45 protein-coding genes and 4 pseudogenes are annotated in these 48,572 nt (G+C 52.4%); 25 read left to right on the forward strand and 24 right to left on the reverse strand.

What is annotated here, in order from left to right:
- The coding region (locus EF096_RS17075) for a transposase (RefSeq protein ID WP_148079642.1) at positions 1–315 on the forward strand (315 nt) is incomplete at its 5' end.
- Positions 316–642: 327 nt separating this feature from the next.
- On the opposite strand, the gene EF096_RS20330 is transcribed toward EF096_RS17075, so the two are convergent.
- The 3 genes from EF096_RS20330 to EF096_RS17090 all read right to left on the reverse strand — a co-directional run bounded on the left by EF096_RS20330 (position 643) and on the right by EF096_RS17090 (position 2,876).
- A complete protein-coding gene (locus EF096_RS20330; RefSeq protein WP_158611310.1) occupies positions 643–1,479 on the reverse strand; it encodes a TetR/AcrR family transcriptional regulator in 837 nt (278 codons plus the stop codon).
- A 100-nt stretch (positions 1,480–1,579) separates the two neighbouring features.
- Positions 1,580–2,059: a YqhA family protein gene (locus EF096_RS17085; protein WP_123891011.1), complete on the reverse strand. Its 480-nt coding sequence runs from the start codon at positions 2,057–2,059 to the stop codon at positions 1,580–1,582.
- 265 nt (positions 2,060–2,324) lie between these two features.
- On the reverse strand, positions 2,325–2,876 hold the full coding sequence (locus tag EF096_RS17090) for a chlorite dismutase family protein (RefSeq protein ID WP_123891012.1): 552 nt from the start codon (positions 2,874–2,876) through the stop codon (positions 2,325–2,327).
- Positions 2,877–3,086: 210 nt separating this feature from the next.
- On the opposite strand from EF096_RS17090, the gene EF096_RS17095 reads away from it, so the two are divergent.
- Positions 3,087–3,299 carry a hypothetical protein gene (locus EF096_RS17095; RefSeq protein WP_123891013.1) on the forward strand — a complete coding sequence of 71 codons (213 nt, stop codon included), beginning with the start codon at positions 3,087–3,089 and terminating at the stop codon, positions 3,297–3,299.
- A gap of 492 nt (positions 3,300–3,791) precedes the next feature.
- Here EF096_RS17095 and EF096_RS17100 read toward each other — a convergent pair whose 3' ends face one another.
- Together EF096_RS17100 and EF096_RS17105 are read right to left on the reverse strand one after the other, a co-directional pair.
- Complete coding sequence (locus EF096_RS17100) at positions 3,792–4,460, reverse strand: hypothetical protein (RefSeq protein WP_036991753.1); 669 nt, start codon at positions 4,458–4,460, stop codon at positions 3,792–3,794.
- A gap of 14 nt (positions 4,461–4,474) precedes the next feature.
- Positions 4,475–5,122 carry a HupE/UreJ family protein gene (locus tag EF096_RS17105; RefSeq protein ID WP_228744805.1) on the reverse strand — a complete coding sequence of 216 codons (648 nt, stop codon included), beginning with the start codon at positions 5,120–5,122 and terminating at the stop codon, positions 4,475–4,477.
- 587 nt (positions 5,123–5,709) lie between these two features.
- Between EF096_RS17105 and EF096_RS17115 the strand changes: the two genes are divergently transcribed.
- From EF096_RS17115 to EF096_RS17125, 3 genes are read left to right on the forward strand one after another with little or no spacing between them, the layout of a single operon-like run.
- The gene (locus EF096_RS17115) at positions 5,710–5,997 is read left to right on the forward strand and encodes a metal-sensing transcriptional repressor (RefSeq protein WP_074778900.1); all 288 of its coding nucleotides are present in this window, start codon (positions 5,710–5,712) and stop codon (positions 5,995–5,997) included.
- A 25-nt stretch (positions 5,998–6,022) separates the two neighbouring features.
- Positions 6,023–6,865, forward strand: a complete 843-nt coding sequence (locus tag EF096_RS17120) for a nickel/cobalt efflux transporter (RefSeq protein WP_123891016.1) — start codon at positions 6,023–6,025, stop codon at positions 6,863–6,865.
- On the forward strand, positions 6,858–7,310 hold the full coding sequence (locus EF096_RS17125; RefSeq protein WP_036991748.1) for a YqaA family protein: 453 nt from the start codon (positions 6,858–6,860) through the stop codon (positions 7,308–7,310). Before EF096_RS17120 ends, EF096_RS17125 begins: the two co-directional genes overlap by 8 nt.
- A gap of 181 nt (positions 7,311–7,491) precedes the next feature.
- Here the strand turns inward: EF096_RS17125 and chrA are convergent, their stop codons facing one another.
- On the reverse strand, positions 7,492–8,868 hold the full coding sequence (chrA, locus tag EF096_RS17130) for a chromate efflux transporter (protein WP_123891017.1): 1,377 nt from the start codon (positions 8,866–8,868) through the stop codon (positions 7,492–7,494).
- A gap of 144 nt (positions 8,869–9,012) precedes the next feature.
- On the opposite strand from chrA, the gene EF096_RS17135 reads away from it, so the two are divergent.
- On the forward strand, positions 9,013–9,915 hold the full coding sequence (locus EF096_RS17135) for a chromate resistance protein ChrB domain-containing protein (protein ID WP_218565731.1): 903 nt from the start codon (positions 9,013–9,015) through the stop codon (positions 9,913–9,915).
- A 393-nt stretch (positions 9,916–10,308) separates the two neighbouring features.
- Here the strand turns inward: EF096_RS17135 and EF096_RS17140 are convergent, their stop codons facing one another.
- Positions 10,309–10,641, reverse strand: coding sequence for a hypothetical protein (locus EF096_RS17140; RefSeq protein ID WP_123891019.1), 333 nt, complete (start codon positions 10,639–10,641; stop codon positions 10,309–10,311).
- 86 nt (positions 10,642–10,727) lie between these two features.
- Entirely contained in the window at positions 10,728–12,893 is a 2,166-nt protein-coding gene (locus EF096_RS17145; RefSeq protein WP_123891020.1) for an ATP-binding protein, read from the reverse strand.
- Positions 12,894–13,134: 241 nt separating this feature from the next.
- Here EF096_RS17145 and EF096_RS17150 point away from each other — a divergent pair, with 241 nt between their 5' ends.
- From EF096_RS17150 to EF096_RS17175, 6 genes are all read left to right on the forward strand, one after another.
- A complete protein-coding gene (locus EF096_RS17150; protein WP_123891021.1) occupies positions 13,135–13,455 on the forward strand; it encodes a hypothetical protein in 321 nt (106 codons plus the stop codon).
- Between the two features lie 87 nt (positions 13,456–13,542).
- Positions 13,543–14,511, forward strand: coding sequence for a DUF932 domain-containing protein (locus EF096_RS17155; protein WP_022964304.1), 969 nt, complete (start codon positions 13,543–13,545; stop codon positions 14,509–14,511).
- A gap of 102 nt (positions 14,512–14,613) precedes the next feature.
- Complete coding sequence (locus EF096_RS17160) at positions 14,614–15,621, forward strand: YqaJ viral recombinase family nuclease (RefSeq protein WP_123891022.1); 1,008 nt, start codon at positions 14,614–14,616, stop codon at positions 15,619–15,621.
- A gap of 70 nt (positions 15,622–15,691) precedes the next feature.
- Positions 15,692–16,639 (forward strand): recombination directionality factor, encoded by a 948-nt coding sequence (locus EF096_RS17165; RefSeq protein ID WP_220469418.1) that lies wholly within the window; start codon positions 15,692–15,694, stop codon positions 16,637–16,639.
- 17 nt (positions 16,640–16,656) lie between these two features.
- Complete coding sequence (gene radC / locus EF096_RS17170) at positions 16,657–17,145, forward strand: RadC family protein (protein ID WP_123891023.1); 489 nt, start codon at positions 16,657–16,659, stop codon at positions 17,143–17,145.
- A gap of 28 nt (positions 17,146–17,173) precedes the next feature.
- Positions 17,174–17,500: a hypothetical protein gene (locus EF096_RS17175; protein ID WP_123891024.1), complete on the forward strand. Its 327-nt coding sequence runs from the start codon at positions 17,174–17,176 to the stop codon at positions 17,498–17,500.
- 22 nt (positions 17,501–17,522) lie between these two features.
- Here the strand turns inward: EF096_RS17175 and EF096_RS17180 are convergent, their stop codons facing one another.
- Entirely contained in the window at positions 17,523–17,867 is a 345-nt protein-coding gene (locus tag EF096_RS17180) for a helix-turn-helix domain-containing protein (RefSeq protein ID WP_123891025.1), read from the reverse strand.
- A gap of 296 nt (positions 17,868–18,163) precedes the next feature.
- Here EF096_RS17180 and EF096_RS17185 point away from each other — a divergent pair, with 296 nt between their 5' ends.
- The gene (locus EF096_RS17185) at positions 18,164–18,610 is read left to right on the forward strand and encodes a hypothetical protein (protein WP_123891026.1); all 447 of its coding nucleotides are present in this window, start codon (positions 18,164–18,166) and stop codon (positions 18,608–18,610) included.
- A gap of 53 nt (positions 18,611–18,663) precedes the next feature.
- Entirely contained in the window at positions 18,664–19,056 is a 393-nt protein-coding gene (locus tag EF096_RS17190; RefSeq protein ID WP_218565730.1) for a hypothetical protein, read from the forward strand.
- A gap of 398 nt (positions 19,057–19,454) precedes the next feature.
- Here EF096_RS17190 and EF096_RS17195 read toward each other — a convergent pair whose 3' ends face one another.
- The 4 genes from EF096_RS17195 to EF096_RS17210 all read right to left on the reverse strand — a co-directional run bounded on the left by EF096_RS17195 (position 19,455) and on the right by EF096_RS17210 (position 26,884).
- Positions 19,455–19,838 carry a DUF2513 domain-containing protein gene (locus EF096_RS17195; RefSeq protein ID WP_123891027.1) on the reverse strand — a complete coding sequence of 128 codons (384 nt, stop codon included), beginning with the start codon at positions 19,836–19,838 and terminating at the stop codon, positions 19,455–19,457.
- A 108-nt stretch (positions 19,839–19,946) separates the two neighbouring features.
- Positions 19,947–21,047 (reverse strand): hypothetical protein, encoded by a 1,101-nt coding sequence (locus tag EF096_RS17200; protein WP_123891028.1) that lies wholly within the window; start codon positions 21,045–21,047, stop codon positions 19,947–19,949.
- Positions 21,048–21,072: 25 nt separating this feature from the next.
- A complete protein-coding gene (locus tag EF096_RS17205; RefSeq protein ID WP_123891029.1) occupies positions 21,073–25,944 on the reverse strand; it encodes a DEAD/DEAH box helicase in 4,872 nt (1,623 codons plus the stop codon).
- Positions 25,945–26,053: 109 nt separating this feature from the next.
- A complete protein-coding gene (locus EF096_RS17210) occupies positions 26,054–26,884 on the reverse strand; it encodes a hypothetical protein (RefSeq protein ID WP_123891030.1) in 831 nt (276 codons plus the stop codon).
- A 353-nt stretch (positions 26,885–27,237) separates the two neighbouring features.
- Here EF096_RS17210 and EF096_RS17215 point away from each other — a divergent pair, with 353 nt between their 5' ends.
- The 6 genes and pseudogenes from EF096_RS17215 (at position 27,238) to EF096_RS17240 (ending at position 32,936) form a co-directional block, all read left to right on the forward strand.
- Positions 27,238–27,678, forward strand: a complete 441-nt coding sequence (locus EF096_RS17215; RefSeq protein WP_372237860.1) for a LexA family protein — start codon at positions 27,238–27,240, stop codon at positions 27,676–27,678.
- Positions 27,675–27,794, forward strand: a pseudogene (locus tag EF096_RS17220) (Y-family DNA polymerase); the annotation flags it as partial. The gene EF096_RS17215 and the pseudogene EF096_RS17220, both read left to right, overlap by 4 nt.
- A gap of 119 nt (positions 27,795–27,913) precedes the next feature.
- Positions 27,914–29,071 carry a tyrosine-type recombinase/integrase gene (locus tag EF096_RS17225; RefSeq protein WP_034000619.1) on the forward strand — a complete coding sequence of 386 codons (1,158 nt, stop codon included), beginning with the start codon at positions 27,914–27,916 and terminating at the stop codon, positions 29,069–29,071.
- A gap of 10 nt (positions 29,072–29,081) precedes the next feature.
- A complete protein-coding gene (locus tag EF096_RS17230) occupies positions 29,082–30,692 on the forward strand; it encodes a hypothetical protein (RefSeq protein ID WP_079381915.1) in 1,611 nt (536 codons plus the stop codon).
- The gene (locus tag EF096_RS20405; protein ID WP_177412364.1) at positions 30,689–32,533 is read left to right on the forward strand and encodes a site-specific integrase; all 1,845 of its coding nucleotides are present in this window, start codon (positions 30,689–30,691) and stop codon (positions 32,531–32,533) included. Before EF096_RS17230 ends, EF096_RS20405 begins: the two co-directional genes overlap by 4 nt.
- Positions 32,523–32,936 carry a TetR family transcriptional regulator gene (locus tag EF096_RS17240; RefSeq protein WP_177412365.1) on the forward strand — a complete coding sequence of 138 codons (414 nt, stop codon included), beginning with the start codon at positions 32,523–32,525 and terminating at the stop codon, positions 32,934–32,936. The genes EF096_RS20405 and EF096_RS17240 overlap by 11 nt, the downstream gene beginning before the upstream one ends.
- A gap of 3 nt (positions 32,937–32,939) precedes the next feature.
- Here EF096_RS17240 and EF096_RS17245 read toward each other — a convergent pair.
- From EF096_RS17245 to EF096_RS17265, 5 genes and pseudogenes are all read right to left on the reverse strand, one after another.
- Positions 32,940–33,154, reverse strand: a pseudogene (locus EF096_RS17245) (DUF4113 domain-containing protein); the annotation flags it as partial.
- Positions 33,155–33,193: 39 nt separating this feature from the next.
- Entirely contained in the window at positions 33,194–33,373 is a 180-nt protein-coding gene (locus EF096_RS17250; protein ID WP_016486502.1) for a DUF1289 domain-containing protein, read from the reverse strand.
- On the reverse strand, positions 33,366–33,749 hold the full coding sequence (locus EF096_RS17255; protein WP_023109441.1) for a hypothetical protein: 384 nt from the start codon (positions 33,747–33,749) through the stop codon (positions 33,366–33,368). Before EF096_RS17255 ends, EF096_RS17250 begins: the two co-directional genes overlap by 8 nt.
- A gap of 85 nt (positions 33,750–33,834) precedes the next feature.
- Positions 33,835–34,764 carry a CDF family Co(II)/Ni(II) efflux transporter DmeF gene (gene dmeF, locus EF096_RS17260; protein ID WP_023109442.1) on the reverse strand — a complete coding sequence of 310 codons (930 nt, stop codon included), beginning with the start codon at positions 34,762–34,764 and terminating at the stop codon, positions 33,835–33,837.
- A gap of 20 nt (positions 34,765–34,784) precedes the next feature.
- A complete protein-coding gene (locus EF096_RS17265; RefSeq protein ID WP_059309297.1) occupies positions 34,785–35,060 on the reverse strand; it encodes a metal/formaldehyde-sensitive transcriptional repressor in 276 nt (91 codons plus the stop codon).
- Between the two features lie 209 nt (positions 35,061–35,269).
- Here EF096_RS17265 and umuC point away from each other — a divergent pair.
- A pseudogene (gene umuC, locus EF096_RS17270) lies at positions 35,270–36,424 on the forward strand (translesion error-prone DNA polymerase V subunit UmuC); the annotation flags it as partial.
- A gap of 140 nt (positions 36,425–36,564) precedes the next feature.
- Here the strand turns inward: umuC and EF096_RS17275 are convergent.
- From EF096_RS17275 to EF096_RS17285, 3 genes are all read right to left on the reverse strand, one after another.
- Entirely contained in the window at positions 36,565–37,536 is a 972-nt protein-coding gene (locus tag EF096_RS17275) for a YagK/YfjJ domain-containing protein (protein ID WP_123891033.1), read from the reverse strand.
- Positions 37,537–37,868: 332 nt separating this feature from the next.
- Positions 37,869–38,096 carry a helix-turn-helix transcriptional regulator gene (locus EF096_RS17280; RefSeq protein ID WP_022964269.1) on the reverse strand — a complete coding sequence of 76 codons (228 nt, stop codon included), beginning with the start codon at positions 38,094–38,096 and terminating at the stop codon, positions 37,869–37,871.
- Positions 38,097–38,157: 61 nt separating this feature from the next.
- Positions 38,158–39,489: a hypothetical protein gene (locus EF096_RS17285; RefSeq protein WP_123891034.1), complete on the reverse strand. Its 1,332-nt coding sequence runs from the start codon at positions 39,487–39,489 to the stop codon at positions 38,158–38,160.
- 162 nt (positions 39,490–39,651) lie between these two features.
- Between EF096_RS17285 and EF096_RS17290 the strand changes: the two genes are divergently transcribed.
- From EF096_RS17290 to EF096_RS17305, 4 genes are all read left to right on the forward strand, one after another.
- Complete coding sequence (locus EF096_RS17290; protein WP_123891035.1) at positions 39,652–40,317, forward strand: hypothetical protein; 666 nt, start codon at positions 39,652–39,654, stop codon at positions 40,315–40,317.
- Positions 40,318–40,555: 238 nt separating this feature from the next.
- Positions 40,556–42,886, forward strand: a complete 2,331-nt coding sequence (locus EF096_RS17295) for a site-specific integrase (RefSeq protein ID WP_123891036.1) — start codon at positions 40,556–40,558, stop codon at positions 42,884–42,886.
- A gap of 320 nt (positions 42,887–43,206) precedes the next feature.
- Positions 43,207–44,469, forward strand: coding sequence for a tyrosine-type recombinase/integrase (locus tag EF096_RS17300; RefSeq protein ID WP_235869782.1), 1,263 nt, complete (start codon positions 43,207–43,209; stop codon positions 44,467–44,469).
- 317 nt (positions 44,470–44,786) lie between these two features.
- The gene (locus EF096_RS17305; protein WP_123891037.1) at positions 44,787–45,707 is read left to right on the forward strand and encodes a site-specific integrase; all 921 of its coding nucleotides are present in this window, start codon (positions 44,787–44,789) and stop codon (positions 45,705–45,707) included.
- A 408-nt stretch (positions 45,708–46,115) separates the two neighbouring features.
- Here the strand turns inward: EF096_RS17305 and EF096_RS17310 are convergent, their stop codons facing one another.
- The 3 genes and pseudogenes from EF096_RS17310 to EF096_RS17320 all read right to left on the reverse strand — a co-directional run.
- Positions 46,116–46,775, reverse strand: coding sequence for a hypothetical protein (locus EF096_RS17310; RefSeq protein WP_123891038.1), 660 nt, complete (start codon positions 46,773–46,775; stop codon positions 46,116–46,118).
- Between the two features lie 445 nt (positions 46,776–47,220).
- Positions 47,221–47,859 carry a hypothetical protein gene (locus EF096_RS17315; RefSeq protein ID WP_123891039.1) on the reverse strand — a complete coding sequence of 213 codons (639 nt, stop codon included), beginning with the start codon at positions 47,857–47,859 and terminating at the stop codon, positions 47,221–47,223.
- A gap of 250 nt (positions 47,860–48,109) precedes the next feature.
- A pseudogene (locus tag EF096_RS17320) lies at positions 48,110–48,572 on the reverse strand (IS3 family transposase); the annotation flags it as partial.

Here is a 48,572-nt window from a genome sequence, read left to right on the forward strand (position 1 = left end):
AAATGCCAGAGTTGCACCCTGAAAACCCAGTGCACGCCAAGCACAAATCGTCGGGTAAGGCGCTGGGAACATGAAGCTGTGCTGGAGGAAGTGCAACGCCAGCTGAATCAAGCACCGGAGATGATGAGGGTTCGAAAACGGACTGTTGAGCATCCCTTCGGGACGCTCAAACAATGGATGGGGGCAACACACTTCCTGACTCGAAAACTGAACGGGGTGAGTGCGGAGATGAGCTTGAATGTGCTCGCCTATAACATGAAGCGGGTTATGAAAATCATGAGTACAGAAGGCTTGCTGAAGGCGATGGCAGCGTAAAAGCCTCAGCTTTTACTGCTCCAGGAGGTGCCAAAGAGCTTCATACACGTTCTGACGCGCTATCGACACTGATCTTGGCAAATGTCCGGGAAAACGCCTCGCCCAAGAGCACTGGGCTTAGTCATCCAACATACGAAAAGTGTTTTTACACACTCTGGGCCAGAAGCGGCCATTAATCATGATCTTCTCCGCTGAACTATTCCACTCGACCCCATTCTCGAACTGCTTATCGAGTAAATGCAAAGCTGGAACACTGCAGTGAGGTATGCAGGAAGGATCTGCGTTCGTGCGGATAGACTTGTTGGCGCCACGTCTCTGCGCTGGGATTCAAGTGGAGCCGGCGATCGCTGTCAGCAACCTGAGTATTGCCGGACGCAGAACCGTGGACTCGAAATCCTTTCGTTGTAGCGCTAATTGACCGATAACATGGCCATTGATTGTATTGGTGAGTAGGGCCGCGTCGGCATTGGGGTCGGAGGATCCGAGATTGGCCAGGATGCGGTGAATAATCCGCGCGTAGGCCCTCCCCCAGTCGCGCAGAACCGGCCGTAGTTCCGGGTAGCGAGCGGCGGCTAGGTGTAATTCGATGATAGTGATCCCCATACTGCGATCTTCGATCATCTGCTGGGTGGAGTGGCGTGCAATGATCTCGGCAAGCGATTGCGGATCGCCTGGAACAGATTCGAATTGTTCGAGCACACCGGCCAGCGCTTCGATATTACGGTTCGCGACCAACACCATCGCTTCCCGGATCAACTCTTCGCGCGTACCGAAGTAGTACGCAACCGAACCATGACTAGCCTTGGCTTCGGCAACTACTGTTCTGAACGTCGCGATACCCACGGCCTCGCCTGACTTCATGGCCAAGAGCGCAAACGCCTTGGGTTGTTCGGAGAAGAAAGCTTCCTCAATGTCAGCTTCCGTAGATTGAAGCGAATTCAAACACCCATCGAATTCCGCTTTTCCTCGAACAAGGTCGAGTATCGCAGGAACGTCCGCTTTTTCTGCCTTCCTGATTTCAATAATAAGAGTACCCTCTCTATGGATGCGCATAACGCCGCCAACACGCGCAGCTTTGTAGTGAAGGCGAAGCCGCAACCGAAATGGTGTCGCTATGCTTGGATTGGTTAGTGGCAGACGCCCGTGACGTTGGCTCTTGCCCAAAGCAGGCTCCCATGAAGCGTTGGCCGCCTACATTCTCTGCGGAGTGGTTGCCTCTCTAGTTCAGGCAACCAGCAGGTGACGTCTAACCGCGTGCTGTGCATCAGTCTTTCATATTCTTCCACGCGAATACCGAGGCCAAAATAATGATACCGATGGCAGCACCAAAGTATAACGTAGCGATCGTAGCGCCAATCTCTACCGCCTGCTCAAGGAACAGAACCACCAGTATCACAGCAGCCACTTGGCTTACTGTTATCTTCAAATCATGGAAGCTCTTAATGTCCAGAGGGTTTTGGGATTCTCTGTCATCATCAGACACCGGACGGATGAACAGACGATACAGGCTAACCGCCATGATCTGAAAAGTAATAGCGATCAGCAGGAGATCCAACAGCTTCAGGAGGCGAACCGCGAGGCTCTTGCCGTCGTCAGCAGAGACAGGTATATCACGTACTACATCCAGTGCGGTATTCCAGGTTATGTTAACCGAGGCACCATACAAGAGCAAAGATGACACCGCACAGATAACGACTGCCACCCACACCATAAACCGACTACTTCTGAAAACTTTCTCGATCATAATTTCTCCGGGCCGCGTCACAACGTCAGTTACAGACTCACAATTTTCTCTTAGTCGGTTTCACCGGACCATCTACTATCTCGTTAATCAACCTCTAGATTGTGCTTTCTACGGCGTTAGCCGAACACTGGAGCTGTCGGATTACTGCTGGATTACTTCAAACGTTCGTGACCCTGACATGACCTGGAGAAAAGCCACTAACGTTTGGTTAAGGGGCGGGCTTTAGCCCGTCCCGGCGAGCACAGCGAGCGATTTGAACCAATTGTTAGAAATTTTTCACAAGTCGGATATCTATTTCGCGTTCGACGTACTCCCACTCCTTTGATGAACGTAACTGTGCCAATAGTTTGTTAAATAAGGCAGTATGCTCCGGGGCGAACTCGAACCAAGTTAAGAAATCGAACGGTTCACCGAGATCACGAGAATGATGCAGTTGTCTTGCGATTTCTGGAAGATAAGCCAGCCCAATCTCTGTGTGGTGTGACTGTGCTTCAAAAATATTGCGCCGTTCCTCTTGCGACATGGCCCACCACTCTGGACTTTTCTTTATTGGAATGAGCGCTGCACATGATGACGTAGGACGATTTAAGTCTTCCTGCTTTGCACGAAGTTGATTGATCTCCTGCCGTTCAGCGTACCGTACATTGCTTGTAAAGCCTTGAAGTGTCCAGGTGCCACGTTCGACCAAATTGATTGAGGGCATATTAACGACATTGACCCTTTGCACCATTTCAAGAGGCATGCCAATGACGGTTTCACAGCTTGTGACTCGCCATGAACCTTCGGAACCGCCAATGAATGAATAATGTTTGTTCATGTGATGGGTGCCCTAAATGTCTAACGTTTGGTTAAGGGGCGGGCTTTAGCCCGTCCCAGTGAGCGGAGCGAGCGATTTGAACCGCTTGTTAGGCAAGCGGTTCGTAGACCAGCAACAGGGCGCGGATGCGACGCCGTACCTGCCTTTGATTTTTGATGTACTTGCATGCGTTCCTTCGCCTTTCCACTTGGGGTTAGCTGGCGTGATGTTATGGCCAGCGTGATGACATTGCTCTCAGCGGATGCCCAGACCGCCGGCGATTTTATGGCCTGCGTGATGATATTGCTTCCACCGCATTTCGGGCCGCCAGCGATTTTAAATACGCTGAATTCTTTTCTCGGGATGTGCACGGTGCTGGAGTGTTCATTCTGCAATTTCCGTTGTGTGCACGGCCCTGAGCTCTATATGCCTAACAGTGATTAGACCGCATGCGTGACTAACTCGCAGCCTAACATTTCGCTCGAAATAATGATTCTTCTCTTGTAGATCAGTGTGTTATGAATCTTTCGCTCCCTTCTACTACGACGTTATATCGAACGCGATATAAGTCCATTAAATCCGAATGCGGCATAATTCCGGGCTTCACAGCAGGTCGCCATAGGTGGGAGGAATGAATGCTTGTGTCAAATAAGCAAGGCATTCATGCAGCCGAAAATGGGACTGCGCGTGAGCAGTTGCTTCCATAATGCTTTTTCTACTGTTGATTGCCAACAGTTTGATGGCAATTTGTAGCCGCTTCTGGCCGATAGCCGCCCGTCACAACAGGCAGGTATCGGCCAAAAGCGGACAACAGTCCAAGAGGTGTGAAGGAAGGTTTCAATATCTACCAGAAGCACACGTTTATGGTCCCCACACCAAGCCAGCCTCAATTCGAGACTGGCCTGGGCGTGACGGCACCTAATCAGGTCTTCCGCTTCACATCGCCCGCTTTAACTCACCGTAGTTGCCACGAGTGCGAAGCACCAACGTGACATCCTCATTATTCCGGTTACGGAAAAACCAGCCATGGTTCCCCGTGAACGCGGCCGTCAAATCGCCTTCATCCTCCGTAACGCCACGGCCCTTCTCATAAGAGATAGACTGGCCACCGCCATCACCGTGGGTGTCGAAGTTGACGGGGCCGCCTTCTGATACCCAATGAAAGCTGGCAATCGCACCTTGTTCCATAGTCAGCTTGTACTCAGTGCCTTCGCCAGGGGTCAGCACTACGCGGACCTCATCCTGCCATTCCGGCTGCGCTGGAGCAGGCGTTGCGACAATTGGCTCTGCCTGTGGCTCAGGGTCAGCAACTGTCTGTTGAACCGGGGCCGTCGGCTCTGGTGAGAGCTCTTCAGCAGCGGAAGGCACCGCCGTCAACTGCGCGGCTTCATCAGCAGCGGCTTCATCGGCAAGTTGCTGTTTGATCTCGCCCATCTCAGTCAAACCCAACAAACGGCCTACACCCGTCGGGTCAATCGCGTATTCGGCTGGCATGACGACGGTCACCAGAAGCACCAATGCAACGATGGCGGAGATGATGGTAGAGCGAATCAGTTTTGCGCTACTGGGTAGTTCAGCGCGTGAGGGCATATCGGTGTTGTACATAAATGTCTCCAGAATCAAGCAATAAAGTAGCCAGTGAGCTGATAGCCAATAAGCAGAAATCCCGCGCCCATCATGGCTACGTTGGCGGTGTAGGCATGACGGAAGAAGCCGTCAGTCTTACGCCAGAAGTTCATTGCAATCAGGATCATGGCCAAAGCAATTAGCTGGCCCATTTCCACGCCGACGTTGAACGCAAACAGGTTTGGGACCAGCCCATCCGGTGAGATGTCGTATTCGATAATCTTCGACGACAGGCCAAAGCCGTGAAACAAACCAAAGATCAAGGTGGCGGCTTTGGTGTTGGGTTGAAAGCCAAACCAGCGTTGGTAAGCGCCCAGGTTATCCAGCGCCTTGTACACCACAGAAAGGCCGATGATCGCGTCAATGATGTAGCTGTTGATACCGATATTGAAGTACACGCCCAGCAGCATGGTGAGCGAGTGTCCAACAGCAAACAGGCTTACATAAATAGCGATATGCTGCATGCGGTAGAGGAAGAAAATCACCCCCAGCAGAAACAGCAGATGATCATAGCCGGTGACCATGTGCTTGGCCCCGAGGTACATGAAGGCTATGAGGTTCACGCCAGTGATTTCCTGAATGTAGCCCTTGTCGCCTTCGGCGACAGCGTGGGCAAATGCGTCAGGCATACCTATAAACATCAGCGCGGTGAACAGTAAAAACAGTAATAGCGGGCGATTCGAGCCTACAGGGAATCTGCCCGAATCGCTTCCTGGAAAAGAATGCATTATTTAGTCCTGAATGACGGTGGTTAAAAGTCGCGAGGCGGCGTTGTCAGCACACCAGATCAGGACGGGGAGGCCGCTTGACTAAAAAGATCGGTGCCGCAGGCACAAAACTGCCGGCGTCACGCAGAAGCGCCGCACTCTTCGATTGAGCGCTTAGGCCCAGAGGCATATTCAGGTGCGGCGTTTCGTGCACGTGATCGGCAGTCAGCGATGAATGGAAGTGATCCGCACAGATTGTGCAGGTGGGAGCGTCGTTACCGTGCGAATGCGCGTGAGCGGGCGGGCTGGCGCCATTCACTAATGCCGAGCTATGCCCGACCCATGCCATCAATATGACGAGAGCGAGGGCAAATATCACCTTGGTGCTGATGGGCTTGCTGGGCATATCTAGAGGGTCCGGTGCCTGGGGCTCGTGAGTCTTGCTGATTCGACGGATTGACCGTATCCCCTCCAGGGGGATAGGATGCGAGCATAATCCATCCCGACATGAGACTCAATACATGAGCGAAAACGCAGAGGGGCACCAGCACTCAAGCCATGGCGATATCGTCAAAAGATTGAAGCGGGCAGAGGGTCACCTACGTAGCATCATCACCATGATTGAAAGCAGCCGCCCCTGTGTCGATATTGCACAACAGTTGCACGCGGTAGAAAAGGCAGTCTGCCAAGCCAAGCGAACACTTATTCAGGACCATATTGACCACTGTCTGGAGCACACGGTAGAGGCGCTTTCCGGGGGTGAACGTGCACCACTGGAAGATTTCAAGCAAATCACCAAATACCTCTAAGACTTTTCCCAGCAGGGTTTCTTCCATGTCGAGTTTCGCCGAACTACTGCAGCAGGGGGCCTCCCAGGCGTGGTTGTATTTTCCCACCGCCATTTTATTAGGCGCTCTGCACGGCCTGGAGCCTGGACACTCCAAAACCATGATGGCGGCGTTTATCGTGGCGATTCGCGGCACAGTAAAACAGGCCGTTCTGCTTGGTTTCGCAGCGACGCTTTCTCACACGGCGGTGGTCTGGTTAGTGGCCATGTTTGGCATGTATCTGGGGCAGAATCTCGACGCTGACACTACCGAGCCCTACTTCCAGCTTGCCAGCGCCGCCATCATTATTCTCATCGCCCTGTGGATGCTGGGGCGCACCTGGCAGGGCGAGCAAACATGGCAGCTCGAGGCGGCTAGTGCACATCAGCATCACCATGAACATGAACATGCCCATAACCATGATCATGATCATGTCAAAGCTGGAGGGCTTGAGCTGTCGCTGGAAGGTTATCAGGATGCCCACGAACGAGCGCATGCCCAGGATATTCGCACGCGTTTCAGCAATGGCAATGTCAGCACCGGCCAGATCATTCTGTTCGGGCTGACTGGGGGTTTGATCCCCTGTCCGGCGGCGATTACTGTGTTGCTGCTCTGTCTGCAGGTGAAGGAAGTCACGCTGGGAGCGGTACTGGTGTTGTGCTTCAGTATTGGTTTGGCAATCACGCTGGTCACCGTCGGCGCCGCTGCCGCCATCGGCGCACGGCAGGCATCCAATCGTTGGCCTTGGCTCAGCACGGTGGCACGCCGCGCCCCTTATTTTTCCAGCGTACTGATTATCGGGGTGGGTATATATATCGGCATTCACGGCTGGACCGGGCTCAATGCCTGACGCGTGGCTGGAGCTTTCCGGCTATCTTGGACTTTTCCTTGCGGCATTCGGTGCCGCCACGCTACTGCCGATGCAGTCAGAAGCGGTGCTGGTCGGGCTGTTGCTGACAGACCGTTACGCTGCCTGGGCATTATTGACGGTCGCAACCACTGGCAATGTGCTTGGCTCCGCCGTCAACTGGTTGCTGGGCCGCTCTATAGAGCGCTATCGACAAAAACGCTGGTTTCCAGTCAGCGAGCGCAAACTGGAAAAAGCCCAGCAGGCTTACCATCGTTTTGGCCGCTGGTCGTTACTGCTCAGTTGGGTGCCAATTATTGGCGACCCACTGACCGTGGTCGCCGGCGTTATGCGCGAACCTTTCTGGAGCTTTCTGTTGATCGTCACACTGGCCAAGACTGCCCGCTACCTGCTGCTGGCAGCCGTCACGCTAGGATGGTTTATTTGAGCTCAAGGGGGCTTTTGACAGCCGAGCTTAAGCCTTGAACGTCGACGAACTAAAGGCGCGGCCATATTCAGTCGTCGTTCTCAAACTGCGTAATGACTTGGCGGTCTTAGTTTTCTTCTGCATGGAATCTGACCTGGAGTTAATGTTCATCTGCATCTGACGTCAATAGCGCGACCGCTGGCTAAAAAACCACAAGAGAAGCTAAAACACCAAGAATCGCACACCCTGCCAGCACTTTGATCATGCCGACTTTGAAATGAAAAATCGCGACCATGGCGCCTACAGCCAGTAGCAACGACAGTACATCCAGGGATTCTAGGTTTGGCGTTAACACACGCGCTCCCATAAAGCGCCATTCGCCTACTTCAGCGAAAATAACGTGAAACCCAAACCAGATTGCTAAGTTCAGGATAACCCCGACTACCGCAGCGGTAATGGCTGACAGCGCGGAGCTCAGTGCGCGATTATCGCGTAGACGCTCCACATACGGAGCCCCTAAAAATATCCAAAGGAAACAAGGAACGAAAGTAACCCAGGTCGTCAGCAGCGCAGCCAGCGTCGCTGCTACCAAGGGATCAAGGCCTGTGGCCTCGCGATAAGCACCCATGAACCCGACAAACTGCACCACTTGAATTAACGGGCCCGGGGTCGTCTCCGCCATGCCGAGGCCATCGAGCATTTCGCCCGGTGCCAACCATCCATAATTTTGCACCGCCTCTTGGGTTATGTATCCCAACACCGCGTATGCACCCCCAAAGGTCACCACCGCCATCTTGCTGAAAAAGAGAGCAATCTGGCTGAATACATTCTCGCTACCAAACATTGCCAACAGGAGCACGACCGGCGTTAACCACAACAGCAGTAGGGTGGCTGACATGCGTAGCGACCACTGGCGATTGGGGTTTGCATGTGCAGGGAGTCCTTCCCCGAGTATGGAGTCTCGGTCGCTAAGAACTGACTCGTCAGCACTTCCATGGCCACCGCTCACTTCAAAGGCAGTCATGCCGCGCTTCCCGCCCCAATAACCTAGAAGAGCTGCGGTTAAAATAATGAGTGGAAACCCCACCTTAAAAAGGAAGATGGCGACAAAAGCCGCAGAGGCGATGCCAAGCATTATCCAATTCTTCAGAGCTCGCTTGCCTATACGTACAACTGCGTTAAGCACCACTGCCAGTACCGCCGCTTTCAAGCCAAAGAAGAGCCCTTCAACAGCTCCAACATTGCCCAGGACTGCATACAGATAGCTCAGTGCTAGAATGGCGATAAAACCCGGTAGCACGAAGAGACTGCCCGCGACCAAGCCACCTTTGGTGCGATGCATTAGCCAGCCGATATAAATAGCCAACTGCTGCGCTTCTGGCCCCGGTAGCATCATGCAGTAGTTGAGCGCGTGGAGAAAACGGCGCTCGCCAATCCATTTTTTTTCTTCGACAAGGATGCGGTGCATCACTGCTATTTGACCGGCTGGGCCGCCGAAGCTCAATAATGCAATTCGTAACCAGACCCTGACGGCCTCACGAAACGGTACCTGATGGGACGATTCAATGTTTGGGGGCATGGCGCACTCTTTAATAATGGCGGGATTTTTGTAGAATGTATAACGTTATTGTAATGAATACAACGAGAGGGCGTTATGGCTGATCACATGCAACACTGGTTAATATTGATCATGCGCCTCAGCGGGCGGGCGGGAACGCCTCGCATGAGGATTTGGCGCGCTCTTCGTAGCTTAGGTGTGGCGGTACTCAGAGATGGCGTTTACTTGCTGCCTGCCAGCTCCTCCCGCAGAGAGGCCCTGGAGCAGCAGGCCAGCGAAATCAAGATGCTGGGAGGTGACGCGCTGCTGATTGAGTTAGAGGAGTCAGCCATAGATGGCATTGATGATTTGCCTTCGCTCTTTGATCGAGCGGCAGATTTTCAAGCCTTAAGAACAGCGGTGGTTGACTGGCAGCAGGCATGCCCTCAGTTGGAGGAGCGAGAAGCACAGCGTCAATTGACCCAGCTACAGAGACGTTTGCAAAGCATTATGGAGATCGATTTCTTTCCACGCGCAGAAAGTGAGCACGCCGTCACAGCCATGGCAGATGCGGAGAACGTCTTTAATCGTTGCTTTGTGCCTGACGAGCCGCAGCCGAACCAGGCCGAGATCCCACTGCTTGATCGCTCTGCATTTATCGGAAGATGCTGGGCCACGCGGCGCCGCCCCTGGGTGGATCGGCTAGCATCGGCTTGGTTGATCCAGCGCTTTATTGATCCCGAGGCTCGCTTCGTGTGGCTGGAACACCCAAACCAGTGCCCGCCAGATGCGCTAGGGTATGATTTTGATGGAGCCAACTTCACCCATGTTGATGACAAGGTCACCTTTGAAGTGCTGCTGAGGAGTTTCAGTCTTGAGACTCAACTGGGTTTAAGCAAGATTGGGGAGCTAGTTCACTACCTGGATGTGGGAGGCCCCCCCGTTCCAGAGGCAGTAGGGTTAAAACTCATGCTGCTCGGGGCCAAGGAACGTTGTGATGATGATGATGATGCGCTCCTGCAACATACCAACATGCTGTTTGACGACCTTTATCAGGCGTATTTGACAGGAGACCCGTACCGGGAATGAGCGTCGCGCAGACAAAATGCGTTACCGGCCTCCCTGGCATAGTAACTATAAATGAACTTAGCTGTTGATCCCCATCGGAATAGAGACTATCGAGAATGCGAATGAGGGCTTGCTCACACAGCTGCTCTCTACTTTCCATGGCAGCCCCCTAGCAAAAATAACTCCAGCCCCGTGAGTCTGTTGTTTTGCAGCCATTTGTGTAGTCGCATACCTTTCTTGCTTCCTTCAAGAGTTTCCGAGCAGATATAAAGACAGAGATAATCGGGGCAGACCACCGTATTGATACTCGGAGGGCTGCTCTTGGCCGAAAGTCGTCTGTCGCAACAGGCTTGAATCGGCCAATAAAGGACCCTCAATGTGTCGCGCGCCCCCACCGACCTCAGGATCAAAGCTTTACCGGCTTGCTAACGCTCTGATGGCTCTCTTTGCGGAAAACTCCTGCTCGCTCCCGTTGTTAAATTTGACGACGAAGCCCTGCGTCGTCCCGCCCTTGGGTCCAACTCCACGCGAGATGTTTCGCGTATAAAATGCAATTGGCGACGCTGGTAGGGGCCAATCGGTGTACTCGCAGTATTTGACGTAAAGTTCGCATAGCAGGTCGAAATCCGCAGAGTCTTTTATATCACCCCCAATGGCCAAATACTTATCCCGAATGCCGTAGAAAAATTGTTCTGCTTCCATTTGTGATTTAAAGCTGTGGTCGAGAACTTTTAGTGGGTTGGGCATTGCGCCTCCTTCATCAATGAATTTTGCGGCCGCTCCCTACAAAAACAGCAAGACGAACTGCACATCAAGCTTGAGGTGGTTCAGTTTTAGCCCAGTGCGATAACATCGCCATACAGCCTCCGCAGATGTTCATCAGACATGTCCAAGATTGGCTCGTACATGAAAGAGTTTAGATGAATGTTCTCCGGAGTCATCAAAGTTACGCGCTGTAGGACTTTGATCGCCTTCAGCTCTGTGCCGAACAGCTCCCGGAACTTCTTTAACAGTTTAGGCGTTTGGTTTGCGTCGATACCTGCGACAAAGGCCGCATTGTTAATACGTTTCACCATGAAGCGTTCGGCGGTGAGTCGGATCGACACGGCTAGCACGATCTTGTTCTCGAAGTTAATCCCCTCTGCAGCGTTCAGGCATTCGCCGGCTTCGTGCATGATGAGGTCCATAACAGGTTTTGCGCCTTCTGCCGAAGCAACGTTTTTGCCGAACAGCCTGTTGAAGATCACATCCAGGTCTGAAATGGTAATTTGACTGGAGTCAGGCTTCCAGTGCAGCAGCGACGTTAGCGTGACAAAATCAGGGTCGGCAGCATCCTTTGTGTACTCAATGAGATTGCGCATGAAGGGGATGCAGGCAATCTTTTTCTTCGGCTCGGTAGCGAATTTTGGTTTCCAGTCTTTAATAAAGACATTCTGAATGCCCGCAGCCTGCTCAAGCACTAATCCCGTTGCGGTCTTCGACGCCATGAAACAGTCCGGGTACCGGACAAACCGGCTCTGAACAGTCCGGTAAAAGTCGAAGTTGTGGGTGAGGATTATCTGCTTGAAGTGGGAATCTTCGGCAATGTCCATCAAATACTGAATGATTGCGTACTTGTTCTTATAGTCGAACGAATCCGCAATATCATCGACGATAATGAGCGTTTCCTGTTTTGCCTTCTTTCGGACTTCGATTTCGAAAAGTATGTTCAGCACGTAGAAAGCCTTCTTTTCCCCCGTGCTAAGCGCTTGCATAAGTGCATTGCGGTCAACGACGGCCATATCGTCGGCATCCTCAAATGTGAAGTCGAGGCTTAGCATCGGTTCCTGACCGAGGATGACAGCCAGTCGGTTAGTTGCATCCAGCTTGAACGGTACGAAAAATCGATCGTTGAAGATATCAATGACCTCTTCCCATTGGGTGCGCTCCTTCTCAGCCTGCCCTTCGATCTCTTTGCGTCTGGCCTGCGCTGCGTGGTACTTGTTCAGCAAATCCTGAAATAGCTCGAAGTGCTCCTTCAGGTAAGACTTCCAGACATCTTCTTTGAAGGCTGGTATGTTCCCAAGTCGGACCAGCAACTCCTCATGATTCAGCAGGTATGCTTCAAAGTCTCTTACCGTGACGTTCTTCTGGAGGAGCTTGTCGAGCTTCGCAAACTTATTCTTCAGGTCCTTGTCATTGGAGATAGCGTCCTTCTCTTTGGCGACCAGCTCTTCTAGTTCCTTCTGGCTGGTTATTTCCAACTTGGTGTCAGCGTTCAAGGTAACGGAATGCTTCGCATCAAAGAATCCGTTGTCCGCTAGCTGCTTTGCGACTGTTTCTGCGTTGTAGTAGTTAAATGTTCCCTTCCTGAAGTAAGTCGATGCGGCCAACAGCTCGTTGTACTTTTGGATGTAGTCCTGAATGGCAGTATTCGCTTCATCGGTACCGAGAAGGGCAAGCACCTTGTCGTCGAAGATCACGTCGTACGAAACTGTTGCGAGTGGGGAGTCTGGCATCTCGGAAACTTCGTCCCTAATGCGGTTCAGCGCAACATAGAACTGATCGGCGCGTGCTGTGAAGGTAATCGACAGCTCCTTTTCAATGTCCTTCTTGGAGCCCGATTGAACCTTCAGAGCTTTCAGCAAGGCCTCCTTTGCCGCCTCGATATCGGCATATAGCGCTTCGTATTCTTTGCGTAGAAGAGGATTGACCAGCAGCGTTGATGTCTTCGCGGAATGCCCAAGAACCTCGTCATACGGACGAACGACGAGCACGCTCTCCTTGGGCAGGTCCGCGCCGGCCTCATCCGTGATTTCGCGTCTACAAACGCGCGTCGTGAAGATCCGGTCCTTGGAGGCAGTACCGTCTGCAACATCCTGGAAAGTTTGTGCGAGTGAAGACTTCATAGAACCGTTCGGCGCATAGACGGCGCACGCCTTAGCTTTGGAAAAGTCGAATTTGGTTTGCAGGCTCTTGATGCCGTAGCAGTTTTCCAGGTCAATATTTAATGTTTTCATGTCTGATTCCCTTCGTTGTAATCTATTGCGTGTTTTGCTGGTCGGACTCCTGCGCTCTACTTGAGTCGACCCTGTCTTGAAAGACACTTGATGAGCGCTCTTGGCCGAAAGCCACCCTCCAAGCCCACGACATAAACACTGCCTTAGCATTTTCCATTCAAACTTTTTTCAATCCTACATAACCCCCATGAGCCTACCACAGCCAGTCCGCTCAACTGGCCTGTCTCATGAGGTTTTTACTATGTCTCGATCCTGTCCACGCTGCGGTTCGCAGCGGGTGGTTTTCTGTAATTACGGTAAACGCATTGGCGGTTATGTTGGCACTGTTGCTGGTGGCATGACCGGTGCTGCAACGTCTACGGCAACTGGTGCCTTGGCCGGTACCCGTATCGGCATGCAGGTTGGCGTCATTGCTGGCCCTGGCGGTGTAGGTGCTGGTGCCGTACTTGGCGCCATTACCGGTGCCTTTGCTGGCTGCATTGCTGGCCTGCGCCTGGGCAAGCTGGTAGATGACCAGCTGCTGTATCAACACCGCTGCCAAGACTGTCACGCGCATTTCTGAGCGTCCGCTCACCCCTCCCTTTCTTATCTCATTTTGCCGCCTGGGCTAATTGGCACAGGCGGTTTATGCCGTTATGGAGATTTCACCATGGCACATCAAATTGAAAATATGGCTTTCGTTGGTTCAACACCCTGGCATGGCCTGGGTAACAAGCTCTCCCGTCATCAGCCGCTGGAGGTATGGCAGCATGAGGCCGGGATGAACTGGCACATCGAGGAGTCCCCGGTGCGCTTTCTGTCGGATTCAGCAGCGCACCTTGGCAGCATTCACACCTTTCCAGATCAGAAGGTGCTCTACCGGTCAGACACAAAGGCTCCTCTGTCAGTGGTCTCGCAGCGCTACAAAGTAGTCCAGCCGTTCGATGTGATTGAGTTCTATCGCGATCTGACCGAATACGCAGGCTTCGAGCTGGAAACTGCAGGCGTGCTAAAAGGCGGTCGCAAGTTCTGGGCCTTGGCACGGACGGGGCAAGCCTCGGTGCTAAAGGGCAACGACTTGGTCAATGGCTACCTGCTGCTGGCTACCTCCTGTGATGGAAGCCTGGCGACCGTGGCCACGCCGACAACAGTACGGGTGGTTTGCAACAACACCCTGGCCATCGCACTGGATGGTTCAGCGCAGTCGATCCGTGTGCCCCATAGCACTGAGTTTGATGCTCAGGCCGTCAAGCGGCAGCTGGGTGTTTCGGTAGCGCAGTGGGATGACTTTATGTATCGCATGAAAACCCTCAGCCAACGCAAGGTCAACTCAGGTGAGGCGCTTGGCTATTTCCTGCAAGTCATCTGCGATGCCGATCAGGATGTCGATGATCGCCGTGAACTTAACCAGCATAGAGCTCTGCAGAAGGTACAGGATCTGTTTGCTGGCAAAGGGCGTGGCTCTCAGCTGGAGTCGGCGCATAACACCGCCTGGGGCTTGCTGAATGCCGTAACCGAATACGTAGACCACGACAAACGTGCCCGCAGCGTTGATCACCGTCTGGACTCAGCCTGGTTCGGCCAAGGCGCCAGCTTGAAGCAAAAAGCCCTGGATCAAGCCATGGCCCTGGTCGCTTGATTCACGGCTCTGGACTATCTCACCAAACACCACCTAAATCACCCTTAACGACATAAGCCCGGCAGCCACCGCTGACCGGGCTTTTTTGCGTCTGGAGACATCATGAACACAACCCACTCTACCCCTTCCCCTCTGGCGAATAAGCCTGGGCGTGGCGTCCTGCGCCTGGTCAGCACCAAGGATCTGAACCGTGAAGATTGGCTCGATGTACGCAAACGCGGTATCGGCAGCTCTGACTCCTCGGCAGCCATTGGCCTGAACCCCTACAAGTCACAACTTGAGCTGTGGCTGGAGAAAACCAACCGCGACCAGGGCCTGGCCAAACCCAACCAGGACGATGACAGCACTCCAGTATTTTGGGGTGTGGTGCTGGAACCTGTGGTCGCTTCCCAGTACCACCGACGCACAGGGAACAAGGTCCGCAAGGTTAATGCGGTGCTGCAACACCCCGAGATCCCCTGGATGCTCGCCAATATAGACCGTGAGGTGGTTGGCAGTGCTGAAGTGCAAATCCTGGAATGTAAGACTGCCGGTATAAATGGCGCCAGGCTATGGCGTGACGGTGTGCCCAAGTATGTTGAGGTGCAGGTCATGCACCAACTGGCTGTCACCGGCAAGCAGGCGGCTGATGTAGCTGTGCTGCTCGGCGGTCAACAGCTTGAGGTGTACCGGATAGAGCGGGATGAGGTCTTGATCCAGCACCTGATCGAGCTTGAACGTCAGTTCTGGCATTACGTTGAAACCGACACACCGCCACCAGCCGATGGCTCTGAGTCCGCTGACATGGCACTGCGTCTGCTCTACCCGGAAGACACCGGTGTGGTTATTGACCTCTCTCAGGATCAGTCCCTGAACGAGACTTATACCGAGCTCAAGCAGGTACGTCAGTCACTCTCTGACCTGAACACTCGAGAATCTGTTCTCAAGCAGCGCCTGCAAGAATCCATGGGGGCAGCCAGTAAAGCCGTGTTTGCCGATGGTTCGATCACCTGGAAGAAAGCCAAGGATGGCACCGCCGTGGATATGGAGGCCCTGTTCAAGGCGCACCCTGACCTGAAAACCCAATACCAGATCAGCAAGCCTGGCAGCAGGCGATTTCTGGTCAATTGATCCACCCCAACCAGGGCAGTCCGCTCACTCAGCGACCTGCCCTTTTTCGTTATTCCCTAGGAGCATTCCCATGATCAAAGGTCTGGCTATTACGCCGCCCGTGCTCGGGCGCATCTCAATCGGCAAGGTTGTCGAGAAGAACGGCATGCGTCTGCCGGAAAAAGACGATCAATTCACCATCACCTCCCAGGTACAGACTCGAGATGGCTGGGTTCTGCACCCACTGGATGAGCATCTGCGCAAGGATCAAGGCGGCAAGATCCGCAGTATTCCGGTGCGGTTACTGTTCAACGATCCTGATCTAAATTTCAGAGCTGAATACTGCCTCTTTGACCGTACCAGTGGCCGACCGCTGTGTGTGGGCAATGGAGAGACCTGTAAACGCTCTACCAGTGAAGGGCTGCAATCACTGCCCTGCCCCAGCCCGGATGGCTGTCCTTTAGCCAAGGGTGGCAACTGCAAACCCTATGGCCGGCTTAACGTGGCCATTGGTGATGATGATCTGCTGGGGAGCTTTGTATTCAGGACTACGGGCTTCAACAGCATTCGAACGCTGTCGGCCAGGCTCAGTTACCTGCAGGCGCTCTCGGGTGATCGCCTGGCGTGTTTGCCATTGGAGATCCGACTGCGCGGTAAATCCACCCGGCAGAGCCATGGCACACCGATCTACTACGTGGATCTGATTGTGCGAACGGGTCTGTCCATGGAGGAAGCCCTTGCCCAAGCCAACATCCTGGAGCGTGCCCGACGTGATGCAGGCTTTGACCAGGCTGCGCTGGATGCTGCAGCGCGAGATGGCCTGCTCAATGGCGCCTTTGAGGACAGTGATGAGGAAGCCGAGCAGGTCCTGGAGGAGTTCTACCCTGAAGCCACAGTCACCTCTACGCCACAGACAACGGCTATTTCGAGTTACAGCAGCCGCAAACCAAAACGTGACAAACCCACTTTGCACGACCTGATCCTGCAGCGCACCCACAGCCTGCAGGATCAACCAGTGGCACCTAGCAACCAACCTTAAACACTCTGGAGTTAAACATGCAGAAATCAGCCAAACAGGCGGCCATTGCGCCGCCTGCCGGCATCCCTTTGTCGGAAAAAGATGTCCTGAGTTGGGCGCAAAGCATTCTTGAAGCCCGCTTCAAACGCAGCAACTACCTGACCAGCCCGGAACACGTGAAGAACTACCTGATGGCAACACTGGCCCATGAGGAACGAGAAGTCTTTGGTCTGATCCTGCTGGATAGCCAACACGGTGTGCTGGGCTTTGAAACCCTGTTCTACGGCACCATCGACAGCGCCAGCGTCTACCCACGGGAAATCATCAAATGCGTGCTCAATGCCAATGCTGCTGCGGTAATCCTCACCCACAACCACCCCAGTGGCAGACCCGAGCCCAGCACGGCGGATGTCGCCCTGACCAAGCGTCTGCAAACAGCCCTGGACACAGTAGAAGTACGTTTACTCGATCACCTGGTGATTGGCGGCGCGGACTCAGTGAGCTTTGCAGAGCGCGGCCTGATTTAACCCCCACCAGCACAGGAGAAACGACATCATGCAAACCAACACATGCTGCATCTGTGACGCTGCAACCCTTCTGCACAGGCAGAACCTTCGCACCTTGGCTGTAATGGCAGGCGTCTGTGATGCTCTGCTCAGGCAGTTTGCTGCTAAGCAGCAGAGTTCAAAACCTGGAGCTCACGAGCCTTGGGCGCAGCTGGGTGAGCTGATTGCGCTAGCGAGTCAATCCAATTCAGTGCTGGCAGAGGGCGTCGCTCAGGGCATCGAGCTTGCAAACAACGTGGAGAAACATTGGCTGGGTGACTATGACAGTCTGTGCCTGAACTGCGGTTTTTTGCTAACCGGCGCTTCAGAGGATTAAAAGGCGCGGGCCTGTTACAGGCTTACCGCGCCAGCCGGGCGCTCAATTGCTCTAAAAGTGACACCACCAGTTCCCGATCTTTAGCGTCCAGCTTCGCCAACATCTGCTTGAGATGGCGGTACTGGTCATCCACATGATGGCTGCCTGTAGTCAACAGATCCACCGCCTCACATCCAAACAATTCTGCCAACTCATACAGTCGCTGGATTGAGGGTGTGGCAATGCCACGCTCCATCCGTGACACCGCCTCATTGCCAATGCCCAGGCTTGCTGCAACGCTTTCCTGTGTCATACCCGCGTCAGCCCGATACTTGGCAATGGCCCGTCCGATACTTTGCGCTCGCTTGTTTTCTACGTTTTTCGTCATGCGCCCTCCGATTCAACTCGAATGGTTGGGCATCAACTGATTGACATGAAGGACTTAACGAGATGAGAATCAACCTATAAAGTCGTTTTGATATCAAATAATTCTGCATCATCCAAGGACACCACATGAAGGGACTCAGATTGACACTTCAAAGCTCATACCCTCCCGGTAAGAAACCCTCTGCCCTTGTCTTGATCTCAATTGCAAATCTGACAACCCGCTAGACAGATCATTCCTACTGGCTGCATGCCTCATAGCTGGTAGCGGATATGTTTTTAATAACCAAGGATCAACCCATGAACACATTACGCACTGCCCTGATCGTTAGCTTTCTGCTTGTCATTACCAACAATCACGCTTTTGCCACCGAGTGGTGGTCCGGTTTCGCTATGGGCACATCGGAGTACACCGTTACTGATGACAAAGGAAACGAACTCTACATCGCCTGCCCTAGTGAAGACGGTGAATACGTCAGGGCCACAGCCACCATCGCAGGTAACCGATATAGCTCACAACAAGGTGACGGATTCAATGTCATCGTCGATGGGTATACCAACACCAACCCCTTCGATACCTACTGCCGTTTGTGTGGCGAGGACTTCCCCAACTTCTGGGACAGCCTGCGTAACGCCAGCACTCTGCAAGTCAGTGCAGGCGGTCAAACCGTCAAACTGCCAACCACCAACATTGGCGTTCTTCCGGCCCTTGGCGACCCCGCAAATACCTGCCAGTCAGCCTGGTAGCGAACAACTGATCTCTTCCAAAAAAGCTCAATAAGAAACCAGGAGCATGCTGTATGGACCAACAAAATCTCGACAACAACAATCAGCACAGTGAAGACGAAGATTATAACGACGAAGGCTTTTCCCTCTCAGGCAGGGCCATCGGATGGGGCCTTGCAGCATTCGTCTTTGCCATCGTCATGGTCACCTTTAACAACTCTGGCATGGTTATTCGTGCTGGCTTCTTCGCCAAGCTGCTGGCGGTAATAGTCGGAAGCTTGGTCGGTTGGGGTGGCGCCATGATTGGCGATGCCATTTGTCGCTTCGCACGGCCAACGATGTTTTTCACCACAGGCGGCTTTTTCAGCTTGGTATTCAACAAGCTGTTCTGGATTGCCGGACCTCAGTTGATTGGTCTCGGTATTGGCGTTGCACTCGGTGTATCCCAAGTACTTTCCAGAATGTAGGAGACCAGACAATGAAATCTACAATCGCATCAGTAGGAATAGCGATCAGCCTGCTCATGGCTGGCTGCTCAAGCCCTGAGGACAAGCTCAGGGGCGAGTTCGTGTCTGGATGTATGCAAGGGGGCGCGGACAGGAGGATCTGTAGCTGTGCGTTCGAGAGGCTAAACGAACGATATGGAACAGAAGCTCTAGAGCGTATGAGCCGGCGCAGTATGCCTACCCAGGAGTTCATGGAAGCGGCCATGATGGCTGGATTGCAATGCAGTGAGATGTAACAAGTGAATCCGGGGCCTCTTGGCCTCGGATATAACACAGCTCCAATTTTTGGCATCCGGAATAGAAAACTAACCAGCTGCTTTTCCAGTAAATTTTCAGGACTGATAAAAGCCACACGGCTCTTAAAGCTCAATACCAGTGGTATCACTGAGCTTCTTTCGTACATACCCCTTTGCAAGATCCTTTATCAAATCCAGGGTCCAGCCACCTGCTGCCAGCGCACCACCCCGCGTTTTCCTCCAGATCTCCGAGTCCCTCACCGAGTCAGCAAAGTCGTGCCCTTTCCATGTCAGCTGACGGAACATCAGACCGCTCAATGGCGGACGTCCGCCCTGATCGATATACCCCTCATCAGCCAATAGCCTAAAGTGATAAATCACCTGATCATCAGTGAAACCCTCAATACCAAGATCCCCAGCCTTGAAGGTCAGAATTGCATTCGCCTGCTGATTCATGCCCTCAAGCTTCAGCAGTATTTCCCTCAGCAAGTCCATGTCTCTTTGCATGACGAGTCCTCCATGTCCTAGACCAAAATACGCCCTAACTCCCAGCCGTGTGCATCACAGGCAAAACTGCCTACTGAGTTAGTTGGGGTGCTTTTATTTTTCGTGATTTCAGCTCACATCTGGCAAGACAATCAAATACCGCGCCCCTCGCAAAGACTCATGCGGTGTAACCCAGCAACGCTTAATCTGCTCGATTGTCAGCTCCAGGTCAGGAGAAAACCGAAGCTCCCGCAGACGTTGGGAATCAGACGCGCAGTACTGACAGAAGCGCGAACCAGGAGAGCTCACTAGCCTGCAGCTTGAACACTCAGCACCTACACAGCCCCACTCTCGCACGGCTTGAAACATTGTCGCTACAATCAGTGCTTCCCGCTCTTTCCAGGTGTGCTCGACACCCGCGCAGCCGCGCGTTGTTGAACGCGCCAACTCAACTTGAGCGTTACGGTGCAAGACAAGAGCGTCCAAATACTCCTGTTGCTGCACATCTGGCTGGGCTTCAACCGTGGGTGCCGCCGCAATACGTTCATCCTCGGCCTGCTGCCACTCTGTATTCAGGCGTGCCGCCTCAGTTTTCAGCTCGGCACGGGCCCGGCTAATCAAAGCCTCACCCTTCATCGAACGAATCCAGGCGCGGTTATGCGGATCATCCAAAACGGCATGCGTGAATACCGCCTGATCGTTGATCTGTGCATCCGTGAGCAAGTTCAAGTCGATCTCAATACTGGAGACCTCCATACCCTGCAGCCGGCGTTTTCGTTCGTGCTCCTGGCGAGCCGAGCATTTGATGCGGACAATCAGGCTATGGCCTTGCAATGTCAACCTTACGTGGGCTCTAAGACCATCAATATCGACGAACTTTTCTACCTTTTCAGGGATAATGGATGCAGTATCGAACCCTACTTCCCTGACGATACTTCTGCCGCTCTTTAGAAATTGACTCACGCTCTCAGTGAAGGATGGCAATAGCAGTCGCTGGTGCTGTGCGATCACTTGCACAGCAGCGCGTCTAATACCCTCTGATCGACCATTGCTACATCCCTCCAATTCGGCATGCCTGAAATATGGAAGGCGCTTCTCACCCTGATTGGCTGCCACCAAAGGACGACGGCAACCAGGGCACACACAGCCACAACGCAGGCCGTTTTCGACCTCATAGGCGCGCAGCATGAGGCCGTCACGTTCACCCAGAGGAATAGCCGAACCTGTCATAGCGCTATCCATGGCCTCCTGGGTATCAGATATCGAGAGCCGGCAGGCTGTTGACGATCTTCTGGGTTTCCAAGCTGACGGTGACCACGCGCTGGAACAGCTCCAGCGGGTACTTGGGGTTGCCCATGGTTTCGATGGCCCAGTCGTTGGCGTCGTTGACGATGCCGCTGGCTTTGTCGGTGCGAACGGACTGGCGCTCCATGACCCAGTCGAGTGCGGCCTTGCCGTTGACCACATACCCCCAGGCCGCCTCGGGGATGCCTTTGAGGGTAATGCGGGGGTTGTAGATGACGGTGCTCTTGTCGCCTTTCTTGGCGAACTTCATCTTCTCTACGCGGTAGTCGGCATCGGTGAGGGTGCCCTTGGCCTCGATGGTCAGTGGGAACGGCTCGACGGTTTCGTAGTTTAGGTGAAGTTCCGCAAGGGCGCGACCGGCTTTGCTGAAGGCCCAAAAGTCGGCGGCTTTCTTTACCGCTGGTATACGCGGCAGCTCCTTGCTCAGATTATCGGCAAAGCGTTCGCGGTAGTCAGGCGAATGGAGGATGCCGTAGATGAAGTAGAACAAGTCTTCCTTGCTGATTTGCTCACCTGGGTAAGCCGCTTGAAAATGCGCAAGGCCATCGTCTGTAATGGCATCGCGGCGGCGCAATCCTTCTTCAGCATTCTCTGCAAACAGGTCGTCTTTTGAGGCTTGAGCGGTTTCGTCGTACAGGTAAAGAGGGAAGCACTGCGCACCGCCATCTGTTTGCTGTTCCAAAATAGAGTTGGTGATCAGCGCAAACTGGCCAACACCATTCCAGCGCTCTTTAAACGTGATTATCAAATTAGGGGCAGATGGAACTGGGAATAGTCTCGGCATTTGCAAGACCATTTCATTCAAGCGCCTGTCGAAATACATCCATTGCTTCGTAAATGGTCTATACGTCGAAACCGTGATCGGCGCAGCATTAAAGCTGAGCAGCTTGTTCTTGATCGCATCATTTCGAAGTGATCGAGACCAACTTATCAGGGTGGCATCCTTGTCCAGAAAGCCTGCAGCCGCAGTCTCTCTTGTAAGCCGCTCAGAGACTGAATGAGCAGCATTAAATCGTCTCAGTTCTGAGCTGTATTTTTCGATCAAACGACTTACATTTTGAATAAGTGATGCTTTTGAGTAGTTAAACACCCAAGCATCCCTGTTGGTTTGAACCCCACCAGAATAGTTGTCAAAAATCTTGGGGGCATTGCTTTTCTTGTCACCGAGGACAATGAACTGATCAAAGCTGCTATCACGCTGCTTCAACCAATCACCATGCGCGTCTGGGACTACATGTTGCCAGCTTGGAATACCGGCCACGCTGGCATAACTGACGATCTTCTCCAGCTTATCTTCGCGGCTGAGGTAGTCGCCAATATCGTGGAAATAGATCTGACCCTGAGCCTGGGCATCAGGATTTTTAACCAGCAGCGAGATGGCAATCGGAGCACGACTGCCGCTACCGAAAATCTTGCCTCCTTCCTTGCGTGAGGTTTCGCCACTGGTACGCTGGTTGCCACGCAGATGGAACACATAGAGGCTGGAGAACTCATCAGCCAGGCACTTGCGCAAACCATCTGCGGTGTTGGCCTCAACAAAGCCAGCATTGGTTACAAAACCAATGATGCCAGCATCGCCAATGCGGTCACTGGCCCAGCGAATGGAACGGATATAGCTGTCATAGAGGGCGTTCTTGTTATTTGCACCTGAGCGCGCGGCATAGGTTGTTCGGATGCGTTCATCCAGGCTCGGGTATGCCACGTTTGCGTTGTTGGCATTAGCATCCCCCTGGCCCACTGAATATGGCGGATTACCTACAATCACCCGAATATCAAGCTCCTTCTGCCGTTTACGCCGAGCGCTGTTGTCCTCCAGCAGCACATCCACCAGATCGTCCTTTTCATACATCTGGAAGGTGTCGGTCAGGCAGATGCCTTCAAACGGCGTGTACTCGTCGATCACTTCACCGTGGTAAGCCGCTTCGATATTGATGGCTGCAATGTAATAGGCCAGCAACACTAGCTCGTTGGCGTGAATCTCGTGCTGGTACTTGTGCGGTAGCTCTTCCGGCTTGATCAGGCCCGACTGGATCAGGCGGGTGATAAAAGTGCCGGTCCCGGTGAACGGGTCGATGATATGAACGCCCTTGCTGCCCAGGGTTTGGCCGAACTCCTTTTGTAGCAGGTGGTTGACGCTGTGCAGGATGAAATCCACCACCTCGACCGGGGTGTAAACGATACCCAGGCGCTCGGTCATCTTGGGGAAGGCATTGCGGAAGAACTTGTCGTACAGCTCGACGATGATCTTCTGCTTGCCCTGAGCATTGTCTATACCGGCAGCACGTTGACGCACGCTGGCGTAGAACTTGTCCAGGGTATCCGCTTCTTTGCCCAGGCTGTGCTCATGGAGCGCATCCAACACGCCTTGCATGGCCTTAGACATTGGGTTGTGGCTGGCGAAACTGTATTCCTCAAACAGCGCATCGAACACCGGCTTGGTTACCAGATGCTGGGCGAGCATTTCGACAATCTCGCCGTCGCTGATACTGTCGTTGAGGTCGTCGCGTAGCTCGGCAGAGAAGGCGTTGAAGGCGGCCTTCTCGCGGGCATTGGCCGGGTTCTCCAGAATACCCTGGATGCGGTCGATATGGGTGCGGGCGATCTTGGCAATGTCATTGGCCCAATCCTCCCAGTGATGGCGGTTGCCACACTTATCGACGATCTTGGCGTAGATCGCCTTTTCGATTTCACCCACTTCGTAAGTCAGCTCGGCCTGCTGGCTCAACTGGCCCTCGGCATCGTATTTTTTGCGTTTTTCACCGATGCCATACTGGCCTTTACCTGCCTCTTTCTTACTGCTGCTCTTTGACTTTTTATCAGCCTTGTCCGTGATGGCGATAACTTCCATCTTGCGCGGGTCGGAGCCGATCAGATCCAGCTTATTGACCATGGCATCGAAGCTATCATCGTGCGAGCGCAACGCCTGCAAAACCTGCCAGACGACTTTATATGTCTGATTGTCGTTAAGCGCTTCATGCGCTTCCATACCTGCCGGAATAACAACCGGCAGCACCACATAGCCACGCTTCTTGCCCGGTGCGTTACGCATCACGCGCCCAACGGATTGCACCACGTCCACCTGAGAGTTACGCGGGGTCAGGAACAAAACTGCATCCAGCGCTGGCACGTCCACACCCTCTGACAAGCAACGCACGTTGCTGAGGATGCGGCAGGTGTTGGCCGGAGGCTCTTCTTTCAGCCATTTGAGCTTGGCTTCCTTCTGGCTGGCGTTCATGCCACCGTCAACGTGCGCGGCTTCGCAGATCAAGCGAGAGGCTTCCTCGATCTCTTCGGCCTCCTGATAGGCCTCCACCACTGACTGGAACATACTGGCGATGTTGATGGAGCTGACCTTGTGCTTGGAGCCTTTGTAGTTGGGGGAAATGACTTGGCAGAAGGCCACGGCACGCTTCATAGGCTCGGCGTCACCAATCAGCTGTTCATGAAGCCCCTGCTTGGCCAATGCTTTCCAACATCCAACGATTTTGGCGGCATCGTCTACCTTGAGTTGGTTGTCTTCGTCTTTCAGCAAGTCCTGAAGGCGACGACTGATGACGCTCTCTTCAACCGTCAGAACGAGCACCTTATAGTCGGTGAGCAATCCGCGCTGAACGGCCTCCGAGAAGTTGATGACATACAGCTCTTTGCCGTACAACGCCTCATCATCCATTGAGCAGAGTGCGACTTCGCCGGACTCAGCTTTGACCTTAGCCGCATCACCATAAATGCGCGGGGTAGCCGTCATGTACAGCCGCTTGGCCGAGCGTATGTAATCAGCATCATGAATGCGCACGAAGGTGCTTTCATCATCTTCACCGAAGGTCGCGCCGGTGGTGCGGTGTGCTTCGTCGCAAATCACCAGATCAAAAGCTGCCAAACCATGCTCGTGCTGGGCACGGCTGATCACGTCGATGGAGTGGTAGGTGGAGAACACCACGCTCATGTGCTCATCATCGTGGCGTTTGAGCATTTCAGAAGCCAGCCGATCCGCCTTGGTGGTCGCTGGGTAGCGTAATTCATGGGTAAACACCTGAACGGTGTCCTCATCCGCTTTGCGCTTCTTGCCTACGTCGCTATCGGAGCAAACAGCAAAACTGTGGAGCGGGATTTCACTTTCCTGCGTCCATTCAGTCAGGGTTTGCGACAACAGGGACAGGCTGGGCACAAGAAACAGCACCCGCTTACCCTTACCGGCTTGTTGTTCAGCAATTTTCAGACTGGTAAAGGTTTTGCCTGTTCCACAGGCCATGATTAGCTTGCCGCGCTCTGCGGTCTTCAGGCCAACAGACACCGCATTCAAGGCTGTTTGTTGATGATCTCGCAGTTGTTTCTTGGCCTTGAGGGCCACAGTTTGATTGGACTGGTATTTTGCCCAATCGATCTGGCTATCTTCCAAAGCTTGCAGATCAATCTTGCTGACCGGTGGCTGCTGCCCCTGGAGTGCGTCCTCCGCGTGCTCACTCCAGTTGTTGGTCGTAGTAACGATGATCCGATGTGAGAACGGAGCCTTGCCTGATGCAGTGAAGAAGCTGTCGATGTCTTTTTTCTGGACGCGATAGTCTTCAGCGTAAAGCTTGCATTGAATAGCATGGTACTCGCCGGTGCCCTGGGTACGTGCCACCAGATCGATACCGGTATCGCGCCCGTCTAGGCCTTGCTCCTTGGCCCAGTCGCCATACATCCACACCTTGTCGTACAGATCACGGTAGGTAGCTTCATTACGCAGGTAGGCGCATATCAGCTCTTCGAAGTAAGTGCCTTTCTCGCGTTCGGTGACTGAGGCGGAGCGGTATGTATCGAGCAGGGACGACAGGGCTGACATCAGAAATCCTTTTTACTGCCTTAATCGGCTATTGGGCGTATCGGCGTGACTTTACCATGAGCCGATACCTCTTCGTTGATCGGTTCGCTAAGCAGCTTCAAAGCCAACATCAGCACCCAAAAACTACTGGCATGCTTAGGTCGCCCGAATGATGGCTAGCAACTATTTCAATTTCAATGCCCTTAGATAGCTGAAACCGGTGGATCCTGATTGGCGCTTTGCCATTCCAGTTATTTGGTCTTTGACTGGCAAGCTTGCCGCCATAAGGCAAACCCATAATTTGGTTCTGTGGCGAAGTGAAACCAGCCGGGCCGATCAGTACAGAGAAATGCAGGAAACTTGAGGAGGCAATCAGTTCATACTCACCGTTCAGCTGCAAAATCTGAGTAACTGATTGCTTGGTCATGGACTCAAGAATCTTGGCTCTTCGATCAGTATCTGAGCCGGAGACTTCTGCAGAAACCTGCGTTTCTTTGCGAACTAATCGCAAAACCTCAGCCGAATCAATGCTCACTGAAAACCAGTGCGTACATCCTTCCAGCGCCCTTGCTTTTAATTTACCGATATGACCAGATTCTGGAGACGTCAAATGCCATGTTTTTCGGCCAGGCTCCAAGGTCAAGTGATCTATAACGAATGGCTGATTCCACTCTTTCGAGTGGCTATTACCAAAAACGTGCACGTTATCGTCAATAGCTTTATAGCCCGGGAAAAATAGTATTCGCTCACCCCTTGAGTGAACAAACACGCCGAACCATCGCAGCATCTCATCAGGTCCGCGAAAAAAACATTGGCAAATACGCCGGCTTGGTTTGCCGGAGTGAAACACTCCCTTTGTAGCTCTCGAGAGCGGATTATCAGGAGATTCATCCTTGCCTTCCAAGCCCATTGAAAGGTTGTAGGTGAGCACCAGACAGTCATTATCATGCTCGCTTCTCATACGTGATATTCCCTGAAAGCGTTGTCCCGGTTAGCGCCTGGTAATTCAGCATGCTGGCTATTGGCTGTGACATTCATGCCTGCAGCCTTGGCTTGCGCTGGCAACGACACCCCGACGGTACGACTGACACGTAAGTGCTTGCCCCCGATGCACGATGCGGGCTTGATTACCGTAGCGGTCTTTTTTGCCGAGATTGAAGAAACCCGCTCTAGCCCAGCCCTTCCTGATTATCTTGGCCTGCCTGCCTTGATCTTGCCAGTTCATAAGACAACCTGCATCGCCAGAAACATTTCAGCGATTGCGTGATCGCCTCAAGCCAATTACTGTATAAATACACAGCTTCCGAGGTTCCCATGTCTAACGCAGTCTTTATCGGCACGGTGATGCCTTCCGGTCAGCTCGTCAGTTGCTACGACGCCCTTGTTTCAGCTGGCTTTCCCAGCCCAGCACTGGATCACATGGAGCAGAAGATCTCGCTGGATCAGCTGCTCGATGTGCACGCTCCCCATACCTACCTAGTTCGCGTTCGCGGTGACAGCATGACCGGCGCTGGCATTCACGATGGCGATATCTTGGTCGTCAGCCGTGCTCTGACAGCCGGGCATGGTGATATTGTCGTGGCCGCTGTCAACGGCGAGGTTTTCGTCAAGCGCTTGATTCGGCGAGGTCAGCAATTGATCCTGCAACCTGAAAATCCGCAATTTGCGTCCTTGCATGTGCTGGAAGGTGATGAGCTTCAGATCTGGGGTGTTGTACGCAACAGTATCCGCTGGCACCTGACCTGCGAGAAATGAGCATGGCGCCGAAAAGCTTTGCCTTGATCGACTGCAACAGCTTTTACGCCAGTTGCGAGCGGGTATTTCGTCCTGACCTGGCAAAGACCCCCATTGTCGTCCTGAGCAACAACGATCTGAGGGGTGGAAACCGTTAGTAAATCCTGTAGAGTCCGCGCCACCTTCTGAACCGGTCTGGGACAGCCGTTTCCAGCCTTCAAGAGGAAAACCATCAGCACTGGCTTAAGGCAGCGGTATGAGGCTTGTATTTGCAACAAAAGACCTAACCCTGGCAGGTAGATCCTTCGAAGGCTTTCCGTTGCTGATTGGGTCTGAGGGATGGCCAGTCGAGCCAGCGCAAACCTTTCTTTGGCAAGCACTAATCGAGTCAGGGGAGTCTCTGAGCGATCTGACGTGGGAAGCCTACGGACGCCGTCTATACGATTACTTCGCCTTCCTGGACGCCAATGGCTTGGCCTGGAACGAAGAAAGCCCGGCCCACGGTCTCAGCGTTCTCTCCAGGTACAGGGATTGGTCTAGTGGAGAATTATCTCTTGATCCTGGCACGGTGAATAATCGCCTGGCTCTGGTCGTTAGGTTCTACCGATGGGCCAAACAGCGCGGCCTTATCACTATCCTTCCTTTTGGAGAGAAAAGGGTGAGAGCGGCTCCTCACCATGGACTCCTTACGCACGTTGCGAGGCCTGGAGTCGAGACCACCAAAGTGTCGGTGATGGTGCGTGACCGTAAGCGACCGACAAAATTTCTGACGAAAGACCAGGTCAAGGTATGCCTTGCAGCGGATACTGATCCTAGTCACCAAATACTGTTCCATCTCATGGTTCGTACTGGACTTCGCTCCTGTGAGGCAAGGTCATTCCCCCTAAAGTACGTTTTCAATCCCAGATTAAAAAAAGGGCTGCGCCCTGGGCAGATGATAAGCATCGCTCTTGATCCTTCTGACATGCATATCAAGTACGACCGCCCGAGAACCATTGATGTGCCTTGGTCGTTGATGGAGGACATGTGGTCTTATTCCCTTTATCAGCGTGAGATTCGTAAATCTCAGGGTAATGGATCCGTGACGGCGCTATTGCTTACCAACGAAGGCAGGCACTACTCCAAAGATTCTGTTGTGGATGTTATGAAGTCTTATGAGCATAAGTGCGGCTTCTACGTTCGTGCACATATGCTTCGCCACACCTATGGTACTTACACGCTGCTGGCCCTTCGGAAAAGTAAAGACTTTGAAGGTGAACCGTTACTGTATGTAAGAGACAGGCTGGGCCATTCTGACGTCCAAACAACAATGATATATCTGCATCTGATCAATCAGCTTGAGGCTCAATCCGTACTTGCGCATGAAGATGAGATTGACATGATGTTCATGGCTAGCGCCACGAAGCAGATCTGAGGTAGTTACATTGGCAAGGCAAAAAAACTACACGGCATCGTTGAAAACCATCACAGAGGGATTCGAGACTGTTGAAAATGATATCTACATTGATCTTCCGAGAAACCCTAGAAACCATAAAAAACTAGACCATACAAAATATCTAGGTCTGGGCTTCGATGCCTGGGCAATTCAAAGCTTGCATGTCATAAGGACATTACTTCACGGAGAAAATTTCTCTGTGGCGACCTTGATAAGTTATTCTTCAAACGGGCTTCGGTATTTTTTAGCGTTCTTGGCCGGTGGAGCGGTCGAGTCACCTCCCGCTACACCTAATAATCTAAGCAAGCGGCATTTGGAGCGTTTCGTCTCTTGGCTCAAACTGAAATATCCGAACGGATCGACAGCCAAGAATTACTACACTAGCTTCAAGTCGCTCGTGATCGTCATGGCTGATTACGGTTTCGTAGAAGGCGATCTTGATGACCTGCTGCCACCAAACCCGTTTCCAAACAATGCTCAAGTCACCAAAGATGCAGATCCCCTAACCATTGGGGAAATGCAAAGGCTGCTAGGAGCATTGAAATCCGATCTTGTCGCAATTCATAAAGGAACATTTTTAGGTAATGGCGCCGAGGCGATGACAGTGATGTTAATAATCACTGCCGCAAGATCGGGTATCAATACCACGCCACTGCTAGAAATGAAAAGGGATGCCTTGCAGCCTCACCCATTTATTCCTAGTCTGCGCTTGATTACGACGATGAAGCGACGGGGCAAAGGTGCGCAGAGCAAAACGATACGCCAGACCAATCTGCTGGATGAGTACAGCGCTATTCCGCTAGATGGCGTTGCTGTCCTGAATAAAGCTCTTGAGATGAGTAAGACTCTTGTGCCGCTTGCATCGAAGGATATCTCATCATGCGTGTGGTTATACCGTTCTGGCCAGCCGGGCCGCTCTGACGAAATTGCAACTCTAACTCCAAGTGCAGTTTTTTCATCGACCAGGAGTATTTGCGAACGACATGCGCTCCAAGATGATCAAGGGAATCGATTAAATGTCACCCTCAGCCGGTTGAGAAAGACAATGGAAAACCGTCTTTGGAAGCTCAGCGGAGGGGATATTCTAGAAGTTTCCTCGGTCATGGGGCATACGCCACAGGTTGCAGATAACCACTATTTAAGGATCAATGACGAAATCAAGGCTGAGGGAGCTATTTTTGTTGGTGAAGCCTTTCCTGACAAGCTGCGTGGAATCCACGTTACGCCTACTCCTCCTGGAGGTTGCCAAGACAGCCTGTATGGCAATCGGGCGCCTAAGGATGGGGTCACTCATTGCTCTGAGTTCATCCACTGCCTTGGGTGCCCTAGCTATGCCATCGTAGGGACACTTGAGGATTTGTATCGCCTATTCAGCTACCAGCAATTCCTCTATGCGGAGGTTGAATACTATCTGACGGATGAATGGGAGACATGGCGCAAGCGCCAGTTCAACTACATACAGCTAATAGATGCATTTACTCTACAAAAATTTGATCCGGCTTTGGTTGCCCGAGCAAAGGCTAAGGCGGAAGCATCTCCGCATTTGTTTTGGGCAAAAAAAATTGAGTTCATAAAAAAAAGAAGGGATGGCAGGATTTGAATATCAGGAACTCGAATGCGGTTTTGAAGGCGTATGATGTCCTCATCGCGCAGCCAATTACAGCCAATGGCCTGAGCCCCGCAGAGCGAGACGCTATTATCGTAAGCGCTATTGTTGACGAGCATGGTGAAACGCTGGTTCTTAGCAGGCTCGGGGATTCCCAGTGGGATCTTCGACCGTTTTTTGATCAGGCCAATGTTGCCGAATACTTTAAGTTCATAAACTGGGATACGAGCATTGCTCAAGCGCTCATTGATGATTGCAAAGCCGTGACTTATGCGTGGTTTAAAAGGGGAATGCCCAGCTCAAAACCCCCTATCGCCAGAGGTATCACAACTTTGGCGGTCGCAAGCGTTATGCCATTTTTGCGCTGGCTTAAAGATCTTGGCATCGCGAGATTCTCTGATGTACGTCCAATCCATATCAGTAATTATATCCATCATTGTAAGCATGAGCTTAAATTGAGGCCGCTTCCGTTGTATGGGCGACTACGGATTATCGATTTCCTTTGGGTTTTCGCTGCCGATATGCTGTTCCCGCTCCAGAGTTATCCGTGGGGTAACTCTACACTGTGGCGAATATGTGGAATTAGTAAGGTAAAAGGGCTTGATGCTGGTAACAAGAACGTAGGTCGAACGGATATAATCCCGCCTGAAGATCTGTCCAAAATATTCAATTTTTCTGAAGCTGTCATTCAGGATATGAAATCCGAGCTTTCGATCAATGGCATTGGATACAACCCTAGCGATGATCATCTATCAGTACTTTGCAGAGATGCGGTACTTTTTATAGTTTCAATAACTAGCGGTATGCGTAATGATGAGGCTATTGGGATCGAGGTTGGAGCTTGGCGCCGTGTCGTTAAAGACGGCGTGTTGTTTTGCTGGGTTTCCACGATAGAGCACAAAACCGGGAAAGGGCGCGTAGAGTATCTCGTCCCTGAGTTAACTCTGAACGCGCTTGAAATTTTGGCAAAATATTCAGTAACTATCAGAAAGGAGCTAGATCAAGAGATCAGGCTTCTTGCAAAAGTTACCAATCCAAATGACCCCGCTGAACACCTGCTTCGGCTGGAAAAGGCGCGAAGGGACTCAAAAAAGCTATTTCTTGGACGGCATGCTCCGGGTGGAAGACTTCAGGATCAATATGTAGAGGCCCTTAGCGGGCAGGCATCCAATTATGCATTTGATCGGTTAGCCAAAGCGGCTGGGAGCACTTGGCCACTAAGGACGCACCAATGTAGACGAACTTATGCTCGATGCTTTGTAGAATCCCGTATGGGCCGCACCTCACTGATCTATTTAAAATGGCAGTTCAAACATACCAGCATGAGCATGACCCAACTCTATGCATCGAATCCGCAACAAGATCTAAGCCTTTTTGACGAAATATTCCAGCAAATGACCGAATTCAAAATCGACCTGATCGAGTCATGGCTCGACGATCAGCCATTGGCTGGCGGGGCCGGCGAAAAGATCGTGGAGATGCGGGCTATTCCGATCAAAGACAGGCCCGCTTTACTTGCCCAAACGGCCCCGCATGCCAACATTCGTGCTACTGGCCACGGCTGGTGCATTGCGACGGAGCGAGGCTGCGGTGGAGCTGGGTTATACGAAGCCACACGCTGCCCAGGATGCAAAAGCTCGGTGATTGATGAGTTTTTCGCTGGCACGTGGCAGGACATTTACAGCCAACAGCAGGAGCTGATCAAAATCGTGGATGCAGGCCCTGCTGTTAGGCAGCGAGCAGAGCGCGACATGCAGGTCGCACTGGATGTCATCACAAGCTTAGGTCTATCTCCCATCAATGACGATACCAATGAGGCAGCGAATGGCTATTAAGCCGACTGAGGGGAAGTCCCCTGGGCGTTCGCGGTCAAAAACACTAGATGCCCTTGATAAAGTCATTGATGGCCTTGTCGTAGGTAACGAGAAGATTTCCATCGCGTCGGTTGCCCGAGCAGCAGGCGTTACACCTGGCCTCATTCACAACACGTACCCAGCGGTGGCGGAGAGAATTCGCACGCTCATGGGCAAATCAGTGCGCGCACAGCGTGATTCGAAACATCAGGCACTGATGGTTGAAAAGGAGAAGAACCGGGTGCTCCGTGCGGAGAACGACCAGCTTTTAGAGGAATTAGCCCGAATTGCTTCCGTAAACCAACGCTTGCTGTTCGAAATGGCCGAGTTGAAGGCAGCCTCTAGCGGGAAGGTAGTCTCCATCAACCCCAAACCCCGCAGCTAGCCTCTATTGGCATTTAACTGTCCAAAGCTGATCCAGCCGGGTTGTGTAGCTGGGACTTAACATCTCGCGCTTCATACGCCATTCTGGCGTCACGGGGACAGGTCCAGGTCGCATAGTGCCTCGTCCCCATTTGCGTTGATCTGATCCATCACCTGCATGACTTTATGAGACGCTGCGGGCTGCACGCTGGCGAATAGATCAGGTGTGTATTCTCCTGGCAGGCAGATAGCCGCGTTTGTTTTTTCGAGCCTCGGAGATTATCTGCCTCGCTGCAAGCTCTTCAATCGCAAGGCCGCCCGTTGAACCGCCGCCATTTTCTCAGGGCGCTTCATGCGCTTCCATTTACGTATGTCTTCCCTATTTCGTCCACAGCTCACGCACAGGTCACCGCTGAGCTGGCACGTTGAAATACAGGGGTTCTCGATGTCTTTAGCCAAGGTTGTTACCCCTTACCCTGTGCATTTTTGCCAAGCGTTTTACCCAATCACCAACTTGGCTCGCCGCGCATTCTTCTTCAGAGTCGAAGTACACATGCCGTTTCACATTTAGCGCGGTGACACCGGCTTTTTCGAACGCCGTTGAGGTCAGCTCAACCATCCGTTTGTCCTGTCCGGCTCCAAGGGCTCGGTCTTTGTTGGGCATGGTGTCAAATACCCAGATCACGCGCAGGCTTTGAGGAAACGCTTGGTAGTTGGCTTCGTGGGTTAGCCAATCGAAGCCGACAATTTCAGCCTTGGCGGCTTCGCAGGCGTCTGTGAGACTCGCAATCAAGCGGCGCTCAATGCGAGCGTGATCGCGTTTGCTTGAAGGCATGGTGGGTTCCAGGATCAGTAAGGTTGAGTAGGCAAGGCATGCACCTGTGCGCCCATTGAAGGGGCCTTGCCGATTTCAATAAGCACTAAGCGATAGGAGCCAATGCTCGAAACTCAACTGTGAGGTGACTAACTTCGTGAACAGGCGTTAGCCGTTCACGGATGTTGTCCGCATTTGTCGTCGCCCCCCCGACAACACTGACAATTGCAGCGTGGGCTTGTGGGCCGACACGCCACACGTGCAGGTCGGTAATTTTGGCATCGCCAGGTTGTTCAACCAGCTCGCGAATTTCATCTGCAACATGATCGTCGGTTTGATCGAGTAGAACACCCGCAGTCGCACCCATCAGGCTCCAGGCCCATCGTGCGATTACAATCGCGCCCACGATACCCATGGCTGGATCAAGCCAGACCCAACCGAGGTAGCGGCCAGCGAGCAGGGCAGCGATGGCAAGAACAGACGTCAGGGCATCGGCAATCACATGGATATACGCTGACCTGAGGTTGTTATCACCTCCGTGAGGACTATGATCGTGATCATCGTGATGATCGTGGCCATGGCTGTGACCGTGGCCAAGCAACAGAGCGCTTACTATGTTGACCCCTAGGCCAACGATGGCAATGAGCGTTGCCGTCCCGAACTGGACGTCAGTAGGCTGAAGCAGGCGAATTACGGACTCAACGCCAATTCCCAGAGATACCAATCCCAGAATAAGCGCTGAAGCAAAGCCACCCAGATCTCCCACTTTGCCGGTGCCAAAACTGAAGCGAGTGCTGGATGCATGACGCTTGGCATACGCATAAGCCGCAGCTGCGATCCCCAACGCACCCGCATGGGTAGCCATATGAAATCCATCGGCTAGCAGAGCCATAGACCCTGTAATGTACCCAGCAGCAATCTCACCGACCATCATCACGACGGTAAGTATCACTACCCAGAGGGTGCGCTTTGCATTCTCATCATGTGCCGAGCCGAGATACACGTGCTCGTGCGTGAAGCTAGTGTTGCTGTTCATGGAGTTCAAGCCTGCTTTTCTCACTTGGAATAGCGCCGAATGGCTTCGAGAAGCTCTTCGACACCCTTGCTACGTTCCTCATCGCTGAGAGTGGGGTCAGCAACATGCGCCCTGGCGTGATCCTCAATGATTTCGTCCATCAAACCGTTGATGGCCCCGCGAGTGGCAGCCACCAGATGAAGCGTTTTGGCACAGTCATGATCTGACTCCAAGGCCCGTTCAACCGCTTGGATCTGACCAGCGATGCGTTTCACACGCTTAAGCAGATCGTCTTTATTTGATGCTACATGTCCCATACTATACCCCCCTTACCTATGCGAATGGTGGCATACCCGCCCCCCCTATACAAGAAGCGCGTAAGAATTGTCGTTGGTGGTACGAGGACGCGGCTCGGTCGACCCCAAAAAAGAATAAAATAGGAGAAAAATGTTAGCTAATAAATATCTTTGTAAATCAGTAGGATAGGATCTACTAATAGTTAGAGTCATTCAGATATAACGACGGCTGCGTGATAGCTCGCAGTGCTGAAGCCAAGCCCTTCATTAAAATGGGTGACCCTTACTTCAAGATCAAGGACACCCTGCGAAGCCAAGGCATCTTGGCCTTCAGCAGTAACTATGCGCTGTATGGGGACATGAGTGAACGGGTGATGACTACCCTGGAACGTCGCCTTCCGATGGTTGAGGTGTACTCCATCGATGAAGCATTTGCAGACCTAACTGGACTACCTGAGCCCCTGGATCAGCTCGGCTATTCATTACGTGCTGATGTACTGAAAATAACAGGCATTCCGGTGGGTGTCGGCATTGCCAGCACCAAAACCTTGGCCAAGCTCGCCAATGCAGCCGCCAAGCGCTGGCAGCGCCAGACCGGTGGCGTGGTGGATATCCGCGATCCAGAACGCAGAGACAAGCTACTCAAGGCCATGCCCGTAGCGGAAGTATGGGGCGTTGGCCGTCGTATGAATGAGCACCTGCAAGCCATGAGCATTAAAACAGCCTGGGAGCTTTCAAATGCCGATCCTGCACTACTGCGTAAACGCTTCAGTGTAGTGATGGAGAAAACAGCCCGTGAACTGAGGGGTATCAACTGCCTGAACATGGAAGCGGAAGCACCACCCAAACAGGAGATATGCAGTAGCCGTGCCTTCGGGCAGCGGGTTTACGATCTGGCCGAGCTTCAACAAGCCGTTGCCAGCTACACCACCCGTGCCGCTGAAAAGCTTCGAGGACAACAGTCACTTTGCAAGGTCATCCAGGTGGGGATTCGCACGGGGCTGTTCAACCCAAGCGAGGAGCACTTCTCACGTCACATGCAGGTCCATTTGCCCTACCCCACCGACGATACGCGAATACTCATCCAGACAGCCGTGCAGGGCCTAGAACGCATTTACCGGGTAGGCCCGGCCTATGCGAAGGCCTCCGTCATGTTGCTCGGGCTATGCCGACGTGATCAATATACCCCAGATCTGTTTGCCCCTAGCCAGGCCGTGACATCGGACCGATTGATGCAGACCATGGATAAGATCAACCAACGCTGGGGGAAGAACACGCTGAAGTCAGCCCGTCTCCCTGCAATGCCTGAGTGGGGTATGCAACGGCAATTGCTCAGTCCTAGCTACACCACTCGGCTGGATCAATTGTGGACCGTACGGGCTTGAATCTAGCGAATACAGCCAGTGCGTAGTGCCCTTGCACCAGCTAGCTTGACACTCAGAGGCTGCTGTTTGTCCTTGACCATCTAAGCCATAAGCTTAGCAACCTACCCTGTTGTGTGAACTGCTCAGCATCTGAGGCTCCATTACCCCCGACGAAAACGCCCCAGCGCGCCCTTACGCAGGCAACGTGCTCCCACAGGCCTCAAGCGCAGGTGCTGGCCGTCCTTTACCAGGTACTTCATCGCTTCGTGGACATTAGGCCTTACCGACTGATTGTCCCTCTGGAACCGGCCAATACCGCACTTGTTGCCATACCCCTCCTTGTTATGGTTACAGCTGTGAGCATAACCTTGACCACGCGTGATCGCCTCCCACAACTCGCTAATCTCAATCGCCTTCAAGACATCCCGGCCCACGTGATTGCCATTGAAGAAGTAGGCCGCATGGATGTGGTAACCCCTCCCGTCATTGCGGTCTCCCTGCTCCACTGCATAAATGTATCCGACAAGGCGCTCAAAGATCGGATGGCGGCTGTGCTTGGAGATCAAGACATCTAGATGGTTAAAGACGTGCTCGACTCGCTGCCTGACCTGAGCTTCAGGGCGGTAGTAGAGGTTCAGTCTGATGACCATAGTGCGGGAATAAATACTCATCACAGCATCCGTGTAAGCGGTGATTTCCCTCTCCTGCTTGCGTGCCTCATAGGCTCGATCCCCGGCCCTGCGCTTATACCAACGCTGACGAGTCAACTCACGGATCCGCTCAGTGAGGACGTTCATGCTTTCTGGATGACTGAGCCAGTATGAACCCCTGTCATTCAGGCAGATAGGACCAGCAGGTGATGGTTCAAGACCGATTTCTTCCCAGGCAACCCGGAACGCTTGTAACTGCTCGCTGTAGTCATAGGGCACACGATCATCGAACAGGTTGTACATCTGCTGCACGTGAGTGCAGTAGCGGGAGATTCTGGTGTTATCGAGACGCTCATAGCCAGATCGGTTATGCCTGATCCTGAATGCAGGTGTATCGCTGCGTTCTATAGCCTTGACGAGTGATTCGATCTTCAGGGCTATCTCAGATTGGGAGGGATGAATGTTTAGCTTGCGGTTGTTCATGGTTCAGTACCTGGTAGGTTGTCGGTGCATATCAGGTACGTGATGTATTTTTTTTTACTTGTCTTCTTTCCCTCTGGTGGTAGTTAGTAGTAATGGATAGTGACTGTGACTATTGAATAGCTAGAGTAGATAGTTAATTGCTATATCAATAGATGCAGCCCTACCTGCCTCAGGACCTCCCGATCAGGCCGGGCAATGGGGAGCAACATTGCCAAGCCTGTCGAGTGATTTTCCGCACCGAGCACTGGGAGAGTTAGCTGAGATCAGAGCCGCCCTCCTGAGCAGCATCATAAGCTGCCATGACCAGCCCTAGCAGGTCATGGCGGTAAAGTTTATTTGGCGACGCTGAAATGGTTGCTTGGCCGTGTAGCTGCCATAGCTAGATCACGTTCCTCGATCCTGGCCAGGATCCAATCGTGGACCTCACTATCGACCCAGCCGACGCAGCGATCCCCTAGGGATACAGGCTTGGGAAAGGTCTCTTCCGAGATATATTTGTAGATGGTCGACCGTGCCAGGCCGGTCGAATCGATTACTTCTTTCAAACGGATTATTCTCATGAGCGGGCTCCTCTGTAAGGCTCAGAGGATCTCTGGCGGTAGTAAAAAAAAACGAGGAAGACTATACCTTGGCCGCAAGCCCTGCCTTCTCAAGAGCAGTTAGTGAAATCTTTTGCTCATTCAGAACAACCCCTTCCCAAGCTCCATAGCCTTCAACCGCGAAACCTCGAGGCTCTAAAGCTGGAAATACGAGAACTCCAATATACTCATAACCTTGGGTCATATTGCCCGGTAGCATTAGGACCTTATCTCGCGCCCCTAGCTCAGCAAGCAGAGGCCTTATCCGACCATCCAGCTCCTGTACCAGCAGGTAAACCAGAAAAGCCAGACCCTCTATCAACTCCGAGACTAGGTCAGAACGTAGTGATCCATCGTCATAACTCCGCATAACGCGCGCGATATCCGCTTTCGCATCAACCTCGAGTGAAGCACGATCAATCTTCCCCTCGGCTAACGCACACTCGAACCCTTTGCTCGCAAGCTCGAGCAACATGAATTCCAACTGCTCGAATGCATGAAAAGGAAGGGTTCGCAATAGCATCACCTCCCGACCGTAATAGAGGGGATTATTACTTCTAGAATCTGTCAAAAGGCTAGCCACAAAACCCCATTCGGCCTCACTGCCGATAAGGCGGTTGATGACCGCTGATACCCTACGTCCAGTGGATGAGAATAACGGGTGATTCGTATTGAGCAGAATGACGCTCTCAAGTTTACGTTGAAAAATTGGGGCTGCCACACCGGGAATCACACGACGAAGAACCCGATGTCTCACCAGCTTTTTCAGCCGGCCCTTGACTGCTAGCTGCGTCACCCCAATGGCAGCAGCGATCTGCCTAAAGCTCCATCCCTTTACCACTCCCATCTGGTCAGACACAGCGAGCAGCAACGCGAGCAGCAATACATCAGAAGCATCTAAATATCCTTTCCGACCCTCAATCATTCGCCGAACCTTAGGTGAAATCGAGGACCCGGCTTCACCGCTTTCAGATGAGTACTCATCAGCATCTAACGATTGCAGCTGATGGGACCAATTCAATCTTGAAGCCTTGATCGTGGGGGACTGAAGGAATAAACCGGAAGAAATAATGCTTTCCCGACGAAGCTTTCTGGCTTCGGGTAACGCACGAAGCTTTACTTCGTTGACAGCGAATTCACGCAACGGCCTACCAAATGACCCATAACACGTTCTCGCTTTTATGAACCCTGCGTCCAGTAGCAAAGGCATCGCTGAAGCCACTAACCTCGCCCTCAGACCCAATTGCTCGGCGAGGGAAGCAAGCGTCATTGCACCGGTCCAGCGCTTCTCAAAATTTGCAAAAAAAACAAGTAATACGAGCTTTTCGTTTGCGCTTAAAATTTCAGCATTAATTCCTATCAATTTTTCAAGCATGGATAGATCGCCACTTATCTCCTTTCCAGATAGGGTATTTTATAAAAACAGTTATGTATAGCATTATGGATAACGTTATGTATAACGCTATACTGGAAAAGCAACCAATGGAAACTAAATCCCTAGAAAAGCAGTGGTATCCGGCATGTCGAGGAGCAGTAAGTGACTGAGCAGATTGAGTGGCTTAGGGATGAGAATGAGTGCTATTACGCTACAGAATACCTGAAAAGGCGAGCGAACGATCTGGAGCGGAGCTGCATCAAAAATACAGGCATCCAGTTGACCGAAAAAGCTAATGTACGCAGAACCGTAGAGGCGTGGGTTAACGCCCTACAAAAAAATAAATGCAGCAAAATAATTACACGTCTACAGAATAATTTAAGGCAACGCCGCTCACAGAAAAAAAACAAAGAGAAGAGATTCAACCTCTCCCTAGAAGCCTGTAGGGCCCTGGATGAGCTCACAAGAAAAATTGGAAAAAGCCCATCCGAGACCGTCTCAATATTGCTGATCAATACCCCTGAAGCCCTGGCAGAAGCTCGAGAAAAATGGATGTTCGAGCACAAAAAACAAATAGAACAGTGGACCTACGAGCACCTGGGCTTGCAGCACCAGCTCAAAATAAAGAACCTAGAGGTAGACGAACTGCATAAGCAGCTACGCTCACACATTCTCGCGCTAGAGATGTGGAAGACATCAATGGATAGTGACGCACCGCCATTCGACGGCGAAATCGAGGAGCTTGATGAACAGGTCAATGAGAAACTTCGTATCATTCAACGAGATGTGAAGAAGCAAACGAAGGTTCTCAGTTCAATTCCCGGTTAGAATTGCTGCATCACAAGGCACCACCCCCTTGCCAATCACAGATTCAGATTCCAAAAGGTATTCCAAGCGAAAACTGAACCCGCCAAATTCTATTAAAATCAGTACATTAATGACCCTGTTCAGATTACCCCGGCCCACCAATTAGTAACGGAACCCCTCTAGAACGGGGGGTTTCAGCGGGAAACGGATTTGGTAGATCGCACAAAGTCCATCTGAGACTTTAAAAAGGCGCTCTACCATGTCCAACTCAAGTAATCAGCAGCACCTGATCACCTCGCCCAGCGGGGTGTATCAGTACTACCTCACCTTACCCAAATATCTCAGCAGCAAGCCCCGACTCCCTGTCCAGATTCGCTGGTCACTTGGGCGTGATGCCGCCTTGGCGCGCACGCTTGCCCGACTACTGGATGCTGAGCTTTCGCTTATCCTGAAACCCGGCGGGACTCTCGTCACGGCAGAGCTAGTGCGTGAACGTCTGAAGCAAGCCAACGCCTGGCTCAAACGCACCCTGGAAAATGCCAGAACCCCATGGGGCACACTGCCAACGCCTGCAGAGCTGGCTCAAACCGACTTATCGATTGGCAAGCAACGTCTGGTCGAAGATAGCGCAAAGCGAGCCACGCTGTTCAGCCACACGCCGGGTGGCGAACTCATTCTGTCTATCAGACCCAGCCAAGCTCTGCAGCGGGCCCTCAATTTACAGTTTGACCGCCTCGACTGGCCACTCGGTATCACTGATCACGCGCAGGGCCAAGATGCTGCTGTCTACGCACTCACTGCAGTCGCCCAGCTTGAGCAGCACACGCCAAATGCAGACCTAAGACACCCCGCCACCTTCCACGCTCTCGCCCTGTATGAGTACCTGTGTTACGCGCGACCAGACTGCGGTGCGACGTTGTCGGAAATTCCGACTGATCTACCCGGCTCCCTTGCGGCCTTTCGCATCCACAGCACACTGACCTCACTGAGCTGGCCAACGCCGAAGAAATCAGCATTCCTTACCCGCCAGCTTACCTCAGGCCTATATCGCCTTGAGATGACCTCCTGCGCCCTGAAAGACCAATACCCAATCCTGGCCACCCGCAGCTTTCAGCTGACATTGCCTACCACGTCAGCAATCGTGGCGACCTTGTTGAAAGAGCGTCTCGTATCAGCTGTTGAAAGCACCTTGCACCTGAACCTCCGACGAGCAGCAACGGAAACCTCACTGGCGCAGGCGCACCAGCAGCTGGAAGGCCTCGTGAGCCAGCTCATCGGTAGCGCGTTAGAAAAAACCCCGCTACCCAGCTTGCCACAAGCACGCCCCCTGACTGAGGAAAGCTCAACCCCCGTCGACCCAGCCAAGCAAGCACTGGCATCAGCGTTAAGTGCTCTGCTGCCTGAAGCCGAACGCGCTCAGCTCGACGCACTGATAAACGGCGCAAAAGGCATCACCATCGAGAGCAAAGCCGAACAGCTGAACGGCATTACCCTGGGCGAGCTTGCCAAGCGCTTCGAACAGGCCCAGGTCAACGAAGGCAACTGGACACATGTAAAAACGCTGCCGATGTGCCAGGCTCGATTAGCCACCCTCACCGAACTGCTTGGCTCTCACAAACGACTGAAAGCGCTGCGCCGCGCAGATTTTCTAACGCTTAGAGATCAACTGCGCAACCTCCCCAAAAACGCCCGCCAGATCGCTCTCCAACGCAAGCTTTCACTACCTGCCCTGGTCAACGACAAAACCAGTCCAGCCGTTCATCCGAGAACCGCCAAGAGTTACTTCGAGCTCGCCAAGGCTATGATGCGCTATGCACTGGATGAGGAACTAGTCGAGTATGACGTCACCTCCAACCTTCTATTTAAAACCCGCAATGCCTCACCTCCGACCAACCGCACATACAGCCATGAAATGCTGGTTAAACTCATCAACAGCCCGGCGTACTCGTCTGCCCAACCCAGATGGCGATTGGACGACTACAAATTCTGGCTCCCTCTGCTAGGTCTTTACACCGGGGCTCGCCTGGCGGAGCTTTGCCAACTGCGGCTAAGCGATATCCGCTGCTGCAATGGCATCTGGATAATCAACATCGATGACGCTGACGGCAAGCGGGTCAAAAATGCCGGCTCGGTGCGCCAGGTGCCGATCCATCACCAACTGATCAAGCTAGGCTTTCTCGACTTCATCAATAGCCGCAAACGCGCGAAAGCAGGCGGGAAAGCCCTACTTTTCGACTCCCTGCGTCTTTATCGGGCCTTACCTGACAGCCATGTCGCGAGCCGATGGTTTGGCTTTAACAAAGAAAGAAGCGGCCTGGCCGACGACAACGCCACCTTTCACGGCCTGCGCCACACCTTCATCCATCAATTTCGCGTGCAGCGGCTCGATATCCTGATTGCTAAGGCGCTGGTTGGGCATGTAGACACCAGCACCACTGGAGGCTATGGCGACATTTACCCGCTTAGTGTGCTGAAAGAAGAGATCGACAAGCTCGACTTTGAACTAGACCTCACGCACATCTCTTATGAGCGCTATCAGGCGATGCAAGAACGGCAAGGCAGCAGACAAATTGGCCGCCCACCCCGCTAGCCAAACACAAAGCCTCGATTAGCGTCTGGAGCGCTGATCGAGGCTTCAACAAGTAAAATAATTAACTAATTTTTATTTACACATATAAGTATATTTATTGGCTGAAAATTTACTCTTTCGCGCTTCGCCGCAATTAGATCGTTACCTTATTTACTGCCTAATGTCGCTGCAGCCCAATAAATTGACAAATTGTCAAGATTTCATATATCTATAGAGCCACAACAAAAAATGACCAGCGCCACGCTTTTCCCCTAAAAAAATACTTTACATCAAAAATAATTAATCATTACTATCGCCTCATCAAAAACAAGAGGCAGCAGATGACAGCGATAGTTTCAGAGACAAAATTGATCTCGATTACTGAGGGTTTTCACCTTCAGTACGACAGCAAGTACGAGAAGTTTTACCCGACTGTATTGAAGCAAATGCTGCCCATCACACAGATGCTCCAACAGCTGGATAGCTCGCCGAACATTCAGGATTACTTTGATGAAGTCCGCCAACGTTTCATCGATGCAAACGGCTACTCAGCAAAAGGGAAAAACATGCTGATAGCGCGTATGGAGAAGCTGAAAGGGGTAGTGAGTGGGAATGATCCGAAGCGTGTGATGGCTGACCTGGCCCTACAGGATATTCCGCGAATTAAGCGCCAGCTGCCCGCCACCTTAAAAAAGCAAAAACGCTCAAAAAGCCAAGGCGAAAACCTTCAAACGTATTACCAGCTTTTCAATCGGGTAATGACTGAGGCACGCAACGACGGCTTTATTTGCATTGAGCTGCGCTTAAACAGCTCAAAAACTACAAGACGAGTTCAAACCAAGCCCTTCGCTGTGGATGACCTGACAGCATTATTTAACGGCTGGCCTTACTCGCAACCAACATCTGAGCAGGCGGAGCAAATATCGCGCGACGCCCATCCATACCGCTTCTGGTTATTGCCACTCGGTATCTTTACCGGCGCTCGCCTAAACGAACTTTGTCAGCTTCGTGTCCACGACATCCAACGTGATGACAATAACGTCAATGTCATCAGCATCAACGACAACGGCTTCAACAAACAACTGAAGAACGAACAGTCACGCCGCGACATACCCATTTGCTCTGCGCTAAAGGACATGGGGTTTATGGAATATGTACAAGAACGCAGGGAGCAATCAGGTAAAGACGGGCAGCTATTCGAAGAGTTGAGCTATTCCAAGGAACATCTTTACTCAAGAATGCCCAGCCGATTCTTCTGTGGTTATGCAACGGGCACAGGATATATCGGTGAACACTGTCAGCACGCTAAGGAAGGCGCATTGAATTTCAAAAGCTGCCGTCGCAGCTTTGCCCAACGCCTAGAGACCTCAGGTATCGCTGAAAGTACTATTTCTCACCTTCTCGGACACCGCAGCAACGCTTGCGAAGTAACTCGAAAGCACTACCTCGACAAACCTTACAGCGTTCTCCTGAAAGAGGCGCTTGAGCAGGGCCTGAAATTCGGCGTCGATTATTCGCATCTACATTGGCAGCACTACAAAGCCATCATCGAGTCACAGCAAGGTCGTAGCCGGCGCGGTCGTCGCCCCAAGACTCATGCATAGCCTGTCGATCAACTTCGTCCGCAGGACGCCTGCCGAGTTTGATGTCAAACACAGGAGGCAGCTTGCTGCCCGGACCGTACCCGCAGGGCGGGCCGATGCGCACGAGTACGGGCGCACAAACCATACTCGCGCTTCGAGTATGGGGGCGCAGTGGCGGCACGGTATTGGCGAGGGCATCACGAACGACGGTGAGGTGAGGCCTAGCCAACACCATGCCGACATGGTTTTTCGCTCCGGCTAGGAGCGAAAAAACAAGCGCCCCTTCGCGAAGCGGCTGCTTTTGACATCAAAAAAACAATAATTATAAGGATGCCAATATGCTTGAAAGTACCAAACAGCGTTACCTAAAACTTGCTGCTAACTTCTACAGAACCCGGATGAATGGCGCAGCGCTATCCACCAGTAATATACGCTCAGCGCTCATTAACGCAGCACCAAGCTACCGCCCAGACTATTTCCGTGTGCTCAAGAATGCACTCGCTTTCGACGTTCGTGAACGTGGCTACTCGGCAGCGGCCGAAAAGATCCTAAAAATCCAAAACCCCACCACGCAACCAGAAAGCACACTTCCCGTAAAAGCAAAACGACCATCAGCCAAAGCACTCAGCGAGGATGACTTTCGCACCCTCTGTTGTCACTTGGGCGAACCAGGTAAAGCCCATGTATTTGCCGCCGTCATCCTGGCTTGGCACCTGGGAGTCAGACCTTCTGAGATGCACCAAATCCGAGTAGAGGGGGAGCATTTTTACATTACCGGCGCAAAAAAAGATGACACCGGTATAAGAGGAGCTGACCGAATATTGATGCTGCCCGACCCTGACGACTCCAGCCTTGTTGCTGATGCGGTGGACCTATACAACAGCACACGACGCAGCTTGGGCGCCACCAGGGATACCCTGCGAGAACAATGCAGACTGCTGTGGCCAAGGCGAAAAGTACAGCCCACATTGAAAAGCCTGCGCCACCAATTGGGCTCAAACCTGAAAGCATCCGGGCTTGCCCCTGAAACCATGGCTTACATCATGGGGCATCAATCCACACGCTCGATTGAACGCTATGGCGACAAACGCCTGGCACACAAAGGAAACCGCTCACTACCCTCCCCCGCCCCGCGTGCAGACACATCGAAAGTAAGAGTACGCTCAAGCGGTAAACCAGCCTGGCATTCGGCAGTAACTGCGACTAAAAATGAACCTTTGCCGCCTCCAACCCAACAAACCAAACGCCACAGTACCTGAAACCTCTCGCGCCAGGGACTCGATGCGAGACAGCAAAATGGGTATTAATCTAACTATATTTGGATATTTCAATACGTTTTGGGTACAAAAATACCTATCCATCGTATCCAACTGAGGCTTATTGAAGCCTTGACGGAAAATATCTGAAGGAGATGAGCGGCAGAACGTAAGGACCAGACTGTTTTATGAGCGGCTGCTTTCGGCCCAGAGTGTGTAAAAACGTCGGCCAGAAATCGAAGTGCGCGCGGCTACGTGGTTCCTGAAAAAGTGCGGCTGGTCTACAGACCAAGAATTCACGTAGAAGCGCGATTTTTGGGTCAGGTTTTGACCAGGTGAGTCGTCCTGGGAGTTTTTTCACAGCCTGGGCCAATAGCGGACTGCGTGTCAGGGCACAGCCTCTGCCGCAACTCAAAAGTCTTCAACTGGTAATTGTTGAACACTTTCGCGAGCGCTCTCCAGAAAAAGTTTTGGCAAAGTGAACTTGACCATCAAGACTGAGTGTTCTGCGTTGTCCATAACGATCAGCTCTGCAGTGCGCGCAGTGTCTGGCGCGCCAGAAGCCAAGGCATGTGCGGTCCTGAACCTGCGAACCACCTCGGGGGGCTGCTCAATAAACGTATAGGTCAGTTGACCTTGATTGAGGTTCAGAGTCTCGTAGTCGTTTATTCTACTCTGGAATTGCTGGATGCTTTGGCTCGTATGAATAGACTCGACCATATCAAGTTGGTCACTGGCACCTCGCATAGATACCATTGTGAACCCGTTTGCCAAAGCCCCAATGGCTTTGATGTAGAGGTCATTGTCAAACTCAGAGACCAGCGTTACCTGCGCCAGCTGCCCGTCCATCGGAATCAAAACCGCGCCGAAATTGCCCCCTACAAATTCAACGTCATCAGAGCAGACTGCTTTTCCACCGAAATCGGCTGCACAATCGTAGAAGCCCTGAGCCTCGCTGAATAGGGTCATAGGCGCTTTATAGGCCCAGGTCTTAAACAGCTTGGGTTGTTCTGACGCTGCCAATTGAGCGGTAAACAGGACGCAGGCAAATGCAACCACGATTAAACGCATGATGAAATCCTTTTCTGGTCTAAAATGCCCGCCTACCACCCTTTGCGCGGGACGTCAGCAAGGCTATGTATTACGAATTTCGACTCGCAGATTTTGCCATAGCCGAGAGATTCAAGCACACGTACATCTGTCATATGACTAAGACTGATGGGTACAGCTTTCCCAATCAATGAGCAAGCGCCCTTTTGATCAGGCAGCCCTTTTCCCGCCCTTCTCTCAATAGTCCGACATTCTCACCGGCAAGGAACGGCCGTCACTACGAGACTCGTATCAGCTTGAAAAAAGCAATCCCGACGGGCTTGAGGATGCAGGAGCCAGTAATCGAGACAAGCAAGAATTTCACCTTGACAGTAATATCAGGCTCCGTTCCACCACCTGAAGGTTTCCGGCTTTCGGAAAAACTTCCTAAAAGCCGGGGTCAGATTAAACCAAAGGACATGGCGTATTATTTGACCACCCCGTTATAAACGATGGTGGTTTCGCCATCCTTCCGGATGCTGAGCTTGTTGCCTTCGGCGAATGTCTCGACGGTCTCTGAACACCCATCGATATTGGTTTTGCCGTCGACATATTCTTGCTTGCTATCAAAGCTGAATGCATAGGTATTAGCTTCGCAGCTCCTGCCCATTTCGCCAGTTGAGACGACAAGCACGTAGTTGTTTGGGCCAAACGAATAAACCTTTTCGATGCTGACGTATCCAGTGGATTCGGGATCGTCCACCACGTATTCCATCAGATTCATTACTCCAGCTCTAGACTGATAAGTAAGCGCTGTCCCCATGTCCATATGCTCAATGGAAAAAGGGCCGCCAGAGTCGCTGGTCGTCAGAAGTGCTTCATAACTGATACTAGGAGCAGCGGGCGCGAGGTCGACGATCTGCACAGGGTTGCCTAAAGGCTCTAAACGCTGCGGTTCTGGACTAGGGTTTGTGCACTGTCCGGTTTCGCAGATACGGTTCCCCTTACAGTCAGTGTCTTTAGTGCACTGGCCAAGAGGTTGGGTGATCTGAGTAGTGTTTTCGGGTGCTGCGTCGCAGCCGACAAGGGAGCACGCGAGTAAAGAGACTACAGCCAAGCTTTTCATTTGCCAATTCCATTTGAGGTGAATCCCATAGTAGCCCAAATATGTCTTCATAACCGCATTAAAAAGCTAGTGCTTACGTACCGCAAAATACTGACAGCGGCATCTCGCAAAAAAGGTGACAGATCTATTTTATGTAGCGCGGCTGAGGTGCGAGTATCTAGTACAGGGCTTTTGCAGATGGCAGTATCGACGCCAATTCAGGCGCCCGGGGTGCTTGATGTGCATCCTACTGGCAAGCAGGCTGTAGTGGTCAACTGACTCCGGACAGTGGATAAAGTTTTTCCTCTGCCTTGGCAGGTGCTAAACCATCATTGAATTGATGTGGTCTTAGCCAGTTGTACCTTATCATCAGGTAATAGCTGATGTCTCGCTGTACTTCTTTGAACGTGGCGTATCCGATGCTTGATATCCATTCTGACTTCAAGCTGCGGAACGGCCGCTCCATGGGCGCATTATCCCAGCAGTTGCCCCGCCGGCTCATGCTTTGCCTCATACGGTAGCGCCATAACCGTTGCCTGAATTTGCGGCTGACATACTGGCTTCCCTGGTCCGAGTGAAACATCACGTCCTGAGGCCGGCCTCGCTATTCATAAGCCATATCCAGCGCTCTTATGACCAGCTCTGCATTCGGGTGACTCGATAGCGCCCAGCCCACAACACGACGGCTAAACAGATCCAAGACGACGGCAAGGTAACACCAGCGTCCTTGAGCC

It is taken from the genome of Pseudomonas neustonica, from assembly GCF_003797945.1.
GTDB lineage: Bacteria > Pseudomonadota > Gammaproteobacteria > Pseudomonadales > Pseudomonadaceae > Halopseudomonas > Halopseudomonas neustonica.

Bases quoted from the DNA above. Each gene is read 5' to 3' on its own strand.
- EF096_RS17085 (WP_123891011.1), bottom strand. From the start codon at position 2,059: ATGATCGAGAAAGTTTTCAGAAGTAGTCGGTTTATGGTGTGGGTGGCA.
- EF096_RS17090 (WP_123891012.1), bottom strand. From the start codon at position 2,876: ATGAACAAACATTATTCATTCATTGGCGGTTCCGAAGGTTCATGGCGA.
- EF096_RS17095 (WP_123891013.1), top strand. From the start codon at position 3,087: ATGGCCAGCGTGATGACATTGCTCTCAGCGGATGCCCAGACCGCCGGC.
- EF096_RS17100 (WP_036991753.1), bottom strand. From the start codon at position 4,460: ATGTACAACACCGATATGCCCTCACGCGCTGAACTACCCAGTAGCGCA.
- EF096_RS17105 (WP_228744805.1), bottom strand. From the start codon at position 5,122: ATGTTTATAGGTATGCCTGACGCATTTGCCCACGCTGTCGCCGAAGGC.
- EF096_RS17115 (WP_074778900.1), top strand. From the start codon at position 5,710: ATGAGCGAAAACGCAGAGGGGCACCAGCACTCAAGCCATGGCGATATC.
- EF096_RS17120 (WP_123891016.1), top strand. From the start codon at position 6,023: ATGTCGAGTTTCGCCGAACTACTGCAGCAGGGGGCCTCCCAGGCGTGG.
- EF096_RS17125 (WP_036991748.1), top strand. From the start codon at position 6,858: ATGCCTGACGCGTGGCTGGAGCTTTCCGGCTATCTTGGACTTTTCCTT.
- chrA (WP_123891017.1), bottom strand. From the start codon at position 8,868: ATGCCCCCAAACATTGAATCGTCCCATCAGGTACCGTTTCGTGAGGCC.
- EF096_RS17135 (WP_218565731.1), top strand. From the start codon at position 9,013: ATGAGGATTTGGCGCGCTCTTCGTAGCTTAGGTGTGGCGGTACTCAGA.
- EF096_RS17140 (WP_123891019.1), bottom strand. From the start codon at position 10,641: ATGCCCAACCCACTAAAAGTTCTCGACCACAGCTTTAAATCACAAATG.
- EF096_RS17145 (WP_123891020.1), bottom strand. From the start codon at position 12,893: ATGAAAACATTAAATATTGACCTGGAAAACTGCTACGGCATCAAGAGC.
- EF096_RS17150 (WP_123891021.1), top strand. From the start codon at position 13,135: ATGTCTCGATCCTGTCCACGCTGCGGTTCGCAGCGGGTGGTTTTCTGT.
- EF096_RS17155 (WP_022964304.1), top strand. From the start codon at position 13,543: ATGGCACATCAAATTGAAAATATGGCTTTCGTTGGTTCAACACCCTGG.
- EF096_RS17160 (WP_123891022.1), top strand. From the start codon at position 14,614: ATGAACACAACCCACTCTACCCCTTCCCCTCTGGCGAATAAGCCTGGG.
- EF096_RS17165 (WP_220469418.1), top strand. From the start codon at position 15,692: ATGATCAAAGGTCTGGCTATTACGCCGCCCGTGCTCGGGCGCATCTCA.
- radC (WP_123891023.1), top strand. From the start codon at position 16,657: ATGCAGAAATCAGCCAAACAGGCGGCCATTGCGCCGCCTGCCGGCATC.
- EF096_RS17175 (WP_123891024.1), top strand. From the start codon at position 17,174: ATGCAAACCAACACATGCTGCATCTGTGACGCTGCAACCCTTCTGCAC.
- EF096_RS17180 (WP_123891025.1), bottom strand. From the start codon at position 17,867: ATGACGAAAAACGTAGAAAACAAGCGAGCGCAAAGTATCGGACGGGCC.
- EF096_RS17185 (WP_123891026.1), top strand. From the start codon at position 18,164: ATGAACACATTACGCACTGCCCTGATCGTTAGCTTTCTGCTTGTCATT.
- EF096_RS17190 (WP_218565730.1), top strand. From the start codon at position 18,664: ATGGACCAACAAAATCTCGACAACAACAATCAGCACAGTGAAGACGAA.
- EF096_RS17195 (WP_123891027.1), bottom strand. From the start codon at position 19,838: ATGCAAAGAGACATGGACTTGCTGAGGGAAATACTGCTGAAGCTTGAG.
- EF096_RS17200 (WP_123891028.1), bottom strand. From the start codon at position 21,047: ATGACAGGTTCGGCTATTCCTCTGGGTGAACGTGACGGCCTCATGCTG.
- EF096_RS17205 (WP_123891029.1), bottom strand. From the start codon at position 25,944: ATGTCAGCCCTGTCGTCCCTGCTCGATACATACCGCTCCGCCTCAGTC.
- EF096_RS17210 (WP_123891030.1), bottom strand. From the start codon at position 26,884: ATGAGAAGCGAGCATGATAATGACTGTCTGGTGCTCACCTACAACCTT.
- EF096_RS17215 (WP_372237860.1), top strand. From the start codon at position 27,238: ATGTCTAACGCAGTCTTTATCGGCACGGTGATGCCTTCCGGTCAGCTC.
- EF096_RS17225 (WP_034000619.1), top strand. From the start codon at position 27,914: ATGAGGCTTGTATTTGCAACAAAAGACCTAACCCTGGCAGGTAGATCC.
- EF096_RS17240 (WP_177412365.1), top strand. From the start codon at position 32,523: ATGGCTATTAAGCCGACTGAGGGGAAGTCCCCTGGGCGTTCGCGGTCA.
- EF096_RS17255 (WP_023109441.1), bottom strand. From the start codon at position 33,749: ATGCCTTCAAGCAAACGCGATCACGCTCGCATTGAGCGCCGCTTGATT.
- dmeF (WP_023109442.1), bottom strand. From the start codon at position 34,764: ATGAACAGCAACACTAGCTTCACGCACGAGCACGTGTATCTCGGCTCG.
- EF096_RS17265 (WP_059309297.1), bottom strand. From the start codon at position 35,060: ATGGGACATGTAGCATCAAATAAAGACGATCTGCTTAAGCGTGTGAAA.
- EF096_RS17275 (WP_123891033.1), bottom strand. From the start codon at position 37,536: ATGAACAACCGCAAGCTAAACATTCATCCCTCCCAATCTGAGATAGCC.
- EF096_RS17280 (WP_022964269.1), bottom strand. From the start codon at position 38,096: ATGAGAATAATCCGTTTGAAAGAAGTAATCGATTCGACCGGCCTGGCA.
- EF096_RS17285 (WP_123891034.1), bottom strand. From the start codon at position 39,489: ATGCTTGAAAAATTGATAGGAATTAATGCTGAAATTTTAAGCGCAAAC.
- EF096_RS17295 (WP_123891036.1), top strand. From the start codon at position 40,556: ATGTCCAACTCAAGTAATCAGCAGCACCTGATCACCTCGCCCAGCGGG.
- EF096_RS17300 (WP_235869782.1), top strand. From the start codon at position 43,207: ATGACAGCGATAGTTTCAGAGACAAAATTGATCTCGATTACTGAGGGT.
- EF096_RS17305 (WP_123891037.1), top strand. From the start codon at position 44,787: ATGCTTGAAAGTACCAAACAGCGTTACCTAAAACTTGCTGCTAACTTC.
- EF096_RS17310 (WP_123891038.1), bottom strand. From the start codon at position 46,775: ATGCGTTTAATCGTGGTTGCATTTGCCTGCGTCCTGTTTACCGCTCAA.
- EF096_RS17315 (WP_123891039.1), bottom strand. From the start codon at position 47,859: ATGAAAAGCTTGGCTGTAGTCTCTTTACTCGCGTGCTCCCTTGTCGGC.